Annotated in this window: 43 protein-coding genes and 1 pseudogene (1 of these 44 running past the window's edge); 24 read left to right on the top strand and 20 right to left on the bottom strand. The window is 33.9% G+C overall.

Annotation, left to right across the window (positions count from 1 at the left end):
* The 15 genes from ACYSNO_RS04510 to ACYSNO_RS04440 all read right to left on the bottom strand — a co-directional run.
* Nucleotides 1-236, bottom strand: partial view of a hypothetical protein gene (locus ACYSNO_RS04510; protein ID WP_461729885.1) — the 5' portion only. 70 nt of this gene lie to the left of the window's left edge; 236 of the gene's 306 nt are visible here — the first part of the coding sequence; its start codon is at nucleotides 234-236; its stop codon lies off the left edge, out of view.
* A gap of 184 nt (nucleotides 237-420) precedes the next feature.
* The gene (locus tag ACYSNO_RS04505) at nucleotides 421-975 is read right to left on the bottom strand and encodes an FtsK/SpoIIIE domain-containing protein (RefSeq protein WP_461729884.1); all 555 of its coding nucleotides are present in this window, start codon (nucleotides 973-975) and stop codon (nucleotides 421-423) included.
* A gap of 429 nt (nucleotides 976-1404) precedes the next feature.
* Nucleotides 1405-1767 carry a DUF961 family protein gene (locus ACYSNO_RS04500; RefSeq protein ID WP_461729883.1) on the bottom strand — a complete coding sequence of 121 codons (363 nt, stop codon included), beginning with the start codon at nucleotides 1765-1767 and terminating at the stop codon, nucleotides 1405-1407.
* Nucleotides 1768-1782: 15 nt separating this feature from the next.
* The gene (locus ACYSNO_RS04495; protein WP_461729882.1) at nucleotides 1783-2103 is read right to left on the bottom strand and encodes a hypothetical protein; all 321 of its coding nucleotides are present in this window, start codon (nucleotides 2101-2103) and stop codon (nucleotides 1783-1785) included.
* A 113-nt stretch (nucleotides 2104-2216) separates the two neighbouring features.
* A complete protein-coding gene (locus tag ACYSNO_RS04490; RefSeq protein WP_461729889.1) occupies nucleotides 2217-2435 on the bottom strand; it encodes a prealbumin-like fold domain-containing protein in 219 nt (72 codons plus the stop codon).
* Nucleotides 2390-3205, bottom strand: coding sequence for an MSCRAMM family protein (locus ACYSNO_RS04485; RefSeq protein ID WP_461729881.1), 816 nt, complete (start codon nucleotides 3203-3205; stop codon nucleotides 2390-2392). The genes ACYSNO_RS04490 and ACYSNO_RS04485 overlap by 46 nt, the downstream gene beginning before the upstream one ends.
* On the bottom strand, nucleotides 3205-3801 hold the full coding sequence (locus ACYSNO_RS04480; protein WP_461729880.1) for a prealbumin-like fold domain-containing protein: 597 nt from the start codon (nucleotides 3799-3801) through the stop codon (nucleotides 3205-3207). The genes ACYSNO_RS04485 and ACYSNO_RS04480 overlap by 1 nt, the downstream gene beginning before the upstream one ends.
* An 18-nt stretch (nucleotides 3802-3819) precedes the next feature.
* Nucleotides 3820-4857 (bottom strand): SpaA isopeptide-forming pilin-related protein, encoded by a 1038-nt coding sequence (locus tag ACYSNO_RS04475; RefSeq protein ID WP_461729879.1) that lies wholly within the window; start codon nucleotides 4855-4857, stop codon nucleotides 3820-3822.
* Nucleotides 4858-5092: 235 nt separating this feature from the next.
* On the bottom strand, nucleotides 5093-6928 hold the full coding sequence (locus ACYSNO_RS04470; RefSeq protein ID WP_461729878.1) for an ATP-binding protein: 1836 nt from the start codon (nucleotides 6926-6928) through the stop codon (nucleotides 5093-5095).
* A complete protein-coding gene (locus ACYSNO_RS04465; protein ID WP_461729877.1) occupies nucleotides 6921-8333 on the bottom strand; it encodes an SIR2 family protein in 1413 nt (470 codons plus the stop codon). Before ACYSNO_RS04465 ends, ACYSNO_RS04470 begins: the two co-directional genes overlap by 8 nt.
* Nucleotides 8334-8794: 461 nt before the next feature.
* On the bottom strand, nucleotides 8795-9841 hold the full coding sequence (locus tag ACYSNO_RS04460; RefSeq protein ID WP_461729876.1) for a PD-(D/E)XK nuclease family protein: 1047 nt from the start codon (nucleotides 9839-9841) through the stop codon (nucleotides 8795-8797).
* 407 nt (nucleotides 9842-10248) lie between these two features.
* The gene (locus ACYSNO_RS04455) at nucleotides 10249-11355 is read right to left on the bottom strand and encodes an ISL3 family transposase (RefSeq protein WP_461729888.1); all 1107 of its coding nucleotides are present in this window, start codon (nucleotides 11353-11355) and stop codon (nucleotides 10249-10251) included.
* Between the two features lie 100 nt (nucleotides 11356-11455).
* Nucleotides 11456-11812 carry a transposase family protein gene (locus ACYSNO_RS04450; RefSeq protein WP_461729875.1) on the bottom strand — a complete coding sequence of 119 codons (357 nt, stop codon included), beginning with the start codon at nucleotides 11810-11812 and terminating at the stop codon, nucleotides 11456-11458.
* A 165-nt stretch (nucleotides 11813-11977) separates the two neighbouring features.
* Nucleotides 11978-12169 carry a transposase gene (locus ACYSNO_RS04445; protein ID WP_461729874.1) on the bottom strand — a complete coding sequence of 64 codons (192 nt, stop codon included), beginning with the start codon at nucleotides 12167-12169 and terminating at the stop codon, nucleotides 11978-11980.
* Between the two features lie 9 nt (nucleotides 12170-12178).
* Entirely contained in the window at nucleotides 12179-12424 is a 246-nt protein-coding gene (locus tag ACYSNO_RS04440; RefSeq protein ID WP_461729873.1) for a hypothetical protein, read from the bottom strand.
* 264 nt (nucleotides 12425-12688) lie between these two features.
* Here ACYSNO_RS04440 and ACYSNO_RS04435 point away from each other — a divergent pair, with 264 nt between their 5' ends.
* Complete coding sequence (locus tag ACYSNO_RS04435; RefSeq protein ID WP_461729872.1) at nucleotides 12689-13978, top strand: type II restriction enzyme; 1290 nt, start codon at nucleotides 12689-12691, stop codon at nucleotides 13976-13978.
* 2 nt (nucleotides 13979-13980) lie between these two features.
* Here ACYSNO_RS04435 and ACYSNO_RS04430 read toward each other — a convergent pair whose 3' ends face one another.
* On the bottom strand, nucleotides 13981-14739 hold the full coding sequence (locus tag ACYSNO_RS04430) for a DNA-methyltransferase (protein WP_461729871.1): 759 nt from the start codon (nucleotides 14737-14739) through the stop codon (nucleotides 13981-13983).
* Between the two features lie 162 nt (nucleotides 14740-14901).
* On the opposite strand from ACYSNO_RS04430, the gene ACYSNO_RS04425 reads away from it, so the two are divergent.
* Genes ACYSNO_RS04425 through ACYSNO_RS04415 form a run of 3 tightly spaced genes read left to right on the top strand, consistent with a single transcriptional unit; the run spans nucleotide 14902 to nucleotide 17495 of the window.
* Complete coding sequence (locus ACYSNO_RS04425; RefSeq protein ID WP_461729870.1) at nucleotides 14902-15660, top strand: DNA-methyltransferase; 759 nt, start codon at nucleotides 14902-14904, stop codon at nucleotides 15658-15660.
* Entirely contained in the window at nucleotides 15653-16561 is a 909-nt protein-coding gene (locus tag ACYSNO_RS04420; protein WP_461729869.1) for a DNA adenine methylase, read from the top strand. Before ACYSNO_RS04425 ends, ACYSNO_RS04420 begins: the two co-directional genes overlap by 8 nt.
* Nucleotides 16562-16583: 22 nt before the next feature.
* Nucleotides 16584-17495, top strand: coding sequence for a type II restriction endonuclease (locus tag ACYSNO_RS04415; protein ID WP_461729868.1), 912 nt, complete (start codon nucleotides 16584-16586; stop codon nucleotides 17493-17495).
* Nucleotides 17496-18048: 553 nt separating this feature from the next.
* On the opposite strand, the gene istB is transcribed toward ACYSNO_RS04415, so the two are convergent.
* Nucleotides 18049-18780 carry an IS21-like element helper ATPase IstB gene (istB, locus tag ACYSNO_RS04410; RefSeq protein WP_461729867.1) on the bottom strand — a complete coding sequence of 244 codons (732 nt, stop codon included), beginning with the start codon at nucleotides 18778-18780 and terminating at the stop codon, nucleotides 18049-18051.
* 1022 nt (nucleotides 18781-19802) lie between these two features.
* Nucleotides 19803-21056, bottom strand: a complete 1254-nt coding sequence (locus ACYSNO_RS04405) for a DNA cytosine methyltransferase (protein WP_461729866.1) — start codon at nucleotides 21054-21056, stop codon at nucleotides 19803-19805.
* A 150-nt stretch (nucleotides 21057-21206) separates the two neighbouring features.
* On the opposite strand from ACYSNO_RS04405, the gene ACYSNO_RS04400 reads away from it, so the two are divergent.
* The 8 genes and pseudogenes from ACYSNO_RS04400 (at nucleotide 21207) to ACYSNO_RS04365 (ending at nucleotide 37933) form a co-directional block, all read left to right on the top strand.
* Nucleotides 21207-23633, top strand: coding sequence for a hypothetical protein (locus tag ACYSNO_RS04400; RefSeq protein ID WP_461729865.1), 2427 nt, complete (start codon nucleotides 21207-21209; stop codon nucleotides 23631-23633).
* Nucleotides 23633-27115, top strand: coding sequence for a helicase-related protein (locus tag ACYSNO_RS04395; RefSeq protein ID WP_461729864.1), 3483 nt, complete (start codon nucleotides 23633-23635; stop codon nucleotides 27113-27115). Before ACYSNO_RS04400 ends, ACYSNO_RS04395 begins: the two co-directional genes overlap by 1 nt.
* Nucleotides 27116-27126: 11 nt before the next feature.
* A complete protein-coding gene (drmB, locus tag ACYSNO_RS04390) occupies nucleotides 27127-29040 on the top strand; it encodes a DrmB family protein (protein WP_461729863.1) in 1914 nt (637 codons plus the stop codon).
* Between the two features lie 315 nt (nucleotides 29041-29355).
* Nucleotides 29356-29532, top strand: a pseudogene (locus ACYSNO_RS04385) (family 1 glycosylhydrolase); the annotation flags it as partial.
* Nucleotides 29533-29888: 356 nt separating this feature from the next.
* Nucleotides 29889-31361, top strand: a complete 1473-nt coding sequence (locus tag ACYSNO_RS04380) for a TIGR02677 family protein (RefSeq protein ID WP_461729862.1) — start codon at nucleotides 29889-29891, stop codon at nucleotides 31359-31361.
* Nucleotides 31362-31363: 2 nt separating this feature from the next.
* On the top strand, nucleotides 31364-32524 hold the full coding sequence (locus ACYSNO_RS04375) for a DUF2398 family protein (RefSeq protein WP_461729861.1): 1161 nt from the start codon (nucleotides 31364-31366) through the stop codon (nucleotides 32522-32524).
* Nucleotides 32521-36678 (top strand): TIGR02680 family protein, encoded by a 4158-nt coding sequence (locus tag ACYSNO_RS04370; RefSeq protein WP_461729860.1) that lies wholly within the window; start codon nucleotides 32521-32523, stop codon nucleotides 36676-36678. The genes ACYSNO_RS04375 and ACYSNO_RS04370 overlap by 4 nt, the downstream gene beginning before the upstream one ends.
* Nucleotides 36671-37933 (top strand): DUF2399 domain-containing protein, encoded by a 1263-nt coding sequence (locus tag ACYSNO_RS04365; protein WP_461729859.1) that lies wholly within the window; start codon nucleotides 36671-36673, stop codon nucleotides 37931-37933. Before ACYSNO_RS04370 ends, ACYSNO_RS04365 begins: the two co-directional genes overlap by 8 nt.
* 326 nt (nucleotides 37934-38259) lie before the next feature.
* Here ACYSNO_RS04365 and ACYSNO_RS04360 read toward each other — a convergent pair whose 3' ends face one another.
* Together ACYSNO_RS04360 and ACYSNO_RS04355 are read right to left on the bottom strand one after the other, a co-directional pair.
* Nucleotides 38260-38778: a linear amide C-N hydrolase gene (locus tag ACYSNO_RS04360; protein WP_461729858.1), complete on the bottom strand. Its 519-nt coding sequence runs from the start codon at nucleotides 38776-38778 to the stop codon at nucleotides 38260-38262.
* Nucleotides 38748-38978 (bottom strand): linear amide C-N hydrolase, encoded by a 231-nt coding sequence (locus tag ACYSNO_RS04355; RefSeq protein WP_461729857.1) that lies wholly within the window; start codon nucleotides 38976-38978, stop codon nucleotides 38748-38750. Before ACYSNO_RS04355 ends, ACYSNO_RS04360 begins: the two co-directional genes overlap by 31 nt.
* Nucleotides 38979-39975: 997 nt before the next feature.
* Here ACYSNO_RS04355 and secA2 point away from each other — a divergent pair.
* From secA2 to ACYSNO_RS04295, 12 genes are all read left to right on the top strand, one after another.
* The gene (secA2, locus tag ACYSNO_RS04350; RefSeq protein ID WP_461729856.1) at nucleotides 39976-42333 is read left to right on the top strand and encodes an accessory Sec system translocase SecA2; all 2358 of its coding nucleotides are present in this window, start codon (nucleotides 39976-39978) and stop codon (nucleotides 42331-42333) included.
* Between the two features lie 60 nt (nucleotides 42334-42393).
* Nucleotides 42394-43611 (top strand): accessory Sec system protein translocase subunit SecY2, encoded by a 1218-nt coding sequence (locus ACYSNO_RS04345; protein WP_461729855.1) that lies wholly within the window; start codon nucleotides 42394-42396, stop codon nucleotides 43609-43611.
* Between the two features lie 24 nt (nucleotides 43612-43635).
* Entirely contained in the window at nucleotides 43636-45234 is a 1599-nt protein-coding gene (asp1, locus tag ACYSNO_RS04340; protein WP_461729854.1) for an accessory Sec system protein Asp1, read from the top strand.
* Nucleotides 45227-46810 carry an accessory Sec system protein Asp2 gene (gene asp2 / locus ACYSNO_RS04335; RefSeq protein ID WP_461729853.1) on the top strand — a complete coding sequence of 528 codons (1584 nt, stop codon included), beginning with the start codon at nucleotides 45227-45229 and terminating at the stop codon, nucleotides 46808-46810. Before asp1 ends, asp2 begins: the two co-directional genes overlap by 8 nt.
* 22 nt (nucleotides 46811-46832) lie before the next feature.
* Nucleotides 46833-47705 (top strand): accessory Sec system protein Asp3, encoded by an 873-nt coding sequence (gene asp3 / locus ACYSNO_RS04330; RefSeq protein ID WP_461729852.1) that lies wholly within the window; start codon nucleotides 46833-46835, stop codon nucleotides 47703-47705.
* 101 nt (nucleotides 47706-47806) lie between these two features.
* Entirely contained in the window at nucleotides 47807-49252 is a 1446-nt protein-coding gene (locus ACYSNO_RS04325; RefSeq protein ID WP_461729851.1) for a glycosyltransferase, read from the top strand.
* Nucleotides 49242-50096, top strand: a complete 855-nt coding sequence (locus ACYSNO_RS04320; protein ID WP_461729850.1) for a hypothetical protein — start codon at nucleotides 49242-49244, stop codon at nucleotides 50094-50096. Before ACYSNO_RS04325 ends, ACYSNO_RS04320 begins: the two co-directional genes overlap by 11 nt.
* Nucleotides 50097-50121: 25 nt before the next feature.
* A complete protein-coding gene (locus tag ACYSNO_RS04315; RefSeq protein ID WP_461729849.1) occupies nucleotides 50122-50304 on the top strand; it encodes a hypothetical protein in 183 nt (60 codons plus the stop codon).
* Between the two features lie 25 nt (nucleotides 50305-50329).
* Nucleotides 50330-51283, top strand: a complete 954-nt coding sequence (locus ACYSNO_RS04310) for a helix-turn-helix domain-containing protein (protein ID WP_461729848.1) — start codon at nucleotides 50330-50332, stop codon at nucleotides 51281-51283.
* A 10-nt stretch (nucleotides 51284-51293) separates the two neighbouring features.
* The gene (locus ACYSNO_RS04305; RefSeq protein WP_461729847.1) at nucleotides 51294-52319 is read left to right on the top strand and encodes a sugar transferase; all 1026 of its coding nucleotides are present in this window, start codon (nucleotides 51294-51296) and stop codon (nucleotides 52317-52319) included.
* Between the two features lie 59 nt (nucleotides 52320-52378).
* Nucleotides 52379-53476 (top strand): glycosyltransferase, encoded by a 1098-nt coding sequence (locus tag ACYSNO_RS04300; protein WP_461729846.1) that lies wholly within the window; start codon nucleotides 52379-52381, stop codon nucleotides 53474-53476.
* A 356-nt stretch (nucleotides 53477-53832) separates the two neighbouring features.
* On the top strand, nucleotides 53833-57671 hold a 3839-nt coding region (locus ACYSNO_RS04295; RefSeq protein ID WP_461729845.1), incomplete at its 3' end, for a pectate lyase-like adhesive domain-containing protein.

The raw sequence follows: 57671 nt of genomic DNA, 5'->3' as shown, positions 1-57671 counted from the left end.
GTATCTAATACGTTCATAGTCTCTATCTTAGAAAATTCTTGAAAGAAATCGTAATTTTTTGATACAAATGGAGCATAGAATCCTCTTGGAATACCAGAACCATCATTACAGTAGCCTCTTCCTTTGGCACGTTTATTGATAAATGCCTTTCCCTTTTGATCTGATCCAAACGTCATATAATAGCCTTGTTCTGATAATTTTCCTAAACTCACCCGAAATAAAAGATTATCACGCACACCGCCACCAAAGTTATCTGCATCAGGACGTTGGGTTGCTAAGATGAGAAAAACAGCTGCTTGTCGTACTTTTAGAACGAGTTCTTTTACATAACGCAGAATTTCATCCTGTTCCTTATAGGTTAAGGTGCCAAAAAAAGCTGCCCATTCGTCAATGATAATAAAGTAGGGAGGAATACCATAATTATGAAAAGTTTTCCCCAGTTGTATAGTTAGGGAGAGCCTTCATGTAAACATACCGTCGATTCATTTCTTCTACAGCGTTCTTTAAACATTTAGTAATCCAACTGGTTCCGTAAAATACATGATTTTTAAATAAATGCAGACTTTCTAAATCCTTTAAATCTGCTTCTTTTGGATCACATACATCAACTGTTTCAACCTGAATGAGCGCATGAATTAAGGTGAGAAGAAAGTAGGGCTTGCCACCCCCTGTGCCTCCTGTTACTAACATGTGAGGAACTTCGGCATAATCCCACACAAGACCATCCATGAGTTGGACTTGCCCATTTGTTACTAAATAATCTTCAATGCCAATCCGCTTACTGATGACATCAATCATTAATAAATAGGTGGTGAAGCCCATTTCCTTTTGTTCCTCAATGAAGTCAGCAATGTACATTTCTTCAAAGGTCTTTGCAATTTTTTGAAAGCGATCGTGCCATTTCATTCCATCAGTGGGAACTGTCAAATAAAGAATTTCCTTGGTATTACGGTAATAAACTTTTGGAAAAACCATTTTTTCAGTAGCCTGTTCTTTAAATCTCCGTTCCTTCTTCTTATACAATCCATTGCTTTTCAAGAGACGAGCTAACATTTGTCATTGGTAGACTCGATAGAAGAATCCACCTTTTAAAAAGGAAAATCTGCGAACCATGAACAGAAGAAACAAAGGCAAGAAGAGTATTAAAAAAAGCCCTCCAATGGGAACTAAGAGGGCAATCCAATAAATTATTTGTCTTTGTTGCATTATCTGTATTAGCGGATAGATAAAAAGGTAGCTGTAGTAACCAGCAAATAATAGAAAAGGAAACCAAGCTAGTAGAAGGTAGGTCCGATAAATAGATAGATGCAGAGGGCGAATTCTACGTCCACGGTAATGAAAGAATGTATTCGTAGTTAACTCCATTCAATTAGTTTTTAGAATGTTGCTCTCCTTTAGCTTGTTTTACAATAACTGGGTGTACTTTTTTAGTGATTCTGCTCGGATTTTGAAGGCTTGTTCTGACTGAATGGAATCATTACAGCCAGTATAAGAAGAAAGCCAAGCAAGTGCAGTGACTTCTCCTGTAAGCTCTACTTCATCATCATAAGAGAACGCTGTAGTATCAACACTTTCTGGAACAGTAATATCAAGTTGGTCATTTTTAGCTTCGGAATAGACAGTAATGCGTTGTTCACGAACAAAATCTGTTCGGTTACCTTCTGTATCTGATTCATAAATTTTTTGGCTATTCAAATAGAATAATTTTCCAAATGTTCTACGTGTATCAAAATCTTTCACAATGTTATCTTCAAATTTTAAACTCATCATTTTTCTCCTTTTCTAGTTCAGTGTCAGCAGTTGTTTAGCGAAAATTTGTAATTCAAGTGAGCGACTAACTGTTCCAATATTATTTCGTTTGGCACTAGGAACAAGTGTAACTTCACGCAGCTCGACTTCTTTACGACCTTCAAAACGTAGGGAGTTTCGTAAATTTGGAACGATGATTTCAAAGTCAGGATGAAGAGCAGAGAAGGCTGTAAAAATGCGACAAGGGATTCTTTTTCCCTCTACATAAATTTCTCGTTCTTCTTTAACGGTTGCTTTGATTTTACTTCCTAATTGATTGTCCTTTAAGACAATGCTTGTGACACGATTGGACATCTTTTTTCCTTCTTTCTTTTTTATAATAAAAAAGAGACATTGAACTGCCTCCGTTTTTTATAATTATCGTTGTGATGCTTTTTCTTTTTGTTGTAAAGGTAATAGCCAGCAATTCAAGCTAACAATAAGCTCCCTAAAATAATTCCTGCAAAAGAAACAACTTCACCAGTTTGTGGCAAGCCTCCTGTTACAGAAGTTTCTTTTTTACTTGGAATCATTTTATTTGTCATGTTACATTTGACAACCTCACCATCTTCTTGAATTTCAAACTTAATCGGCGTTTCGTCTATTTGATAGCCAGTAGGGGCTTCATATTCTTGGAAATAGTAAATTCCTCGTGGTAAGTTTTCAAAACTAAAACGACCTTGATGATCCGTCTTTCCTTCAATGATGATTTTTTATCTTTATCAAGAATACGAACACCTGTATCTGGCAGCTCTTTTCCATTGGACACGTCCGTTTTGGTTAGTTCAGCAATCCCTTTGACTAAATGATTTTTAATCTCCAGCAGTAGAAGTGGCTCTTGATCGGTTTGTGGTTCCTCAGTTGGGGAAGTTTCATTCGTTAGTAGCTTGTGTGTATTTTCTTCTTGCTTCTCTTCATTAAGGATTTCACTAAGTAAAGTTCCTTTACTGTCATAGGCTTGAATTCCTTTTAGAGTAGAGACGATTTGATAGGTCTCAGGAGATAGAACATACTGTTCAGAAGCTGATTGTTTTTCTTTCAAATAGAATGTTCCCACAAGGATATTGGTAAAGGTAGCCAGAGATTGTTCATCGACAGTGACTGTTTGAATCACTTCTTTTTCCTCATTTTCTAAAGTGAAAATAGTGTCTTTTCCATTCCTTGTAAAAGCAAAATCATAGCCATTTATTTCTTTTAAAGTGGCTTTTTCATTTACTTTTTTTAGTGAGAATTGGTTGAAGTGAAGCTTATTTAGAAGTGGTACAGGTTCATCCTCTGAGTTTTCTTTAGCAGCATAAATATCAATTACTTTTTCGGATTCGTGGTCAGTTGCTGTAAACTCAAATTTATGATGGCTAGTATCAATATCATGATTTTCACCAGCATCTAATTCTTGAACATAATAGTTTCCTTCCATTAATTGTTGCGTAGGGAACGTAAGCTTTTACCATCTTTTACTGTGCCAAATCCTAGTAGAGAATCAGCAGGCAGCACTGTTTTATCTGTCATTGTAAATTCTTGATTAGTGAATAGATCGAATATTTTGTCGTTGGCTTTGATTTCTTCTACAATGGGTTTATTTTCTATCCACTTCTGAATCTGTTCTTCGTTTTTATGGAGAGTGATCTTTAGTTTTTGGAAATCGTTTTTTGCTTCAATAGATTGAGATACAAGTTCAACATTTTGTCCTTCATAGGTGAATTCAAAAGGGAGAGGCGTTGTATTCATCAAGTAACCAGCAGGTGCAGCTGTTTCTATGGCTTCATATTTTCCGAGATAAAGTTTTGGCATATTCATTAGTTCACCATTGTTATCTGTTTGAACAGTGGCAACTACACCTCCTTTTTTTGCATGAACATAATTGCCTACTTTAATGTCTTCACGAGCTTTGATGGTGAAAGTTACATCCGCCAGAGGAACATAATCAAAAGTGATTTCATGGAGCTTTCCGTAGTCTGAATCTTTTGCTGTAATACTAGAAGCTTTTTGTCCTGTTTTCTTTAGGTGAAGCAATCCTTGTTGGGCTTTATTTCAAAACACCACTTCAATTGTTTTATTGGGTTCAATCGTAATTTCTTTAGATTCGCCTTTATTTACAAAGCCATTGTTGGCAGTTACTTCGGTGATTTTTATTTTTGTGCCAGCTTTTAAGTCATCCATTTGAGCTAAACCATTCGTATCAGTGACAATTTCTTTGGATTGTCCGTTAAACTCAAATTTCATTTTTGTATTGGGTACAGGCTGTCGGGTATCCTCATCTACTTTTTTCAATTTGACATTACCGTTTAAATTGACTTTGATATTTAGCTGAAAGGAACCGGCATTAGATAATTTGAAAGTAGCTACTTTTTGTTCATTGGGTTTGTTGAAAACAAAACTTGTACCAACATCATTCGCATTTGCGATATTGTACTGTAATTTTCCTGTTTCTTTTGATGAACTGGTTGCGGTTAACTTCAATTGGTTTCCAGATTTATTTAGTTGAAGATTAGCAGAATTACTAGCAAGATTTTCATAGTTACTTAAAACACCGTTTGTATCATTAAGTGTGATTGTATCGCCAACATTTAATGTAATCGTCTGATTATTGAATGAAGGTTTGGTATTGTGGGCGTTAACTTTTGCTAGAATTTCATTTTTTCGATTTTGGTAGTTAGGAAGGGTGGTAGATAGTAGTTGATCGCCAAATGATTCCCAAATTATATTCTGAGTAATCCGATAGTTTTCACTTGTAGGATTCGTTTTATAACCATAATAGGCAATCAGAGACAAGCGGTCTTTTTCAGCAATTGTAAGTTCTGATGGATCAAAACCTGAACCACCGTTTAAAATGGTACCATGTTCAATACAAAAGGCAGGCTCACTCTCTGCTTTAATCATGTGAACACCATCATCTGTCCAATGAAGATCAGCAAGGTTCGATAAATACCAAGTAGAAACGTAATCAGAAATTCTTGTGTAGTTGATGGTAGCAGTAAGAGCAGTGATAGGAGTAACAAAAAAACTAGCCATGATTACTATCAATGCGAGATAGCTGGCTAGTTTGTGTTTTTTATATTTAGTTGTCATTGTTTCTTTTCCTCTTTGAGTTATTTTTGTTTTTTTAGATTAGGAGAGGGACTTCTGATTGGTGGGACAAGTTTTTTTGTTCAACTCCTTTAAGATAATTATTTTGAGGTAATTTCCTTCATTATGTGTCACTGGTGTACTTGAATGACAATAAAGGTCATAAGCGGGTATTTTCATAATGAATTATTTGAACAAAAAAAGACGTTCAGATTTATGAACGTCAGTGATATTTTTATTATTCCCAAATATCTGTAAGTTGGACAGTATCACTTTTTGGGCGAAGTGAAATATCTGAAATAAAATCAATAGATACAGTGATTGGCATAGTTATTGCTGTTCCAGAGATTATACATACGCCTTGAGAAAGTATTGGTAACATAGATTTTGAAATTCTATCCAATGTGGAGATAGAATTGTCAATTATCTGTAAATCTTTTTCATTTACAAGCTTATGGAGAAAGAAGTTATGAACTTGAGAAAGAATGGTAGGAGATATATCTGCTGGACGTTGACTAGAAATTGTTAGAAAGAATGAAAATTTTCTACCTTCTTTTATTATCTCTTCAAAAAGTTCTAATCGGTAGTCTTTCCAACCTTCTTGTTCCCTCACTGATTGACTAGAAAGAATATTATGTGCTTCATCTACAATTAAATGAAAACTTTTATCATTGATAACATTATCTCTTTTGTGTTTGTCAAAGTACATTTTAGTGATAAGCAATGATACTATTTTTTTTGCCTCTTGATTCAACGATTTTAATGAAACAATTTGTAAAAATGGTTGAAAAGGTAGTTCATCTACAAGCTTTATATAGTTTTTAATATTCCCAATTCGTGTCTCTATTCTTTTTATAAGTGGTTCAATATGTTCGGGGATTATACTTCCATACATTAATTCAGAAACCAGTTGAAGTTTACATCTAATTTCAAATTCATCTATCAAATCAAATTCCAAAGATTCAATGTAAGCTTTCACATCAGAAATTTTAAGACTTTCTACATGATGAGAATCAATTGTCCCATTAAAATATAGTTGAGGACTTTCTAAGTAGAAATAACCATTTGTAGAATTCACCTGAACTCTTTTTAATATTTCAATATGACATGCAATGCCAGGGAAAGACTCTTCTAATAAGTTTATTAACCTATTAAAAACATCTTTATTTGGCTCACCATTTAATATGGTCATTAGTTGATAGACAATCCAGCGAGCTAACGATTCACTTCCTGTCCCATATTTATTAATGCTCTTAATGATTCTACTTAAAAATGGTTTTTGCGTTTGCTGTGTTGCTTGAAATAGAATTGATAAAATTTCTTCATTTAAAAAATTACTTTTTTGAATTGGAAATTTTTGACTATCATTGGACTTTGAAGAATCCAAAATATGAGTTATCTTATTTACCTTATCATTTAGAATTCCAAATGAAAAAGGTTGGGTATATTCATCATTAAAATCTAAGATCAAAAATTTACTATTACTTTTCATTTTTGGTAGGTTCCCTAAACGAAACAGTTCGTAGTACAATTTATGGAGTGTATTAGATTTTCCACTACCTGTATTCCCAAAAATTCCTATGTGAGAAGCAAAAAATAAATTAACTGGAAGATTTATAGTATTTTGTTCAATAAGGCTCTTTCCGATTGAAACAAGGTGTCGTTCATTTTCAGAATAATTGTTAATATAAATCAAATTTATGTCATTATCGTTAGGTATGATACAAGAATTACCTATCATTGGCAGGTAGGAAGAGCCACTGTGAAAAATATTATTTTTAATATAGCCCACAACTTGAACCTCTAAAATTCTTTTTATTGAATGTTTAGAAAATCTATTATCAAAATTCATACTATGTTTGCTTGTATTTGCAATATCCCATATTGTTTCAGAGTTGATTCTAGCTACTATTCTAACAAAACCTTGTTCTATTATAATAAAACTATTTACACTTATGTTTTTTACTATCTCACCGTTATTTATAAAGCTCGAATGATTAGTATTATCATAAGTAGCAATTTTATTTGTGAATCCATTGGCTTCAACAACTATTCCAATCTCTAAATCACTCAAAAAGATCATCTCCTCCATCTGTTAAATTAGAAAAATGTTTCTCGTTGAAAGTGTTGGTTATATCAGTTTCAAGTAAGCGATTAAGAGAGTTGAAATCTAAAGTGGCAATTTTATTTATTGAATTATTTTTAATAAAAGAAACTTCTTTGCTATATATAGTGACTTCTTCTTTATCGTATATAATATTACTTGCCAATAAGTCTTCATCCTCAGTTTCTTCTTTATAAGTTTCGATATCTACTGTTTTAATAATAAAATCACTTGGAGTGACAAATTTGATATTATTAGGAATAGTATTTGAAGTGAAGTTGAAATTTGAAATAATTTCATTTTTACTTTTATCACAAAAGCATAAGATAATAACTAACAAATTTGGATTGTTTAGTGATCTTTGAACTATTTCTGTAATGTGTTCATCATAGAAAGAAAACCCAAAAACAATTAACGTAGACTGTTCCTTTTCTAGTTCGTAACTTAATAAACGTAGCAAGTTAAAATAATATTCATTTACTAATGTTGATTCAAACTTCTTTTTAGTAGGATAAACAATCTGTATTTTTTCAAGTTTGTTGACTATCTCACTTAATTCTTCAGAAAAATGATTACCTATCAAATTAATATCTTCTTTTATATTTTCAGAATTCTCTTCATTTATCAATTCAAATAAGTCATCGATAGTTGGTAACCAGTTTTTTAAATCTTCTGAACCAGATGTGAATGCTTCTATGTCATCGAACAAGGAATCAATTAATGAATTTAATTCTTGTATAATACTAATTGAAGAGCTAACTTGAATTCTCTTTTTGTTATCATTAGAATAGTAGGTTTGCCAGTTAACTGAGCCGTGACATTTTATCAAATTTATCGTTGGCATCTCATTTGAATAGTTATCAAATACGCCGGAGTATAATAAAGTCTTATTAAAATTATCAGTTTGTAGAATCTTTTTTGTATATCCATTAGTTCCATCATTAAAATGAACTCTAGGATTATCTTCTAAAATATCATCAATTGCTGCTTCTATAAAAAGATCATAGTTTGTAGTTATGATATTGGTCCGTTTAGGTGAAACACGGCTATTCCGAACTTTCATATATTCAAGAATATTGTGAATGAATCTTTTATATTCTATTAAGATTGAAAGCATCATCTCTTTATTCTCATCATTACTGATTACTTGATCTTGCAAGTGTTCCACTAAATATATATTATTAGCAATAGAAGCATCGTAAAATAGTGCTTTGATTAACCTTTTCCCATCTTCATTAATATTCTCATTTGTTAAGATGTTCTCTAAATTACCTAATGATGAGAAAAAGGGTGACGAAGCACCGGCTCCTATCAAAAATGAAATATTTTTCTCCATAAGAACAGTTGATAACAGCTCATTTATTTTTTGATTCATATGCTATCCCTCCATCAGTTAATGTATATATACATTATCCAATAGATTCAGATAACATACAATAACATATTGATAGATAAAGAATAGTTTATCTGGTTGCCTATATTTGATGGATAGAAAAACAGACTCATAATATAAATTAGTCTGCATCATATTTTTAGTATTCTTTCCAGCTCGCAATTTTCTTACTAAAAAAATCCAAAATATCCATATTCTTCTAATTAAAACAGTTTGAAACTAAATCAAAACTAACTACAATTAATAAAAATTATCAGAATTTCGTAGCATTCTTTGAAAAACTAGAATGCTGTCATATCAACGATTAGAGCTTATCAGAAGCTCTGGAAAAAGCTAACCTTTTGCTGGAAGGGTCTGTGGGGTAACCTTTTAATAGTAGCCAGAAACCTTGATGTATAGGGTTTCTAGCTTTTTTTGTCTATTATTAGGTGAGGTCTGTGCATTTATTCAAAGCTAGCTACGATTTTATCTAAAAACTCATTATTTTCTTTAATTAGATTTTTTAATCTAAGAATATCATCTATTTTAATTTGAGTTTTAGCTAATGTGATTGTTCTATCTGATTTTATATCAGTTACTTTCTTATGTCGTGCAGGTATTTTTCTAGGACAACCTTTCCTATCAAAACCTTTGAGTTTATCACAGATTTGTTTTCTTATTATTTCTATTTGCTTAAATAGATTTTCTTCTGTTTCTTCATCAATATTCATTAGGGGATAGTATGATATTCGATATGATAAAATGAGGTCCTTTTCATTCATTTCAGGACCTGATAACATGAGATAAATTTCATGTGTTCCCTTTATGTTTATTGGTTTTGAATTGAACCAATTTCCATTGAAGCCTCCATTTTTGTTAGGAATATATTGAATATTAATAATATATTTTTCGTCCTTATGTAATGAAGAGAAAAAACCATAGTAATGATTGTAATTCCATTCTGAAATGGGATAATTAGAAAAATTATTTGTTGCATCATCTATATTTAATAGATTCTGGCTAAACATTTGAAGTAGAGTATAATTGTTGAATGTATATTTCTTTAATATAGATAAAACTATTTCACGATTGATTAAACAATATATGTCTTTATCGGCATTTGTTTGGTCTATCATCTTAAAATATACTGGAATAATAACTTTATCTCCCATGTAATCACCATATTTCTCTAGTTCTTCTATATATCTAGAAATCTGATCAGTATGTTCGTTAGTGTACATTTTATCTTCAATCAGAATTAAATATTTATCATTAACTTGTAAAAGGACATCGATATGCTTAAACTGCCTCGTAATTTTATTTACTTTGATTGTCGAATAATCAATCGGTATTTTTGTCCATTTAGATATGATTGTAGCAAGTAATTCTTGAGCACTCGTTCTTTCCGGAATACACTCGTCAAAATGCTTCTTTGTTGCAAAATTAAACCAATAGCATAGTAAAGCATCTTGTGATAGCTCACTTGTAGCAAACTTGAAAATATTATTCATTATTTTCCTCCTTTTTAAAAACCTACAAAATTAGCAAATTTTGCAGCAGTTTTTTCTTTTTCTTCAGGTATAACGTGAGAGTAAATTTCAAGAGTAATCTTCACGTCTTTGTGGCCAGTTATTCACTACTGTTTAATGCAAAATAAAAGTGCATAGTGTTGCAACCCAAAAATACACAACTCTGCAATAAAAAAATCATTGTAGGTAACCTGAATTTCCTCTAAATTATAGTTACGACACTTTAACTGGAGGTAAGAAAGGCAATGCTTACAATGACCGATATTGATACTATCAGAAATTTACGAAATAATCACGATAAATCTATTAATCATATTAAAAAAGAATTTTCAATCAATTGGCGAACATGTCAAGGGCGGTTTAAAATTGGTTCTTTCCTGACTTTGGTGTTAGCAGTCAGAAAGAATCATTTTTAATTTGAGTGTTTGAAAATGACAACGACCAAACATGATTCTTTTGATTGTTTTCAACTTATTAATCTTACCTTCAGCTAATCCATTTGATAGTTCAGGAAAGATAATAGTATTTTGTACGGCATCTTTATCTCTTTCAAGGCCGTTGACGAAGGCATTCAATTCTTTATTTCCATTTTTTCGAACACAATGAATCCAATCGTCAAGAGCCATCAAACTTGTATCGTTTAAGATTTTCCGAAAAGAAATAACCAACTCAATAATCGATAAAAGTTTCGTATTTTCTTTTAGTACTCTGAGACTAACAAATGATAATGAGTCCCAGTCTAACTTGTTTTTGAATAGGAGCACTTTTATTGAACGTTTATGAACCTTCATTTCCGTTTTTCCAGTTATTTGTTGTTTCTTCAGTACTTGTCGATATGTTTTTCGAAAAGTATCAAATGTTCGATCATACCCTGCAAGGACGAGTGAGTCATAAAGTGGTTGTAGTGTCTGGAACTTCTTAGCTAATTGAAAGAATAATTCATGAAACTCATCAAGTCTGGTATAGCGTTCTTTCTTTATAGAACTCACTAAGTTCGATAATGGATTCTCACAGTATCGTTTGACTGTTCGTGGATCTAGATGAAAATAACGAGCAATTTGTGTGAAATTCCACCCGATTTCTCGTTTTTCTTTCACCAGAGTAATCATTTTTTGTTTCCTTAACTGACTATCTGAATACTGTTTAATCGGTTGGATGTAAGAGGTGGAAGGTCTACTATCAAAGGAAGACATTTTTATTTTATCTGGAATGAGAGAGTGAATTGCTGCGATTCCATGGTCTGTTAATGATTTTAAGAGATGAAATCGATCTGAAATTTGAATGGCATCCGGGCAGGCTGTAGAAATGGCGTTCCGAAAAGCAGTTGATCCATCACGAATGACAAAAGTAATATTAGGAAAAATAGCGAGCCAGTCTGAAACATGTTTTTGTGAACGTGACGGGAGTAAATCCATGACTTTTTTTGATTGATAATCAATCAAAATACTACCATAAGTATGACGTTTTCTTAGCGAAAAGTCATCTAAACAAACAATTGAACCTTAGGTCTGTCTTAACTCTTTCATTGCTTTTTTTTAGAAACTCGGAAATTGAACTTTTACTCGTTTTGATTCCTATTTTATTTAAAATGATGGTTTATTCGATTAAACTTGTATGAATAGCCGTTTCTAAAACAAAATTCTCCAACCGGATTGTTTTTGTTGAATGTGAATGCGTAAAATTTACTTCTTGAGCAAAAACTTTTTTATCACATTGATTGTTTTTACATTGAAATTTGCGACATCGAATAATTAAATAGACTTCTTTTCCATTCATTGGAAGATCTTGAATTTTACGAGAATAGTAAGAGCGGATTGTTGTTGAATTTTTTTGACAACTAGGACATCTGGCTTCTTTATTGTTTAAAGTACAATGAACTTCATAAGATGCTTCTTTTTTCTCCATTTCATTAATATCTAATCCTTCAAACTCCAACAAACAAGTAAAATCCATGTCATTTCAATCCCTTCGTTTTTCTTTTATTATACAACGAGATTGCACCAAAGTTGGGAAAGAACCAATTTACTACCGCCCTTTACAATTGATTCAATAATCTTTTAAACGCACCCGTTCTTTCATTTTGTTGTTTTTCTTTTGAAGCAATTTCAAATATTTTTTTTAGTATTTACGACGCTTGTTAGACTGAGAAAATCGTTTCATAATCGCAATTCGATGATTTTGAAAAGACTTTCCAATGAGTTGAACAATATGAAATAATACTTTCGCTTCAGGAAAAAGCTCTTTTGTTAAAGAAATATAAGGAGCATAAAAGTCAGTCACAACGATTTTTACTTGGTTTCGATCGTTCAATGAATATCGTTAAAAATAAGATTCAAGCCTTACTTTTCGTCGCTCTTCCAAGATATCTAATAACCGTGTGTGTTCACCGCATTTTAAACAAGCATGTGGATGATAAGAAAAGACACCATTGAAAACATGACATACTTCCCCTTTATAGGCTTCTTTTGAATAAATACCTAGTCCTTCGGTAGCCTCATTTTTAGGAAAAAGAATATTAAAGTCTAGAATATCTAGGATTTCTCTGATAAAATGAGTACTGGACATCTTGAACACTCCTTTAGTTTGGTTTTCGACGACTTTATTCTAACGGATTTCAAGGTGTCTGTTTAGTTTTATGCAAAAAAAGTGCTGGTAAGTTTCTACCAACACTAGAAAGTATAGAGCCAATAAATGAAGCAGATAGATGGAGTGGAAAGTTATATTCTTACTCGGTGAGTTCTGATTGATACGCCAAGTAGACTGGCTAAACTATATCATTGAATAGTATGCCATCGATAAAATAATATCAATAAATAGGAGAAATGTGAAGTGACTAAAGAAAATAAAGTAGATATTGCTTGGAAATCTCTATTCGAAAAATACGATATAGTTAGCAAAATAGAATCAAATGGTGTGTTTGAAATAAGTGCGAATCAGATTAAAGAATTTAGAGAACCTCGTTTAATGACAAAGTTCGATCATAAAGCTAATCTCCCACTTCTTTTTAGAAACAATAAATTAAGTATACTTCCCAACACGAGGGGAACGTATATAATTGGAAAGTTCAATGCATATCATAAATTAAAGACAGAAGAAATCAAGCCGAAAACAGTGGTGTTACCTGACTTTGTAAGGTCTTTTGATAATTTCCCTATAACAAGTGAAAGTACAATGCTAAATGTTGCTCATTTTTCGGGAATGATAGATCAGCTAATGGAAACTAGTGTAGAGGGACCCTCTTCTGTATTGACACTATCTGGCAGGATGGGATCAGGAGTTATTAATTATAGGATAAAGGAAAGGAAAAATAAGTTTTATGATTTTAGAGTTGAAGGCAGTCAAATTGAAATAGATGGTTCTTATGAAAATGCTGAAAAGATAGTAATTATTGAAGCAAAAAATAAACTTCCATTAGACTTCCATATTAGACAACTTTACTATCCTTATCGAGTTTATAATGAGTTAGTGACAACAAAAGAAATACTACCAGTTTTTTTAACTTATGCAGACGATATTTTTAGTTTCCACATATTCAAATTTAATTGTCTAGATGAATACAACAGTATAGAAAAAATAAAACAAGTGAATTTTATTATTAATAAATCACTAAATTTGAATATCAAAGAAGTAAAATCAATTAGTTATAACAGTGCGATGTTAGAAAACACCAAAAATATTCCATTTCCACAGGCTAACAGCATGACAAGAATATTAGATGTTCTGGAATTTATTCAAGAATCAACAAATTTAGAACAGTTAGCCCAGAGATATGAATTTGATCAAAGACAATCGAGGTATTATATCGATGTGCTACGATTTTTAGGATATGCTATAAAAAATGATACGAAAGAATATGAATTGACCCCCGCAGGCAAGAGAATTCAAAAAATGAATAATAATAATAATAGAAATAAAAATATCATCCAAGATATATTACAATTCAAAGTTTTTAAATTGTCGTTTGATAGTGTCATTAAGAATAATCAAAAATTTGATAAAGACTATATTTTTAAAGTCATTAAAGAAAGTCAAAAGAATATTGGAACAGAAACGATAAGACGAAGAGTAAGCACTGTTGAATCGTGGATAAAATGGATTTTTTCAGTTGTAGATGAGTAAAACTATTCAATAGACAAAATTCTATTTTTGGCAATTTCTAAGTAGTTTTTTTCATAATCAACACCGATGAACTTTCTATTCAATCTTTTTGCAACAACGCCAGTAGTCCCAGAACCGACAAAAGGGTCTAGGATATAGTCAGAATCTTTCGTTGAAGCCAGAATAATTCTCTCTAAGAGATATTCTGGCTTTTGAGTAGGGTGTTTTCCATATTTTTTTTCTTTTCTTGGGGTTTTGGGGCCAAGCCAAACATCTTGCATTTGTTTATCGTGATTGATTTTCTTCATTAAATTGTAATTAAAATAGTGCTGGCTATATTTTCCTTTTTTTGCCCAGATAATATTTTCTGCTGAATGTGTGAACATTCGGCAAGATAAATTAGGAGCAGGATCTGTCTTTTGCCAGGTAATGTTGTTTAAAATTTTGAATTTTTGCTCTTCTAGAGCCATGCCCACAGAATAAATATTATGAAAAGTTCCTGTTATCCAAATTGTACCATTTGGTTTTAAAATCCTCTTCGCTTCTTTAATCCATTCAGAGTTAAATCGATGTTTCTTTTCTAGGGAATCAATTTTATCCCATTCACCTTTATCTACGCTGACTCTTTTTCCACCTGAATTGGAAAAACCACCATTACTTAAAAAATATGGAGGATCAGCAAAAATCATATCAATTGAATCACTTTTCATCTTTTTTAAAAAGAGTAAAGTATCGTCTAATATTAGTATGGTTTTTTTTTCTTGATAGAAAATATTGGTCATTTAGAATCATCCTTTTTCAATAAAATTAATGAAATCTCCTACTGACTATATTCGTAAATAGTTAAAAAAATAATTTACTATCACTTAGAATTATTATAATGAATTAAATACTCTTACTTTTAGAACTTAAGAAAGTTATAATAGATAAGGGGGGAGAGAAATTTGAGTACAGTATATGAAGATAATTTAATCACTTTAATACAAGCGAATACTTTAGAGAAGTTGAAAGAATTCGATGATAACAGTATTGATGTAATTATGACAGACCCACCCTTTTTTTTGTCTAATGGGGGAATTACCTGCCAAAATGGGAAGATGGTTTCTGTTGATAAGGGAGAGTGGGATAAATTAGAGTCAATGTCCATGGAAGAATTTTACACAAAAATATTACTTGAATTTAAAAGAATTTTAAAAAAAGATGGTAGTTTGTGGTTATTTGGGACAATGCATAATATTTATACGCTGGGTTATTTACTTAATAAATTTGAATTTAAAATAATGAATAATATAACTTGGCAAAAGACGAATCCTGCTCCTAATTTAGGATGTCGAATGTTTACACATTCCACAGAAACAATCTTATGGGCCAAGCAAAATAGAAAAAGTAAACATTACTTTAATTATAGGTTGATGAAAGAACAAAATGGTGGAAAACAAATGAAGGACGTCTGGACGACTTCAACAACCAGAAAAAGTGAAAAAGTGCATGGGAAACACCCTACTCAAAAGCCATTAGAAATAATGGAGAGGATGATTGAGGCGTCAACAAATGAGGAATCAATTATTCTAGATCCATTTGTGGGGAGTGGAACGACTCTTATTGCAGCAAAAAAATTAAAGCGTAGAGCAATTGGAATTGACATAGAACAAGATTTTCTTGAAATTGCTGTAAAAAGAATTGAGGATATTAAGAATGAATAGATATGAAAAGTATGGAGCTATTGTTAAATGGGCTGGAGGTAAAAGTAAATTAGCACCTGTCATTGAAGAGCAGATACTAAAATCAATAAAAATTGAAAAGATGGATACTTACATAGAACCTTTTTTAGGTGGAGGTTCTTTTTTCTTTTATATGATCCAAAAGTATGATTTTAAACGAGTAATAATCTCTGATATTAATAAAGAATTGATTAACTTATATAAAGTGATCCAGCAACAACCAGTACAATTTATTGAGAATGCTAAAAGAATACAAGATGAATATAATTCTTTACAAGATTTAGAATCAAAGTCAATATTTTTTTATGATATTAGAGGGAAATATAATCACTCTATATCAGGTGAAAAAAATGTTTCATTGGATATTATCCAGGCATCGTATTTTTTGTTTTTAAATAAGGTAGGATTTAATGGTTTATATAGAGTAAATTCAAAAGGTCTATATAATGTTCCTTTTGGTAAAAGAGAGAAAGCAAATCTATTTAAAGAGGAGAATATTTTAGGTGTGTCCAAATTATTAGAGAATGTTACCATATTAAATTGTAATTATGATCAAACTCTAGAGTACGCAAATGAGCAGACACTGTTCTATTTCGATCCACCATACAGACCACTAAGTACTTCGTCCTCATTTACGAGTTATGCGAAATCTAACTTTAATGATAATAGTCAAATTCAATTAGCAAATTTTTGTAAAGAAATTAATGCTAGGGGTGTTAAATTTGCTCTAAGTAATTCAGATCCTAAAAATAACGATATAGAGGATCATTTTTTCGATGACTTATATAGCGATTTTTTTGTAAATCGAATTCAGGCTCATCGTATGATAGGAGCGAAAGCCAATAGTAGAGGAAAAGTTTCTGAAATACTAGTGACTAATTAGAAGAAGATAGGAGTTTCTTAAGATGAATTTTTCAAGTTACATAAACAATACCACTGAAAATAAGGTTGATTACTTTTTTTCAAATCTAAGTCCGACAAATAGAACACCACAGTATTATGTTAATTGGGATAAAGTAATAAAAAATACAAGAAAAATTGAATTAGGATTAAATACATTAAATTACTTAATTGGAAAAGAAAATATACGCTCTTGTGCCCAGGAATTATTTTTGGAACAACCGAAATTATTGGAGTTAATACCTGTTTTAATTGCTTGTCGAGAAGGAAATATAGATGTACTATCTTTTGATGAAGAAAACAATATGTTTTTTACAGAAATTGACTTTATGAATATTGAGATCAGTCATATTGACACCTATCTTGATTTTATGGAAGAATCAGGTTTGTTTGAATTTTTAGAGAAAAATGCAACTAAAAGTTTAGTAGACTATGTGTTTGGAGTTGAAGCAGGACTCGATTCAAATGCACGTAAAAATCGAAGTGGAACAACAATGGAAAGTATTGTAGAACGTAACGTAGCAAAAGTATGTCAAGAATTAGGCTTTGAATTTCAGATACAAGCGACATCTAAATGGATGCAGGATCACTGGGGGATTAATGTACCAGTAGATAAATCTGCAAGACGATTTGACATTGCTGTTTATAATAAACAAATTCATAAAGTTTATGTTATTGAAACGAATTACTATGGCGGTGGAGGATCAAAATTAAAATCGGTGTGTGGAGAGTTTGCGACCTTGAATCAACTCATTCATACTTCAAAAGATGATGTCGATTTTATTTGGGTGACAGACGGAATGGGATGGAAAACTACTCGCTTACCTATGAGTGAAGCTTTTTCTGTCATAGATAATATTTTCAATTTATCTATGTTACAAGACAACTATTTATATGAGTTGTTTCTTACTACTTAATTTTGATTCTGACTCATAAATTAGTCTAATAGAAATATTTATTAGGTAGTATTATACGATTCGATTAAACTTAGCGCTATGAAGCTTAACTAAGACTGAATTGGATTTGAAATGTTGAAACTTTACTATTTCATATTTTTTTATTGAAAAAGGAAATAGTAAAGTAATCAAAAGTTCCTTACTTGCATCCTAATCCAAACCGTACTACTATGGGACTAGAAAAATAAGGATTGTAATTGGTAAAGCAGGCAAAAACTCAGAAGAAGATGTGTCATTTTTACTAAAAATGATAGCGGCTCATTCTATATTGCCTGCTTTTTTATTGTCTAAAAGGCTAAATAGGGCAGTGAATCTGAATGAAATCTATCTTTTAAAAAACAAATGAGGAAACAATTCATAAGAAATAACGGGAGGTGGAGCAATGGAAACTGTTGAAATTCTAAATAACAATGCTTTTAGGTCTTTGGAAAATAAGACGAAGAAATGATTATGATGAGTATGGGTATGAAATTTTGTAGGAAATGTCAAGGATTGTTTAAAATTGTAAGTTTTCTTAATGATCTCGAAGACGATAAGATTTTCCAGTAATTTTAAATATTTGTGAATGATGAACGAGTCGATCGAGAATAGCTGCGGTCGCAGTGGGATTTCGAAAGATTTCACTCCAGTTTGAAAGGGTGGAATTGGTCGTAAAAATCGTTGAGTGACATTCATATCGTGTATTAATCAACTGGAAAAGTAAATCTACTTCTTGACGATGGATGGGTAAATAGCCAATCTCATCAATGGTTAGTAAATCATAATTGCCGTATCGTTTCATTACTCGTTCAATCGTATTATTTTCATAGGCACTTTGTAGCCTCAATAAAAATTCATGACAATTAATAAATAAAGTTCGAACGCCTTGCTCACAAGCACAGATTCCTATACTAATTGCTAGATGACTTTTACCAACACTTGGACTACCTATACATAAAAGGTTTTCTTGTTTATCTAAAAAACTAAGGTGTTGTAAATCAAGCACTTGTTGCTTATTGATACTCGGTTGGTAGCCAAAATCAAAGTCCACCATTCGCTTTATTTTAGGGAAACGCGCCTTTTTCAAGGCACGCTCAATTTTTTTCTCATCTTTATATCGAAGTTCTTGATTCGTTAATTCTAAAAATGCTTCGGTAAAAGGAATTGATTGGTTATTCATAAGCTCTAAATAATTTGGAAAGTACTCTTTCATTCGATACAAGCCAAGCTGTTCAAAATTATAGAGTAGTTGCTGGTAATCGCTCATTCCAACCTCTTATTCTGGATAAAATAAAAATGTTACCATTCATACTAGGGAGTCTATCTCTTACGTCATTCCGAGTAAACAATATTCAGTTAGTCCATTAGGAAAATAGAAAATAATTAATAGGGTTAAGAAAAACGAGATGTTGGTTGGAAATTCACAAAAATTGCTTGTTATTTTCATTTACATCCAGGAACAATAAAATGATACTATGAGAATCTATTATCAAACTTTGTGAATTTCATGAATGATTCTTTTAATTAGTTGGGAAATTCCAAATATTACAACCAATTCATGATTCACTTGTCCTTGCGAGGGATGATCGAACATTTGAGACCTCCGGAAAAACAAATCGATAAGTGCTGAAGAGATATTTAAAAGAAGGGATGAGCTTAAAAGAGAGAAAGATACCATACAAAATACTATTTTATTTCTCTTTGGTTGTTTTCATTATCAAACACTCAAATATGATTCTTTCTTACTGTTAGCACCAAAGTCAGGAAAGACCTAAGTTTAAGCCGTCCTTGAGAAATGGACTATTTAAAAGAAAGAAGTAATGATTTTATCCACGAGAGGAATGTGAATTCGAAAGGTAATTATGGAGACCGTATATTTTGGACAAAAGGATATTATGTATGTACGGCTAAGATTAAATCGAAAATATATTCAAGAACAAGGGGAAGATGACTGAGTTACAAGATAGTATAATTAAAATAGAGTATAAAATGTGATTTTAGGAGTAAGGGAGAATAAAAAGAGGACTTGGGAGGTTCGTGGTCTTGAAAAATGCTATAGAAGGGATTTTTGTGTAGTGACTTCCTCACTTCTCAAAGGTTACATAAGAAGCGACTCGTTCACACGAGTCGCTTCTTACTGAGAAAAGTATCTAGAGGGGATATCAGAATCGATGAAAAGAATACTTAATAATTAATCTCGTTTTCAAGTTCGTTGGATAAATCATGAATGGAAATTCTAAAAAATATTTAAAGATAAAACTCTTTGTTTAATAGCTTGAAAATACTTTTCTATTGTTTTTTGTATAGATTTTCCAGAATATTTTGACTTATAATATTTGAAAAATGTGGAGGAACCGCATTTCCTATTTGTTTAAATGCGGCAGTCCTAGAATCTTCAAAATAAAAATCATCTGGAAATGTTTGTATCCTTGCTGCTTCTCGAACAGTGATTGAACGATTTTGGGATACATCAGGATGAATATAATAATGACCATCTTTTGAGATGTGAGCAACCACAGTATGGCTATATCCAGCGCCATTTATTGCTTTGAATCTATCTAAGAAAATATCTGATTTTTTATGTGTGATTAATTCAGGTGGAAGATCAGAATATTTCACGTTTCTATCTTTCTTCTTTTCTTTTGCAACAATGCTATAAATTTTCAAGTCATTTTCATTATTAGGACGACAAATATTTTGGCTTAAAGGAATTTCAGCACTTCTTAGATTTTTTAAGACATAGTCTGAAGGAAGAGATTTTGAATATTTATTTTTTGTTTCTCCAGCCTTTAATTTAGGCAAATCGTAAAACAGCTCATTGATTATTGGAGGTTTTTCTTGAAATTGTTCTAAACTTTTGAAAAAATTAAATTCTTTCATAGAAGTCTTATATCCGAAAATGAATAATCTTTCTCTTACTTGTGGAACGCCAAAGTCAGCACAATTAATCAATTTAATCTGTATATGATAATGATTCGATGAGATTACATTTGTAAAGTCATGTTTTATTTTATCTAAGAGGTTATTTCCGTCTAAATCTTTAAAAGATATCAATCCTTTAACATTTTCAAATACAAAAAAATCAGGATTGTATTTTTCTAGAAATTTTAAATAGTACTTATATAAATAAATACGTTCATCGATTTTTTTGATTTTTGCATTTCTTGCTCGACCAATTGTCGAGTATGCTTGACATGGTGGTCCACCGATAATACCATGAACTCTATTTGAATCTAGGTGTGAATCAATTTGTTTGAATATTTTTGGTAATGTATCTTCTGATATTTCTATATTCATTACTTTTTCAGCAATCTTTTCAGGAATTTCGGTCAAAAATTCATCGTATGAAATTTCCCCTTCAATATAGCTACGATATTTAGTTAAATTACCTGTGCTTTTTAAGTAGTAATAAGCATCTCTAATTTTCAATGTTTTACTTGCAGATTTATCCATTTCAACATGTGCAAGTAGATTAAAAGATTCCTTCCTGAAACCTTCAGTTAGTCCACCGGCACCAGAAAACAGGTCTATAATGTTTAACATGATTTCACCTCAGTGTTAATTATACCAGGTTTGCAACAAGCCTACTAGAGGTTAAAGTGAATTTATTGACATGATAATTAAGATAGTTATGAATAAAGGCGTAAATTAGTGTATAATTTTAGATATAGGTATAAAAAAGGAGCAGGTAATATGGATGCTGTAATGCAACTTCTAATATCAACTAATCCCTTTGGATATATTTCAAGAAATTTGAGGAAAGTATTAAATGACTTTTTAGAGTGTGAGACTCTAGGCGAATCATATGCATATCAGTATTTAAATTCTAGTTATTACAAAGAATTGATTTTATTGATCTGTTTGATGGTTAGTTACAAAAATATTTCGAACGGTGAAAAAATTAATATAGATAATTTAGATATTGGAACTAATATTTTATTTCAAAAGGAATACTATATTTTTGAAGGTAGAGACAAAATGGATGGGTATTATAGGTTAATTCCGAAATACAAGAAGAAAAATCCAGTTACTCGAATTTTAAAAAAAAGTGTAATTGAAAATGAAGCCAGTGTTGTATCGGATGTAAAGAGAAGAAAAGTTAGAAATACTAAAGAAGATTTTGGAAAACAATTAGGACTCTCTTCAATAAGCTGGACAAATGAATATAGCGTAATAGTACTTTTAGAGAAGAAAATATTAAATGAAATTATGAATGTCCAATTTAATATTAATGGCAGATATTCATATTTAGGTGAATTTTGTATTGCAAAGTATTTGAAGGAAACAATAGTTTTTGAGCAGTTACCACATTCTAATTTTGCAGAGAAACCTATGGTGATTTTTTCATCAAATGTAGGCGCTGTTATAGAATATTTAGATGAAAATGATGGCAATGTATTAGAAAAACGAGTATATGTTATTGGAGACAAATGGTTTTCGAATGGACAATATTCAAATTTATTTACTCTTGAAGATGCGTGTGATGATTTTGGTATTCCGATGACAGTATTTTCGAGTGTTCCGTCAGTAATGGATGAATCAAAAGTTAACTTTTTGAAGAAGATGGGAAAAGAATTTTGCTGGCTTGAATCGGAAGAATTTAAGAAAATAGAAATTTCATTTGAATTTGTGTCAAGTAATGAGAAGTTTGAGAAAGCGATAGAAGAACTCAATGAGTATATAAGAGATATTAGTGAATCCCCTAGATTAAAGTATCTGGATAGACTATTGAAACGATTTTTGAAAATGAATTACAATCAAATAATTGGGTATTCCAATACCGTTGAGCAACAAATGATAATTGTATCAGAATACATGGAAAAGTTTAATTTGGAAGAGTCAGAAAAAATTTCCGGTATTTTATATGATATCTATTGTAATAGATTTGGTTTTCAAAATAAAAAAATAATCGAAACTATAAGAAATAGAGACAAATGTGCTCTTGTTGTAATGGATGAAATGGTTGAAGAAGCAAAAAAAATTTATATGACTGATGACATGTTAACTGTTCTGCCATACAGCGAAACGATACATGAAGATCTGTATGGAATGTTTGATAGCGTTATCTTGCTTTCGCCGTATGCAAGAGATAGAAAAAAATGGATATCAAGCTATCTAACAAATAAATTTTTTGTTGTTTTTCCGGATTTTCAAAAGAAATATCTCACGTACTCATTAAAAAAAGATAAAAGAATAATTCAATGTTTATATACTTTAGATAATAGTTACTCTGATCGGGATTCGGCATATTTAAAAGCAATTAATAAATATTATGAAAAAACAGAGAGAGAAATACAAATGAATAATAACTTCGATAAAAAGATGTTATATGATGAACTTGATAAAGAAGGTGATCCCAGAAAAGAATATGCCAATTTACTAGATAATTTAATCGTCACTACTTCTGGAACAGAGAATGAAAGTGAAAAACAACTTGTCAATGTTGTTTATGGGATAGATTTAGAGTCAGGCAAAAATATTTTTGGTACTGAGTTTGGGAAAGTTTTTATTTTACAAGAAAATTTTTGTAAAAAAATTGATGTAAATAATATACAAAATGGGCAAAATATTGTTGAGTTTGACATTCCTTATTCTGATGCTTTTTATAGAGAACAATTTAAAAAATATAACTTCATAAATGAAAAAAATGCTGATAGTAGATTTGATGAAAACTTAAAGAATGATTTTTTTTGGAAAAATATTCTCCTTGAATACATTGAAAAAAGAGGAGTTACTCCAACTCAATTCAAAGAAAGAATGGATAAACTAGGTGCGGTAGACAAGTCAATAGCTTTTTATGGGTCATGGTCCTCAATTGATAAAATGCCGATTCTCCCTAGAGATTCTAAATTTATTCATTATATTGGATTACTCACGAAAAATTCTGAATTAACCAATGAACCTAATAAGTATTATAATGCAAGCGCCATTGTAAAGAAGAATTTGAATTATGAAAGAGATAGACTTATGGACTCAATTGACGGTAGGAAACTAAATGAAATAATGAAAGATAGCTCAATAAGATCTTATTCGGTGGATAAAGTAATTTTAGTTGAAGACATAGATATAGAGAATGTACCAAGATACCTGACTAATAAGTTTTTGGGAGGAAAAAACTAATGGTAAAAATTACGGATAAAGAACAACAAAATGGTGTAAGAGAAAAGTATTCTAGTGCTATATCACAATTATTATTAGGACCAGGATCAGAAAGGATTACTCAAGATATTGAGCATGAGATAATTTCTGAAAAACCTCAAACGAGATATATTACCGGTATTCTATATCCTTTTAGAGAATTAAAAGGAACTTGGACAGAAGATATAGAAACAACCATTGAAGCTCAAGAGTTTTTAGATAAGGAAGAAGAATCTGCTGAAATTGATAATAGCTTTCTTCCGTCTTCTCTGGGCATCACTTTCTATTGTAAAAATAATAAAGAGAGTATAGATATCGAAATTCATAGCTCTTATTATAAAAAAATAAAGAATCCATTTATTCAAACTAAGAAAGAGGTACTTGAAGAACTACAAAATAAAATTGTTCTTTCAGAAGTTAAGAATATTGAAAAGCTTTTTAAATTTGATCTAGAAAACTCGAAAATTAAATATGAAGATAGCTTCGAGGATAGAGATGATACCATATCTGATTTTTTAAATGAGCTAAAACCAGATGATGAAGCTAAAGATTCGGAAATGTTATTTTTACTAAAAAAGATTAAAAATATTAATTATAAAAATAAGAGCTGTTTTGAACGTGTTCCAGTTTTTTTTGAAGTGAAATTGAACTCTTTAGAAGAAGGTATTTCTTCTAAAAAATTATTATTAGATGAAGAAAAAAAAATGTTTCAAGTATTTTCGAAAGTACAAAAAGTCAACGTGGCTAAAGAGGAAACTGTGACGGCAATAACTATAGTTTTAAAAAATATTTCGGAAAATCACTTATTTCAAACAGAAATCTCTATAAAGGCTCAAGAAAGTGTTGAGTTTAAAGCTTCTGAAGATATCAAGCTCCCGGATTTATCTAAGTTAAATTCAGAAGATGCTATGAACTTTTTTTTATATAGAGATAAAAGGACATATGCTTTTGGAAGAGGTGTATCTGCAGTTTGGAAAAAAGAACATGGAAAAGTATCTGAAATAAAAACGTCATATATTCCGAACTATGAATTACGTCCAATGTCTTTTGATATTGATGGTATTTCAATAGATGTTTTGAATGCGGAAAGTTATATTGGAAATGATTACGAGGCGCAACTAGAAAAACTAAATCAATTTGTTGAGCAATATGATAAATGGATTGATTCAATTTCGAAAGAATCTAAAACATTAATACCTGAATATGAGGAGCTTTCGAAGGAAAATATTGAAAAGTGTAAAAGTTGTAGTCAACGTATGAAAAAAACAATAGGGTACCTTTCAAAAGATAAAAATGCTTTTATGGCATTCAATAGAGCTAATGAGGCAATGCTCTTACAACGACTAGAAAACTCAGTTGAAAAAGAAGAGGCCTATAATTCAAAGAACTATCAAATTGCAAACTTTAAATGGAGACCATTTCAATTGGCGTTTGTATTAAACTCATTAGAATCTATATTAAATGAAGAAAGTTCTGATCGTGAGCTTCTGGATTTGATTTGGGTTAGTACAGGTGGTGGTAAAACGGAAGCGTACCTTTTTGCAGTTGCAGCGGTTGTAATTTATAGAAGATTGAACTATCAAAATTACTCAGGTGTTACGGTAATCATGAGATATACTTTACGACTTTTAACTGCTCAACAATTTGATAGGGCTTCTCAATTAATTTGTGCGTTAGAGTTTATTAGAAGAAAAGAAGGCAATCTTGGAGAATCAGAAATTAGTATTGGACTTTGGATAGGAGAGGGAACTCAAAATAAACTAAAGGATGCTAAGGCGGACTTTAGAAATATGGTTGAACAAAAAAATCTTGATTATGCGAAGAAAAAAAATACATTTCAGGTTTCGGAATGTCCTTGGTGTCATGAACAACATAGTATAATTCCTGATGACAAAAACTTTAAAAGTAAAAGGAGATGGGGATATTATGAGATTGAAAAGAAAAATGATCTTAATATGAAATGTTTGAACAAGAAATGTGAGTTTTCTAAGGGATTACCGATTTATGTAGTAGATGAATTAATCTACAAGAAGAGACCTACGTTACTTTTTGGTACCGTTGATAAATTCGCTCAAGTTCCTTTAAAGGAAGAGACAACCAGTTTATTTGGTTCGGACGATCCAGAAAAATATCGACGTCCTGAATTAATAATCCAAGATGAGTTACATTTGATTTCTGGACCGCTCGGAAGTATCGTTGGGTTATATGAAGCTGGATTTGATTACATTTTTAAGAATGGAAATAGGAGTATTGCTCCAAAATATATAGCTTCAACTGCAACAATCAAGAATGCTGATGCGCAGGTAAAAGGAATTTTTGATAGAAAGGTTTTTCAATTTCCACCTAGTGGAATAAATATAACAGATAACTTCTTTGTAAAAGAAGATATACAGGCATATGGGAGAAAATACCTTGGAATTATGCCGACAGGGAAATCACAAGTAACCGCAGAAATTAGACTACTATCTTCGATGTTACAGTCAATAAGAGAATTAGGCCTAAATTTGGATGAAGAAGAATTGTATTGGACGGTGGCTGGATACTTTAACAGTATTCGAGAACTCGGAAAAGCTTCAGGATTGATTAAAGATGATGTAAAGGAATATATCAATCAATTATATAGACGAAATAATACTAATAAACGTTTCATGAATGACGATACAAACGTGGAGTTGACTTCACGTATACCTGGTATAGAAATACCTACAATTTTAAAGAAACTAGATATTCCACATAATAGGATCACAGAGGAATATAAGGGATCGGAAAGATACTCGAAAGCTGTAGATACATTAATCGCAACGAATATGTTATCTGTGGGTGTTGATATTGATCGTTTAAATGCAATGTTTGTGGTGGGGCAGCCTAAGCTTACTTCAGAATATATTCAAGCGACTAGTCGAGTAGGAAGACAATCTTTAGGATTGGTATGCACTTTATATAATTCTTCTCGAAGCCGAGATAGATCTCATTATGAAACATTTCAATCGTATCATGAAAGTTTATATAAATTTGTCGAATCAAGTAGTGTAACTCCTTTTTCAGTGCCTGCACTGGAAAAAGGAGTTGCAGGAGTTATTGTTGCAATGCTTAGGAATACGATTGATTCATTGGCTGGCGATAATTCTGCAAAAAATATTTTAAATTTTGAGGATTCACTTGAAAAAGTAAATGATTATCTTATGGAACGTGTTAAAACCAGTGAAGATAGACACAAATTATATAGAGAAGATGCAAGCAAGATAATTAATAGCTTTAGTGATAAATGGTGCGATATTGCTGAAGAGATAGAAGATACTTCTGAACTATTCAAATATTATTTATATAAAAGTAAGGCAGAAGAATTTCAAGGGAAATTATTGCTTAGATCATTTGAGGATAAGAGTACGCATTATGAAGCTACTAAAGTTATGGGAACAATGAGAAATGTAGAAGATACAGCATATCTGGAAATAATAGATTAAGGAGATTTTTTATGGTGTATAAGCAGAAAGATAAACCAGAATTTAATGTTAGAAGATCTCAACTTTTAACGCCATTTGGTATAGGAGCTTTAATGGATATAAATAATCAATCTGTCATGATAGCAGATTCGGAGTATTGGAATGTGAATAAATGTGAAAAAGTCCATGATATTCGTCTAGAAAAAGCTATGGATGCTGAAGGTTTCATTGAACCGCCATTTAAAGATGAAGTTAATGTTGTAGGAAAAAGATTCCCACAGTGGTATTTTTCCCCAGAAGATAGAAGTTTAAGAAAAATTGATTCGTGGCGTCAATTGGTAGAGGCGAAAGGAATACCAAGCTTGGTCAAATCTTTTAATCAGAAGCCAATTGATGTTCGTAAAAGGAAAACCGATCTTGTTCCCGTCCGGATAATCTGTGCATGTTGCCATGGTCATGCGCAGGATTTTCCTTGGTTAGAATGGGTCCATGAGGGGATGGCCTATGATAGTTATGAAAATCATGAAATTACGTTGGGAAGCACAGCACAATCAGGTTCTATTTCAGATCTAGTAGTTTCTTGTAAAAGATGCAATAAAAGCCGAAATTTAGCTGGAATTTTTGATGAAAAGAGATTTCCGCGACAACTAGAGAAATTAGGAATTAGTTGTAAGGGAGAATACATTTGGAAAAAAGAAGAGAGTAAAATTAAATGCGATGAAGAGGTCCACGTACTTCTTAGAAATGCTAACAACTTCTTTTTTCCTAATATCTCAAGTTCAGTCAATATACCATTTAAAGAGAATAAATTAATCGAATTAATCGAGAGTAGCGAGTATTATAGCGCTTTGAAATCTGAGTTAAGAGGAGTCACGAGAGAAAAAGGAATTGAAAAACTTGATAAAGATGAATTGGTAAATAAAATACTTGCACGATTAGCGGAAAAAATTGAATATAGTTTTGATGAAGTTAAAAAGCTAATTTCTGTTAATTTTTTTAATGAGATGAGTGATGATTATCCAGATACAGTAATGGATTATAGGAGGGCAGAGTTTGAAGTTCTTTCTGGAAAAGAAAAATACGATGAAGATTCAGAGAGGTTCAAAATGAAACTTTTCAATTCCGAGGATATTTCTGGTCATATTTACAGTAAATTATTGAATGGGATAACTTTGGTACATCAACTCGAGGTAGTTAGTGCTCTTCGAAGCTACAGTAGGATACAGACTACAGATTCTGAATTAATGAAAGAGCAAGCTTTAGAAGGTAAAGAGTCTTCAGGAATGTCACAGGAAGTATCACTACGTAGAAAAGACAATTATTATGTTGGTATGCGCTCATTAGGAGAAGGTATTTTCTTTTCCTTGAATAGTGAAGAAATAAAAAAATGGAGTTATAGAATTAAAGATTCAGTAATTTCGAATAAAATTTATAAAAAAATGATCAATATAAGATTCTCAGATGAAGAAAACTACATTCATCCAGAGTACTACCTTATTCATACACTATCTCACCTTTTTATTAAAGAATTAAGTATGAGTAGTGGTTATTCTTCATCCTCTTTAAAGGAAAGAATATATTATTCAGCTGAACTTGGAAAAGAAATGTATGGAATATTGATTTATACATCAAGCTCAGATTCGGAAGGAACATTGGGAGGACTCGTTAAACAAGGAGTTCCAGAAAAGTTTTTCGACCTATTAAATGCAGCATTAGAAAAAGCTAAATGGTGTAGCTTTGATCCGGTGTGTATTGAAAGTGAATCTCAAGGGAGAGACTCACTAAACGGAGCAGCCTGCCATGCATGTTCACTTATTTCAGAAACTAGTTGTGAGAAAATGAATGTTTTTCTAGATAGAAGTGTACTAATTGGAAGCTTGGAAGAGCCAGAGTTGGGATTCTTTAGAGGAGGAAATATTAATGATATTTCCAGATTTAATATTTAAGAATCGTTACAAAGAAAAATAGAATAGTAAATTAGGTTGATAAATTCATATTAATCCAGTGCGTCATGTTATCTCCGAACTTTTACTTAATGGAAAACCTCATAGAGCATTGAAAACTGAAGTGTTGAGCTTAACCTAAAAAGGTTTCCATGGAATGAATATTTTGCATTATTACGGATTGACTGCTATTCATAAATGTTTTTATAGACACTTCAATAAATACTACGATTAGTGAATTAAGAATGTTCAGAGACATGGAACATTCTGTAGTTGCTGATTTATATGAGAAAGTAAATGATTCATTGGTAGTGGGCCTATTGTACTTGGTCATTTACTGACTTACTTAGCTGGTTAAATGGTTACCAAAAACGTTACGGTTTCGTTTATGTCGATCGCGACGAAGTAGGTGGTACGATGAATCGTTATAAGAAAGATAGTTACTATTTGTATAAAGAAGTCATTGCAAGTAATGGTGCATCGGTTAGCAATTAATTTGTGATGAGCAAACAACACTTATTCAATGTCCTTGGGTTAGGGAGGGATGGATAAGTGTTTTTTGTTTTGAGGAGAAAATCACTGAATTAAAATGATTTAGATTTGTTAAATGCGATGAATATTCTGGATAATTTCCAAATTCAAGAGAGGAGTTCATGAGTTGTTAAATTAATTTATCCATTTTCTTTTGAAAAGCCTATTACTGAACGAATCATATATATTTCTATTGCAAAAGAGACATAGTGATGACTATAATGTAAGCGGATACATTAGTTTGATAAAAAATTATCTGATTTAAATATTATTAAATACTTCAGAATAAAATTTGATTGTGATTGGAGTGGGGATATCAGATGGGTGATGAAGCAATGAGTTTATTTAAATTTCTTAATGTAACGAATTCAAAAAGATATCGGTTAATTTTACATTTTTTTTACATGGAGCATCAACAAACCAATTACTTACTGAAAAAAAATGATGTTTGGGAATACATGGTAAGAAAATATCCTGAAAATTATACTGAGGATGAACTTATATTAGATTTAAAACGCTTATGGGATTATGGCAATCTAAATGTCATTAATGAGCAAGCTAAAAAAAGAAAGCTAGATGATTTTTATAGTAATGACTATACATATTCGATTGAATCGCGCACAGTCGATATTGTCGAATTATCTGAAGAAATTGAACAAAGAGTAGATGAACTTATTGGAGAATTAAATGGGAATAACTTACGAGATATACGGACTCTTTTAGAACGAATGCCAAAATTATTAGATTCAGCGAGTATTTATAAAAACTACATGGACTTAAAACGTATCTTTCAGGAGAATAACGATAATACCGTTAACTATTTTGGATACTTAAATAAAGAAATTACGAAGGGAGTCTTACAATCAGAATCATTCATTGAAACAAAAGTCAGTTTTTTAGTTTATTTAAAAGATTATGTATTGGAATTAGAAAAACAACGATCGAAAATATGGCTTGCACTTAAAAATATTGATGATGAAACGAAGTTAAATATATCAGATGCACGTATCAAGCATAGAAAAGAAATTGCTTCCTTTTCTTTAAAAAGTATAAATGAGATTGATTTTAATAATCAGGTTTTTGATCAGTTCAATAATATTAAAATTTGGTTTAGTAACCAGGAAAACAGTATGTACAATAAAATTTATAATCAAGCAGAGCAAATGATTCAAATTTTTTCGAATGCGGATGTCCAGTATTTTAATCGCCATAAAATGCAACGAAATCGACAATCTGATTTTCGAAAAATAGCTGAATGGATGTATCAAGCAGGTGATGTAAACGAAGCAGCAAAGATGTTTGTTTCTATTTTTGGAATGATGAATATGAAGCATCTAAATAGTAGTGAACAATACGCTTACGATAGTGATAAGTTTATTAGTCTTTGGGAAACTCAACCGGAATTGATTGATTTACAATCGCGTAATAAAGGAGGGACTATTACTAAAAAGGTTCAAGTCACCAAAGGTTATTCCGCAGATCGAAAGAAGCTTAGAGAAGCCTTAATCGCTGATGAAGCACACCAAAAGGAACGTATTTTAAGTTATTTTAAAGAAGGAACTTTAAAACTAAGTGATGACATTCAGATGGAGGAAGAATTGAGAAGGATTATCCGACAGTGGATTAGCAGTGGAATTACTCATAAAGATCATATTACAAATACAGCTTTTGGATTCAAGATATTAGTAGAATTAGATGAAACAACCAAAATTAGAATTTACTCAGAAGATGGTACTTTAACGATGCCAGGTGTGACACTAAAAATTATAAATTATAAGAAGGAGGAACTTTAAAAGTGGATGAATCTATTTTCAAACTAATTCAACCTTTATTTGAAAATTATGTAATTTATCGACAAGAGTATTCTAAATTATATTTTGATATCCGACAAAGGCAGCTAGAGGTATCACGTATCTTACAAGACTTATTTGGTTTAAAACTTACAATTCAAAAGGAATTTATAATGGTGAGGCATATCCCTTTAGAAGTGAAGCCGTATATGGCGATTAATGAGTTTAAAGAGGTCAATGAGTATGTGTTTTTAATGCTCCTAATGGCAATTATTGATACAAAAAGGACAGATGAATCTTTTTATTTAGGGGAGATTGTAAAAGATATTGTATTGATTTATCCCGATAAAGAAACATTGGATTGGTCAATGCTGTCACACAGAAAATCACTAGTCAGTGCGTTGAAAAGAATGACAGAAATGGGCATTATTAAATTAATGGATGGGATGACAGAAGATTTTGATACAAAATATTCCAAAGATGAAGAACAGCCATATGCTTTGTATGAGTTAGGAGATTTTAGTAAGTTTTTTTTCAACAATCAATCGCGTATTTTTGATAATTTCATTGAATATCAGACATTTGTAGAGTTTAAAAATGATCTAGTAAAGGAACAACGAGAAACATTAACATTACGTCAACGTGTTTATCGACAATTAATTGAGAATATTGCAATCCCGTTTAACAGCTATACATCGGAGGATGAATTTGTTTATATGCGTCGTTCCGAGAATGAACGTAGTCTAAAAAGTTTTTGGGAACAGACAGAATATGATTTTGAACTCTATAAAGATATGGCATTTTTATCTAGTGAAAAAAATTCAAGTCGTTCTTCCGGATTTCCGACTAGGATGCAAATAGATGAAATTATTTTACAGTTAGCAGGCATTTTAAGAAATAAAGACAATCATGAAATAAATGCAAGAGGAGAAAAGATATTGACTTATCCAGCTTGGGAGAAAGTGATTTCTCAACAGCTAATTAAATCTTATGATCAATACTGGACTGTAGAGTTTCGGGGAAAAGGATTTGATTTTCTCAATGTAAATCTAAAAAGGAGACTACAAGAGATTTGTTTCATTAAAGATGACCAAGAGGAAGAATTAATAACAATTTATCCGATTTTTGTTCGGATCATTGGGGAAATTGAGGGGATAGACGGATGAATAATAAGTGGGTGTTAAATCGAGCTGGATTTCATAACTTTTGGAAATATGCAGGATCCTTCTTTTTTGATTTTGCAGATGGTAAGTTATTTTTAAGAGGCAGTAATGGGCGCGGTAAGTCGGTGGCGATGGTGAGTCTATTACCACCTTTGCTAGATGGCCGGGTTGATGCAAGGCGAATGGATCCGTTCTTTCAATCAACAGATCGTAAAATGGGAGATATTCTTTTAGGAGAGAAAGAGATATTGGGAATTGATAATAGAATTGGTTATATCACTCTCGAATATAAACGTCTGAACACGGATGGAATTGAAGAATATTTTACATCTGGTATTGGAATGAAAGCTGATAGAAATAACACTAATGGCAATAGTTCAAAATTAACACGTTGGTATTTTGCCATTAATGGTGCTCCACGAGTAACGAGTCCAGCTCTTGAAGGTTTTCATCTTATTACAGACAATGGAGATGATACTTATTCTTCACTAACAAAACAAGTTTTAAAAAATAAAATAGCTGGTATTGGTGCTCGTTTTTTTGATAATCCTTCTTCATATGGAGAATATATCAATAGGAAAATTTTTAAGTTTACTAAAATGGAAGATTTTAATGAAATGATAAAACTCTTAATCAAACTAAGAGCATCAAAATTAGGAGATAAATCGGGTCCTAATGCAGTGACAGACATTTTATTGAACTCGATGTCTGAACTGCCAGAAGGAGAACTTGATGTCCTTAAAAATGTAATTGAAGATATGGAACGTATTCAAGAGGATCAAATAAACTTAGCAAGAGAACTCAAGTCACTCGCTAAAGTAAATATAAAGTATCGAGAGTATCTTGAAGAAAGATTGGGACAATTGGTTACTATGTGGTTGAGAAATAAGCAAGAGTATGAATCTTTTATTCATTCAATGAATAAGCGTCAGCAAGACATCATCAGACTGGATGAAGAAAATCATAATTTGGTAGAAAAACAAAATCAATTAGAACGAAATTTATCTTTATTGCGTGAAGAGTATGAAAGAACAGCGATATCAAATCATAGTGAATTAATCAGGATGGTTGCTGATATAGAAAAAGAGTTGGAGAAATTAAATCTGGAGGCAATAAGAAAGAAAATACAATTTAAAAGAAATGAAAAGCAATTTGAAAATAGTTTACAGAGATTAGAACAGACTAAAAAATCCTTGGAGGAACAAAGAAAGCAACAAGAACAGAATTTTATGGAGCTGACAGACAATGCGAGTGGATTTAATTATGTTAAGCAACATCAAAATTTTTTTGAAAATTTATCCAGTGGCGAAGAAAAATATGTAGCTGATTTAACAAGGAAAAAGAAAGTTATTTTAGAACTAGAAAATAATCTAAGTTTAGTTGAAGGACTTGCTAGTTCTATTAACTTAGCAAAAGAGAGAGTAAAACAGTGTGAAAAGGAACATTCTCACGCTATTGAAGCACTCGATCTTGCCAAAAGTAAAGCTATAGAGTCAGAAGGGAATTTAGAAGAAGGAAAAGAAAAGCTTCAAGAAGAGGTGATTGAATGGTCAGAATTAGCCTTATTTGAAGTACCATCCGATTCTTTAAATCTTTCATTGTATAGGATTCGTAAACTCTATGATGGCGAGGTTGAGTTTAGTGATGTCAAAGCACCAATAGAACAAGCCAAACGGGTAGCAATTAATGCAGTGGAAAGTCAAATACTTCCGCTAAAAAATGATTTAAATATAATCAAAGAGTCATTAAGTCTAAAAATAAAGGAAAGAGAGTTACTCCGAGAAGGAAAGTTTGTAGAACCAGAAAGAACGAAGTTGCGCAGGAAGGCACGAGAGATGTTAATGCAATCAGGTGTCATTTTCAACTCATTCTATGAAACAATTGATTTCCAAGGGGGACTAGAAGAAGAATTAAAGAATAGAATTGAGTCAGCGCTACGAGCCAGCGGTCTTTTAGATGCGGTTATTTCAGCGGATGAGAAGGCCTTGAGGGAAAATGACTTGTCAATTATTGCTCCAGCATTTACTTTTGGAGAGGGTAGTAATACATTAGCCCGTTATTTAAAAGTAGAAGCTCATTTGTCTGTTGAAATAAAAGAGATGGTGACAAATATTTTAAATAGCATTCAAATTAATGAAGGTGGTGAGCCTTCATTACCAATTATTCACCCAGATGGTACGTATCAATTATCTATTTTAAAAGGAAAATCTAATTCTCATTATCAAGCATCTTTTATTGGGAAAACAAGTCGTGAATCCGAACGAAAAAGAAAAATTGAAGTTTTACAGAATGAGATTTTTGGATTAAGAGAAGACCAGAAAATAATAAATCAAAAAATAACAACGCTAGAACGAAGAATAGAAGCTTATGAAGCCGATTTTTCTTCCTATCCAAATGAACAAAAAATACGTGAGTTATTGCGAATTTATAAATCTACCTCTGATAAAGTGCTTCTTCAAAGTGAAGCTGAACGAATGAAATTAGATGAAAAAGAACAGGCTGCAACAGAGTTACAAAAATATCGAAAAAAGTTATTTGATTTAAAGGCAATATTAAAAATAGAGATTAATGAAGAGAAAATAGCTGAAATAAAACAATATGCCCATAACTATTATATTATTTTGGGAGATGTGATACAAACTGTTTCACAGATAAAACAATTTGAAATTCGAGTAGAAGAACAAAAAATCGATAATGATTATCAAAATGAAATATGTGTTGAAACACAAGAAGAACTTGAAAGTATTAAGGAACAAATTATCGATAAATCAATCACTTCAGATAAAATAAAACAGCAACGTGAGTTTAAAGAAGCAGAAAAAATAATTGTACGCCAATCAGAACTTAAAAAGGAAATGAACCAAGCCGAAGAGGAAAGAAAAGTTAATGATCAATTACTTGGGAAGCTTGAAGTAGAATTAAGAAATTCGAGAAAAGAATTAGAATATTTATTAAATCAAAAAGAAAAAAAACGTCTGCTTAAAGAAAATTGGTTAAAGTTGTGTTATTCAGCCATTCAAAAATATTCACAAAATTCTGAAGTCGAACTGGATGATTTTGCAAAACAGTTTGAACGTAGAGTCGATAGAGAAAAAATGACAAAAGTAACGGATGCATTAATAAAAGTCATTCGTGACAATCGCGATCAGTTACTTGTTTATAACCTTGAATCTGAACCAAGAAACATCATTACTCGAAGAAAAGTAGAAGATGAATCGATTGAAATGTTATATGAAAGTTGGGATGATTATAATAATTTTGAGATACTTGAAGTGGATACTCAAAATATGAGAAATTCGTCATTCCTATTAGAAACGATACTAAGAGAAGAAAAAGCAGAAAACGATCGAGCGTATCAAAAAGATCAAGAAGAAATGTATCGTCAGGTACTATTTGGAAAGTTAGGAAAAACGACACGTGAGTTAGTAGTTGAAGGGCGTACTTGGGCAATAAAAATGGATCAAATGTTAAAACGCATTTATGGAGGGGAAGATGACTTACAACTGGAATTAAAGTTGGTTCCTAAACCTTCTCAATCTGAAGGTGTGACATCTACAAGTCAGTTAATTGATATTTGGAGTAGTGCAGAAGAAGGGATTTTAACAGAGGAAAATCGAAAAAAAGTTATTAGCTTCTTTAAAAAAGGTTTGGATGACGCAATACTTATTGTAAAAGAAAATCCTGGAACAACAGATTTAAAAGAGGAATTAAAAAAAGTTTTCGACTACCGTCAATGGTTTTTTTTCCGCTTAAAATATAAAAAAAATGCTAAACAAAAAGAGTTTGAACGATTAACGCAAGGGGATTTTATGAAAATGTCTGGAGGGGAACGAGCAAAATCACTTTATTTACCATTATTTATTGCCATGCGACTACGGTTTGAGTCTGCGAGTGAGTTTGCACCTTATATTATTACTTTGGACGAAGCATTTACAGGAGTGGATGATGAGGGGCGAGAGTCCATGATGGGAGTTGCGGAAGAATTAGGATTTAATTATATTATGAATTCTCAAGAGATGTGGCCTGAATATTCGACAGTATCTAGTATTAATACGTATGAATTTAAACAAGATAAAAGTGCACCTTATGTAGAAACTATTAAGTATAGTTGGAATGGGAATGTACGATCAAGAACTGTAGGCGATATTATTGGATGAAAAAGTAATAATGTTTTTTTTGAAAAATCAAGAGACTTGGGAAAGTTGGTTTTCATTATTAGCCAAACGTTACTCATCTTATGAAACCTTTGGAGGGTATATTCGCTATGATGAGCTAGGGACAGTCGACAAATTTCCAATAAAAGAATTCTTAGGACTATCACAAATTGAATATGAGAATAAAACTAAATTTTCTGTAAAAAAATTTAAAATACATTATGCTAGGAGTGTACTTGCTGAAAATAATAGTTTGGAAGAAGTGATTGAATATTTTACTGGACAGAAATTAGTAACAAAAAAAGAATTAATGAAAGAAGAATTTTTAAAAAGAAAAGAATTTGATTTTCTTGTTATCAAAATTTTAGGTGATAAAACCAATCTATTGTCGGAACCTACTTGTTCAAATCTATTTAAAAAATGGAGAAAAGATGAGTCAACGATTGAGTCATTAGAAAAAGCGAAGTATGCATTAGATCGCTTACCCGATACTTATATGCAACTACCATACTTTTCAAATCAACTATTTCAAAATGCCCATGAATTAGATGTAAATACTCTGACAGGTGAAGTGTTTAATAGTATGTTGAAACAACTTTTTAAACTGTCGAACGACACGCGACGAAGCGAATATTCTAAAGTAGAAATGAGTGAAGAAATGTATACGCATGTCAATTTGATGCGCGGAGATCATACGATTCATGCTTTTGTACAAGGAATCTATTCTGATGGACCATCGATGACTTGGAATATACATGGTAAAGAGAGAGATAGTTGGGTTGTTCGGAAAGGTCAGGCATTGGAGGCGACAAATTTATACACGAAGAAGAATAAAATATTTGTAGTTGAAAATGATGGTGTTTTTCAAATACTCACAGAAATGTTTCCTACTTTACCCTTTTTGTCGACTAGTGGACAACCAAACTACACTGTCTTAAAAATAATAGAAAAATTAGTAGTCAGCGGGACAATGATTTATTACTCCAGTGATTTAGATCCAAATGGACTTTCGATGGCTCAAAATATTTTGAAGTTATTTCCTAGACATGTGAAAATCGTAGGGATGAATAAGGAATTATATGACTGTAAATTAAAAACGAAGGCATTAACGATTCATCAGCTAAGACTATTAGATAATATACTAGTACCAGATTTTCAAGAATTAAAACAAGAAATGTATCGGGTGAAAAAAGCAGTTGAACAAGAGGCATTAACTGAAATTTATTTTGAATTATTAGAAAAATGGATTAGAGAATGAATAGAATTGGTTAATAGCTAATAAGTAGTACTTTTAAATATTGGACTCATTTTTTAGCATCTACCTAACTATTGAATTTTTATATAAGACTAGATTTGTTTAAAAGTTATCTTTCTTCGGAGAACTTTCCAGCAAAATTAGTATGCTAATACTATGGGCCTTCAACTATATAGGTAGAGCACCTTCACTGTAAATGAAATGCCGATATTTTTGTTTGTATTGTTTAATGCCTTAATTATAATCCGTCTCTTGAAACGTAAAGATTTCAAGAGGCGGAGTTCTTTTTTTACGGCACTAACACGTCAAACCGCTGCTTGTTACTTAACTTAAACACAATCGGCGCTGTCCGGCTCATCAGAGGACTGATCGTCTTTTCGTTTGACGCCACGAGGAATGTTAACCGAAGAGAGGATATGGAACATGTTGTTAATTGCAGCGTTGCTATCTTCTCTTGGAGTGGTAAATTCAGTATAGAAGGCGGTCCGAATAAAACGAGATTCTGAAGTATCATCTCCAGGTAGGCCAATCATACCATTTCTGAGTTCCCCTGATTGCGAGCTGAATTTATAAAAAGTGCTTGCAGGTTTTAATTCATTATTTAAAAAAGAATAATGGTTTAAATTTGCTAAATGCCAAGGATATTCAGGAGCGTTGGTCATCACTCGGGTTTCGTTCTCGTAAATTGCTAAGCCAGATTTTGTCATTTCGATAATAATCAAATGGCCCGTCTGATCGGCGATAATCCAGTGAAGAAGAACAACGATTCCAAGTACATTCTTAACGGCGACAATATTGACTTTACCGATTTCTTGTTCTAATTCATCAATCGATGCAATATTTCCCAAAATTCAAGAAACAAAGTCATGGGGGCGAGATTGATTTTTCCTTCTTCGATCGCAGGCGCATAGGATGCGTAATCGTTGAAATATATCGAGCAAATGGCTAATCCTTTTTCGTTAAAAACATCAGCAAACAAGTATTCTTCTAATTGGCGACCAGCACCAATGAAGGCATATTTGTTTGAATAGGTGATACCAGCTTCCACTCCGTTTTTTTAGTCGTGGTGTCTTGGCAAGAAAACTGGAGAAACATCTACTTCAAAAGCGAAATACATAAAGCAACTCGAATAACCGCACCATCTAGATTGGTATGAGGTTAGTTGTTTTTTTTGTAGTGATAAGTTTCTGATCTTTTGGTCCATCAAAATGGAATCTTATGAACGTGCCTATGTGCTTCAAGTGGAAGTTTATCAGGGGAAGCTTGAACGATTTCTCTATTCGGCTATGTCATAGGTCGGATTGGATAGCTACTTCCGATGGCGTCTAGGAAGATTTTGTCTGTTAGAAAGTATTTATACAAAAATTATGTTTCCTAACGAAAAAAATTAGAATCGTGTTTTTTTAGTTTGTTAAGATAAATGTATCTATTATTTATGAAAGTAAGCAAGACAATTTAAGCAAGGTACTGATTCTACATGTAAATAAATCCTATAAAAATCACATTAAGTATAGACTCTTTTTTTTGAAAAGAAGACGGTGCGATGGTTAGAAGAAATCACGTAATAAAGGACGAAATTGCATCCTGTTACTAGGAATAAAATCTTGCGAATAACCTTCGACGTTGTGAATGATTGTTCGTTTGTTTGAAGCGAACAGCAAAGGAAGAGATTCCCTTTTTTGATTAGTAGGTAGGCGTTTTTGAAACGCAAGGAAAGAAGATTCTTTTATCAGGGTAGGTTGCTGCCATTGGTGACTCGTTTGTATGAAGAGCGACGAAGCCATTTATGTTTACTCTTCTTGTGTTTCCGAAAAAGACCAGGAAACAGCAATTGGAGTGAGGCATAAGTGTTTTTTCTTGTGCCATTTCTAAGAAGGGAAACTATCGGGTTATGTAAATAGCCTCTGAAATAGATACAGTGCGACGCTTATAGCATAAGTCACCCCCCTGTTGAGGAAAAAAGGACAATCGCTGGAAGCCAAAAGAACAAAGTCGAAATATAAAGTTCTCTGGTTTTATCATTATTTACTCGGAAGGTTAGAAAGATGACGAATATGAAATTAAGAAAATATAAGAAAATTGCAAAAAAAATTATGGAATTGGCGCCGAAATATCAAGAGATGTCGGATGAAGAGTTAAAGCAGCAAACCTATCGTTTGAAAAAAAGACTAGGAAAAGGCGAGTCAATCCATAAAGTTTTACTAGATGCTTTTGCGGTAGTTATCGAAGCGGATGCTCGTCTACTAGGCATGCGTCCTTATTTTGTACAAATTCTTGGCGGGGTTTCCTTGTTCTACGGCACGATTGCCGAGATGAAGACCGGAGAGGGGAAGACGCTCACTGCGACAATGCCGCTGTATTTGAGAGGGCTCATGGGGAAAGGGAACTATTTGATTACAGCCAACTCGTATCTGGCTTGGCGAGACGCGCAAGAAGTCGGGAAGGTTTTTGAATGGTTAGGTCTGAGTATCTCAGTCGGAGTTCCTCAAGAACACACGGAGGAAGAGATTGATAAAAAAGTGGTTTATGAATCAGATATTATCTACACCACACATAGTAGTTTAGGTTTTGATTATTTGTTCTCAAACTTAACGACAGAACTCGACGAACAATATGTTAAGACATTTAATTTTGTGCTAATTGATGAAGTCGATGCGATTTTGTTAGATATGGCTCAAACGCCATTAATCGTTTCTGGTGCGTCAAAAGTACAATCGAATTTGTTTGAAACGTGTGATTGGTTTGTCAAAAGTATTAAAAGGAATAAGGACTATCAGTTAAGTGAAGACCAAAGAAATGTTTGGTTAACTGAGCAAGGAATCAAGGAAGTGGAATCCTTTTTTGGGATTGAGAAAATCTTAGACGAGGAGTGGAAAGACTTATACCGTCACATCGTAACAGCCTTGAAAGCTAACTACATTATGACAAACAATCGAGACTACGTGGTCGATCAAGAGGAAGTTTTTCTCTTAGATGAAGTGAATGGGCGCAAATTAATCGGTACAAAATTACAAGCTGGACTTCATCAAGCGCTAGAGGCAAAAGAAGATGTCGAAATTACAAAGGAAACCAAAGCGCTAGGAATGATTACGTATCAAAACTTGTTTAAGAAGTTTAAAGTCTTATCCGGTATGACGGGAACAGCTAAAACAGATGCGGAAGAATTTATGAATACCTATAAAGTAGAAGTCTTAGAGATACCGACGAACGAACCGGTGATTCGAAAAGACCACAAGGACAGAATTTTTGCAACGAATAAATCGAAAATCATTGCTTCATTGGAGCGAGTTCAAAAGGCTATGAACATTGGTCGTCCTGTTTTAATTGAAACAGGGTCGGTATCGATGTCTGATTTGTACTCGAGAATTCTTTTGGAACAAAAAATTCCACACAATTTATTAAATGCAACCTCCGCGGCAAAAGAAAAATGGATTATTTCAAAAGCTGGAGAAAAAGGGGCCGTAACGGTTGCCACATCAATGGCCGGTCGAGGAACGGACATCAAATTATCCAAGGAAGCCAAGGATTTAGGAGGATTGTTGGTTGTCGGGACAGAAAAAATGACGAGTCAGCGAATTGATAATCAACTCAGAGGAAGAGCAGGACGGCAAGGAGATCCAGGAGATAGTGTTTTTTATATCTCTTTAGAAGATCGCATCATTGTTGAAAGTGCCCCTCGTTGGGTTTCGACTGAGCGGAAGAAAATTAAAAAATTAAACGAAAACCATGAAATCTCCCATAAACGTAAGTATCGATCAGTTATTTTCAAAGCTCAGAACAATCGAAAAAAACAAGAAGTTCTAGGTCGAGAAAATACATTGGAATATGATGAAATCGTAAATGTTCAACGTGAAAAAGTTTACGAGACAAGGAACCTGATTTTAAAAGCATCGCTTGAGGAACTTTCAGCAATGATTGACGAGAGTACGCAACGGGCCATGACTCTTGCTATTGACTCCGGCATTTTACTGAGTCAAGAACAAACGCTCGATTTTATTTATAATTCGATTGACTATAACTTTGACTCTGAACGAATGGAAAGTGTTGGAAAGGAATCAAAAAAACAGACCATTGAGTTTTTAAAGCATGTAATTTTGGAAAGAGAACAAAGCCAAACAGAAAGATTCACCAATGATTTTCAATTAACTTATTTTAAACGCATTATTTTATTAAAAGCGGTGGATTCGATGTGGGGTGAACAAGCAGAAACCTTGCAGCAGCTGAAATCTGTTGTAGCTAGCCGCAGTTGGGGACAACACCGGCCAATCTATGAATTCCAAACGGAAGCACGAAAGTCATTTCTGGAAATGAAACATGCCATTTGGCAACAAACCTTGAAAAACTATTTGCTTTCCACTTTTAATGAGAACGAAGATGGGACAATCGATTTAGAATTCCCATAATTCACACCTGGTTTTATGTGAAGAAAATAACGAATAACAATGGAGGAACAGCTGAGATCCATGGAAAAAAATAAAAATTTAATCAGAAAAATTTGTTGGAGTATCTTATTTTTGTTCCTATTACAAATAGGGAAACATATTTATGTCCCTGGGTTTTTTATTAATGAAAATATGTTACAAGACCAGAGTACACTTGCTCGCTTATTGTCTTCAGCAACAGGAGGGCAATACGGCGCTCCGACTTTGTTCTCTCTCGGAATGAGTCCTTACATGACCGGTTTAATTATCTGGTCGACAATCACGATGATTGATATTGACGCCATTAATAACTTGTCAATCAAGCAAAGAAGTTTCTATCAAAAGTTACTCACGCTGATTTTTACCGTACTACAAGCGATCGGCTTGGTATTTCGTTTTAAAGCAAACATTTCGTTTGAGCATTTAGAGCGGTTCTCCCAAGTTCAGATTATGGCTCTTGCTGTTTTAATCGTGACCGCAGGTGGCATGGTTTTGACTTGGTTAGCCGATATGAACTGTGAAAAAGGTGTAGGGGCCCAAAGTGTTTTTATTATTCCTAGCTTGATTGCCAACTTGCCAGCCATGCTTGTTTCTGGTCAAAGTAAAGAAATCCCTTTTAACGGATGGACGATTGGTTTTATTGTCGGTATTACCTTGTTGTTTGTTGTGCTGACTTTGTACTTATATAAAGCGGAATATCGCTTACCGATTGAGCGAACAGGGATTGATAGCCAATTTAATCAATCGTATATCCCTATCCGATTGCTGACAGCCGGTGCCATGCCTTATATGTTTGCGACAACTATTTTTTCTTTGCCACAACTACTACTATTAAACCAGTCGTTAAGTAACACCCCGCTGTCTTGGTTTTTAACGACTTTTTTTTCCTTTAACACCGTACAAGGGATTCTGACTTACGGCTTGATTATTTTCATCTTGGCCATTGGTTTTAGTTTTGTGAATATTCGACCGCATGATATTGCCAAAAATATGAAATACTCTGGGGATTATATTTTAGGGGTGGTACCGGGTGACAAAACCGAAAAATATGTCCGCGATAAATTGCTCCTCATTGCTTCAACAGGAAATCTCTATCTAGTCGTTGTTTCAGTGATTCCTTTATTTGTTGGGTTACATGTCCCTTTTGTTTCCAACTTGGCCTTGTTCTTTGGTAGTACTTTTATGTTAATTATTATTTTAGATAACTTGTATCAAGAATTGGAATTTCTGTATTTCAATCACCTCTATTCTATTTTTTAAAGTTCATTTTTGAGGAGGCAAATTATGATTTACTTCATTGCAAATTGGAGACCATCGAAGACGAATTTAGAAGAAAATCACTTACTGCATGTGATTCGGAAATTTATTGTAAGTGAACGTCAGCATCGCGTGTTGACGCTGAATTATTCCCCTTTTTCACGTTATCAAATGCAAGAGGCGACCATTCTTTCCGAGAATTCTATGAGTCTGTTTGATTATATTCAAAATATAAAAAAAAGAATGGGTCATCCAATGACGCTGGATGATGTTTTTTTACCAAGCGATGTGGAACGGCTTTACCATCCGACGGGTATTACTTTAGTTAGAAAGAATACGACATACGGCGAAGTGTATTTTAATCAGTATGGCTGTATGGAAAAAATTCACTATTTTAAAAAATATGGTGGGAAAACAGATTATTATGACGATCGAGGTTTTCTTTCTTCGCGTGAATTTTTTGACACTCAAGAGCAACTCGTCAAAAGGGAATATTTCAATGAACAGGAGCGGCTAACATTAACGGAACACCTTATAGGAACTCCTAAAGTCATTGTGGAAAAAGATGGAAATAAGCAACTCCCGGAAGAAGCAATGCAAACCATTCATGCGCTAATCGGTTTTGTTTTAACTGATTTTTTAGCAGATTTAAAAGAAAAAGAAGACCATGCGATCATGGAATTTGACGCGAGTATCCATCAGTTGTTACGAGAGAATGACGTCAGTCAAAAACTCATTCAAATGATTCCTGAGGCAAGTTCTTTTGATTCATTACCCGTAGAAACGCAACGTCAAATCATTCGAGAAAGCGAAGGCATTGTCACAAATACAAGCAAAAAAAAGGAAATCCTTGAGCAAATTAAAAGTGAAGATCCGGAATTAACAGAAAAAGAGATTTTTTTCATACCGATGTTTCATACCGAATTACGGTTAGGAAACAGTAACTCGGTACCCCTGTTAATCATGTATTTAAAAATCACGGATTTAACTGATGAAAATCAAACCTTGTACCGGATGTTAATCAAAAAGGTGATCGAAAAGGAAGAATATAGTTTGTTGACACAAGTCAAAAACTTTGAAGATCAAGAGCGATTAAGCAACCTTCATTTTGAAATCATTAATGAGCATTACCATGTGGATCATCGGTCAGAGGATTATGAAAAAGTAGAAAAATTTATCACTGCAAAAAAAGAAATGAAACTTTTCGATACCGATAAAAAAGCAGTGGAAGGCCTTCGTAAAACAGCCGAATGGACCAAATTAGTCGCAGCAGTGGAAACCGTCGAACGCTTGGAGTTCTTGGTTACGCCTTCGCCAAATAAGACGCGAGGGGCATTAGGCCAAGCGCGAATTTTCATCGATATTCACTCTATCAATGACTTGAGAATGCAGTCCTTAGTTGTCAGTGCAGGAATCCCAATGATTATCAAAGAAAAGACGGACTATCTTTCGAATAAGAAGAATGGGCAAGTGGTTCAATCTGTACCAGAAGCCCTCGAAGCGGTGGAATATTTTTTGGATAGCCTAGATCATTGGAACCATTCGCTGATCGAAAGTGTCGACATTATCAAGAAAAATAGTATCGAAGAAACAATGAAAAAATGGAGACGTGCTTTTAATGAGTAAAAAAATAAAAGTCATTCACATCAGTCAAAATGCAGCAGACTTAAGTCTTTTGTCGGACGCGTTTGAGTATATTTGGCTGCCTTTAGCTTATGATTTTCAAGAAGATGAGGAGGAACTGGGTCTATTTGAAAACGGGATCTATCATCCAAAAAATTACAATAGCATTTTTATTATTGAAAATTATGCCAAAATTGTAAGTGATGGCGATCAATGGATTCGACAGTTACCTGCTCATCGAGTGCTTCTTTCAAAAGAGGCTCGCTACCAACGAGACATTCAGTATATTTTTGATTTAAAAGGGGCAATTCCGCTTTCGCTCGATCATTTTGAATCGGTCGAACAGTACCTGAATGAAAATTTTTTAGCGAAACAAGAAGGGTATAAGTTAAATAGCGATTATGCTGAAATCAGTCCGAATTTTCAAGGACATGTTACACGAAAAGGCAAAGCGTATTTTCGGTTGACGGGCCCGTTCCCGCAGCAAATGCGTCAAATTATGGTTTGGAAAATGACCACAATCATCGGGGCGTATGACCGCTTTGAATTTTACCCGGAGTTCAAACAAGTCCAAGGAGCGATTGATGCTGTCTTCAAAATTTATTTCATTAAGGAGCACAGTCGTGAAATTCTCGATTGCATTGAAATTCCAATTGAAAAAACAAGAACAGGAGAAAAAGTCATCATTGAGAATAAGGGAGAAGCGGCGTATATGAGTATCTCTTTATTTGCTCAAGGAGAAGAAGGGGAATTGTTCATTGGTTCGGTTCATTTAAGAAAGGCACTAGGGAAGGATTTCACCTTACTACCCGGTGGAAAAGTCATTTATGACACGGAAGAACTAGGTGGTGAGATTCTCCACTATTTTGAACCAGGTGATTTTAAACCGCCGCTAGCTGTTTATTTTTCCGGGTATCGACCAGCAGAAGGTTTTGAAGGGCGAAGAATGATGGCGAGTATGGGTTGCCCCTTTCTATTAATCGGAGATCCTCGCTTGGAAGGAGGCAGCTTTTATATGGGGAGTGACGCCTTAGAAAAGGAAGTTGCCACTGTCATTCGTGAAAAATTAGAACTTTTAGGTTTTGATTCCTCTCAACTGGTTTTATCCGGACTTTCGATGGGGACTTTTGGTGCGCTTTATTATGCTGCAGATCTTTCTCCCCATAGCGTGATTGTTGGTAAGCCACTGACGGATGTTGGAGACATTGCAACGAATGGTCGGATTAGAAGACCGAATGAATTTGGGACGGCGCTGGATATTTTATATTCTCACACGAAAGAGGTTTCGGCGAGTGCCGCAGAGCAATTGAATCAAAAGTTTTGGAAGAAGTTTAAAAGTGGCCGTTATGAAAAGACCACTTTTGCAATTTCTTATATGAAAGATGATGATTACGATAAGTTATCTTTTCCACGTCTTTTAAAAACAATCAAAGGAATGAATTCGTTAACGAAGGTCTTGTATAAAGGGCTCGTTGGTCGACATAACGATAATAGCCCGGAAATCAATCGTTGGTTTTTAAAGCAATATCGAAACGTGATGGTTCAAGTATTTCAACGAACACCAAGTAATTTTAAATAAAGAGTAAAAAGGGAATGAGTACATGAGGAATTATTTTTTCATAAAATGGGGAAATGGTTATCGAGATAGTTTCAACTATGGAACAGAAATTACCATTCAAGAAAACGGCGACGTCCACTATCAATCCCCATTAATGCCGTCAGGAAAAACGATAAAAGTATGGAAATCCATCACTCAATTCCATGTTGATCGAGAACCGCCAATGTTGCCCTTGCTGATTCAATCAAAAAAATACCATATTCGAGTTGAGGTAGAAGGGTTAAAAGATCGAGCGATTCAACTGCGATTAGATTTTTTTGATGCAGAGCAAGAATTAATTGGCGAAGAATACTTTTTGAATTTAGAAGGTACGTTTGTCTTTCCGGAAGACGCGGTGTCGTACACGGTTCAATTGATTAATAAAAATGTGCAATCTTTTACGTTCAAGTACATTTACCTATTGGAAGATCGCTCTTATGAGGAGGAAGAACCAATTGAAAGCCTGCTCCCTGCAGATTCTCTAGCAGAGGGCGCATCGCCAGCAAACGAGGAATCAAGCAATCTTGATGTAGAGGACACGGGAATCACTCGAGAGGCTCCGACTAGCGAGTCTTTGGAAAATCTTTGCTTGGTGGATGAACAAAAAGAAGAGGCAAGCACTGTTGATGAAATACCAGGAAGCTTAAGTTCGACGGCGGAAGCCTTCGAAGCTACGGATTCGCTCGTTGATGAAATACCAGAAAGTTTAAGTTCGGCGGCGGAAGCCTTCGAAGTCACGGATTCGCTAACTGAGCTGCCAGAGAGCCTAAGCTCAATGACTATCTCCGAGGAATTGGGATTTCTAGTTGGAGAAATTCCAGACAGTATCAGTACAACGTTGGATTCCGAGAAGTTTGAAAAAGGTACATCCGAATAAAAAAGAGTGCAATCGCATGTAAGAAACACGTCACAATCAGTCTTTTGTGTCAACTAAAAGCACTATTTGATTATGTGAAAAATAAATGCTAGGAGGAAGCTATGAATTTTTTTGTGAATAAAGCCATGGGGATTGGAAATTCGGGAGTGGAGCACGCGCAATTTTATCGAGAAAAATGTTTTAAAGAGGCGCAGTTGGAGTATAAATATGTATTTACGGAATTTGTTCATAATTTAAGTGAAGCAATGAAAGCATGGAAAATTCCGTCAGATAAAGTCATTAATATGTGGGAGTTTTTTGTCTTTGGTAAAGAATATTTAACAAAAGGGCCAGAAGAACGATATGAATTGGAAGAAGAAGTCCTCATTGATGACAGTCAAACCCATCGGGAAAAACGCCTTTTGACTTCAACAGGGGTGTTATGGATTGAACATCTGGAAAAATCGGTGAGTAAAAAAAATAAAGGCTTATTGTTGGTTTCTGGGTATAAGGTCGAAATGTATGAATATGAAACGATGAAAAGAAAAGTCATGTACGAAATCATCGACCATCCTCGAAGGGGGCGTTTGATTCAAAATATTCATTTATTTGATATGGATGGGGAATACCTCTTTTTCCGCAACGAAGTCACATTGCAACGCTTTTTTTTCCAATATCTAAGAAAGTCCTTTGAGGGAAAAATCAATTTTATTCTCGACCGAGGTCAAGAATCCGAATCGGCGCTCTTTTATGAGAAACCTGAAAATTCAAGTTTGGTTGAAGTCATTCATGCCGACCATTTATCTGATCGCGATGTTCCTTCTGCACCATTATGGAACAATCATTACGAATATTTGTTTACACACATGGAACAAGTCGACAGAGTCATTGTTTCCACAGAACTGCAAAGAGAAGATTTACTGATTGAGTTTCCAGAAGAACAAGAAAAAATCGTGACGATTCCAGTAGGAGGCATTCGAAACCAGGTTGAAGATGCCAGCCCGTCTTGCAATGAAATAACGCAACCCTTTAAGTTGATCACCGCTTCTCGTTTGGCCTCTGAAAAACATCTGGATATCGTGATTCGAGCGATTGTTTCCCTTAAGGAAGAATACCCAAGACTTGAACTAGATATTTATGGTCAAGGTGGCGAAGACGTTAAATTGAAGCAATTAATTCAAGAATTGGATGCCGCAGATTATATTCGATTGAAAGGCTTGTCGCATCATCTAGAGGAAGTTTATCGAAATTATGACGCTTTCATCTCCGGCTCTTATTCGGAAGGGTTTGGCTTGACTTATATCGAAGCCTTAGATGCGGGGTTACCGATTGTTACTTTTAAAGCTCGTTTTGGTGCATTGGAATTGGTTCAAGATGGCGTGACCGGTTATTTACAAGAATTTTCTAGAACGGACGAAGAATTTAGTGTACGAGAGCTAGCGAAGGGTGTTCAAAAATTGCTGCAAACGGATTATCATCAGATGAAAAAAAATACTCGAATTTCTGTGAAAGAATTTCAAGATTCAGTTATTTCGGAGAAGTGGAGGAACTTAATCGATGCATTATGAACTTGTGAATACAATCAATCCCAACAGTGAGGTATGGAAAAAACAAAAAGAACGACTTTTACTCAAGCAAGGGCAAGTCCTATCCATCTCGCCGAGTCCTAATTTTAATCGTTTAAAAAACCGAGAAGGGGTTACTGGAATCAATGTGATTGATGAAGTGACAAAACGAAAACATGATGCGAGCCAGTTCTTGTTTTTTAATCAAGTATCGACAGCGACCAGGGCTGAAATCTTTGTGAACGGCAATTGGACCATCTCTTTGAATCATGATGGTGAAGAAATTGGGCAGATGAAATTGTACCCAGAAACACGGCGTTTAGTCAAAGAAGTTGAATATTTTAATCTGGATGGGACGACAGACTTCATCGTTGAATATGCCGATGACGGGGCACCTTTTAGCCATATCTTTTTTGCAAACAATCGTCCCGAGCAGATTGATTTCTTCAATAGTGAGCAACTTCCTATTTTAAGTTACTTTTTTTATGAAGGACAAAACAACTTTGCCGTGCAACGTGATCCTCAGACATTAAAAGTAGTGAAAAAATTTGCCAATACAATGGACTTTATCATGGACCAAGTTGCGCAAAAAGTGACGGCGGAAGATACAGTGGTGATTTCTTATATGGGCATTGAATTATCCGCTTTAAAAAGAACAAATTCGTATAATATTCTTTCATTGGAAGAAACACCCATCGATGAACAAGGGAATGTAAAACGAAATTTAGTCGATATATTAGAAAACAAAATTGAATGTATTCAAGAAGTTCGAATGCAGTCAGACTATTTTGAACAACTAAAGGCACGAGAGGTTCCTTTAAATAAGATTGTTGTCTGTGAAAAATAGTCTCGAGGGTAAGGAGACAAAAGGAATGAAAAAAGATCAGTTATCTCAAGATATTGAAAAAAGATTTGTGAAAGAAGAATCGAAAGTAGTAGAAACGACAAAAGAAGAAAAAGGCAGCGGGAAGTATATTCGAGTCCTTATTTCGCTAGTGATGTCCGTTGTTATCTTAGGTTCGCTACTCTACACGTTGATTACTTCCATTAAGTAAACGATTCACCTTAGGAGGCGTGCTGATGCTATCTATCGAAAGATTTCTTAATTGTAAAAATCCTCAACTGCTAGTACCGCAGACTTCGACGGTGTCTGTGAGCATTGATCGAGAACAAGTGGAACAAATTAGAAAAGACAAAGGGATAACCATTCGCGTGTTGGAAAAGAAAATTAATCTATCCAAATCCAGGTACTATCGTTGGCTGCAATACCAAGTGGATTTACCAATGGAGCTCATTGTAAGTTTAAAAAAAATACTCAATTTAACGGATTGGGAAATGATGCAGCTGATTTCCGTTTCAACCGATGAACAGATTCAAATCTTATCATTAATGATTCACTTATCGAAATCATCCTTAGCAGAGGAAAAAAATTTATTTGTTGAATTAAAGAAGAAGCTTGAAAAATATCGAGTGTCCAAAGTAGCAAATATCCCTTACCAATTAATCTTGTACTATACTGATTTTTGCTTGGCTGATGACAAAGCGCAAAAATTAAGACATCTGAGTCACTTGGAATCTTATTTTTCTGGAAATGATTACTTGACGGTTTTTGATATATTCTTATATCTTACCCTTTTGAATGACATGCTAGAAAACGGAATGACCCAATCGATTTTAATGAGTGAAGTCTTTTTTTTGGAAAAAGAGTTGCTTCGTAAACTATCGGTGAATCGACTAGGTGAATGGAGTCCAATTTTCATTGGATGTGTCTTAGATTTAGCGATAATCTACAATAAAAAGGAACAAAGAGAGCTCGCTTTTTTGCTAATCAATCAAACAATTGACCGACTAGAAGAAAGCAATCAATTAGATACTTACAATCATGAGTTGCTTCATTTTATGCGGGATTTCTTTAGCCAATCTCGAGAGGAAACAGTCAAAAAAAAGAAAGATTGTTTTAAAGAAAAGTTCAGAACTTCACTCTGGTGTATGCCGGAATCTGAGATTATCTTTTTCAATCAACTACTATCTTAAGGAGAACAAAATGAAAAAATGGATTACTTCAATCATTGAAGCGGCATCCGTAGACGCTGTTTCAAAGGCACGAAAAGACGTGGTCGAAATTGCAAAAAGTGTGGGATATGAACCGACTTACATCTTTCGATACTTAGACGGGAATGAAAGTCTGGAGGCCTTGCATTCTCGAATTGACGGGATTACGGCAGCCATGCATCGTGGAGATCTATTGGTGTATCAATACCCTTGTTACAATAGTGAGCGCTTTGAAAAAGAATTTATCCACCGAATGAAATTGAGAGGGATTCACGTTGTTCTACTGATTCACGATACGGAAATTTTAAGAGGAAACAAGGGAGAAGTAGAAAAGGCGATTTTTTCAGAGGTCGATCTTTTAATTACCCATGGAGAAAAAATGTCAGAAGGGTTACGAGAATACGGCGTGCAGACACCGATGATTTCGAAAGAGCTATTTGATTATTTAAACGAAACGGAGGGTCTTTCAAAAAGCGAGCAGGTAGAAAAGAAGGTCATCATGGCAGGAAATCTCAGAAAATCGGTTTTTCTAAAAGAGTGGCCCCATATGACTCCAATCGAAGCCTATGGACGATTTGGAAATCTCGAACTTGATGCCGCAATTTCATATAGGGGAGAATTCCAACAAAGGGAGCTACTTCAAGTAATTACGAAAGATGGAATTGGATTGGTTTGGGACTCTAAAATAGAAGGCGGCGGGGATTATCAAAGATATACGCGCTACAATGCGCCCCATAAATTATCGTTGTATTTGTCGTTAGGAAACCCTATTGTCGTCTGGGATCAATCTGCCGCAGCCGAAATTGTTCGAAAATATAACCTTGGTTTTGCGATTGCGTCCTTGGATGAGTTAGACCACGTTTTGGCAGAGGTCACAGATGAAGAGCTACATCAAATGAAAAAAAATGCCCTTCGGCTTAGTGATGCTTTAAATGAAGGCTTTTTTACGAAGAAAGCATTTTTGGATTCGGAAGCATTTATCCTCTTTCATGGAATTGAGACACACGAATCCGTTTAGCCAAGAATCAGCAATGAAAAATAATCTGAATAAATGAGGATAGAAATGGAGATAGCAAGATGGCGACGTATCTTTTACACTTTAATAATACAATCGAAGCAGGGTACCCTTATTGGAATTATGGTGCTGTAGGAAAATGGCGAAAAGACTTTGAAGATTTTGCGACGGAAATCGGCGTGGAACGGATTCGAGCATATACCTATCATTGGCCAGATGAACCAAACGAGGTTTTAAGTGCTCGTTTAGACGGAATACTAGGCGGCTTAAAGAAAAATGACCTTGTCATTGTTCATTGGGCTTTTGGAATTAACAGTGAGCGATGGATTACGCAATTTGCTCAGCGAGTGAAGTTGTTTCGAGCACACCTTGTCTTTATGATTAGTGACATCGAGTCTTGGAGAATGGATGAATCAATGACGCCAATGGAAGAAAAGAATCCTATCAGTGAGCGGCAAAGAAGGGAAGTTTCTCTTTTATCATTAGCAGATGGCTTTCTTCTACATTCGAAAGAGATGGAAGAGCAGTTAAGAAATCAATTTGAACGTGCAGGAAAAAACTTTCAAGCTTCAGTGAGTTACATTGGCCCTTATGGTTATAAGACGACTTATTACGGAGAAAAGCGAACTTTTAGTAAAAGCATCGACTATGCAGGATCGCTTGAAAAAGCGAAATTCCTTTTAGAATTACCTGAAGGGTTTAAATTAACGGTTTTTGGTGCGAAGCCAGACGAGCAAGATCGTCTAGCGATGAAAGAAAATATCATTGTTCATAAGCGAATCGATCCGGAAGGCATCCCTTTTGTCTTACACAGTGCCTTTGGGTTAGTTTGGGATTCTGACAGTTATCCGACAGTAACAGGACCTTTTGGGAACTATCAACGTTCGAATACGCCAGGGAAATTGCCCCTATATTTAGCTGCGAATCAGCCTGTCATTGTTTGGTCCCAATCGCCATTAGCGAAGTTTGTCAAAAGGAATAAACTGGGTCTTGTTGTGGATGATTTGGAACAATTACCAGAAAAATTAAACCAATTAACAGAGAAAGCGTACAACGAGATGATTGAGAATGTTCAAAAAATTAGTCCGCTCATTCGTAACGGTACCTATATTAAGAAAGCGATCCTAGAGATTGAATTACTGTTACTGACGCATTCTTAAAATGGCATTTGAAGCCCCTGATTCCTCAATGATACGGAGGAATCAGGGGCTTTTTTCTTATTAAAATTAGAAGATAAGTCGTCTTTACTTTTTTATAAATAACTTAATTAATTTAATTTGAAAGTCCTTGAGTTGCGTGGTGATAATTGAACATTTTATCCAATGCTAGACGATTGATTTACCTTTAAACACTTGATAGCTGTCGTTTTACAATAAGTAACGTCGTGAAATATGAAATTTTATCAGAGAGGATTGAATTTTTTTAGATTCTAATATCCCATTTCCGGAACGTTCGATTCAATCGATTGAATAACGTGGCATACTTATATCGATTAGGAAGGAGTGTTTTATGACGTATGAGTCGGAAAAATAACTATCGGAAATTGTTACAATCGAACAAAAAAGAACGTTACAAAATGTACAAGAGTGGTAAATATTGGGTTTATGCAACAATTACTGCTTATGGAAGTATTCTTGGTTTGAGTAGTGCGGAAACGGTTCAAGCAGTCTCTCCAGAGGCAGGAAAAGAATTGGATCCAGGAGATATCCTTGCCAATAAGGATTCTACGCAAATACCAGCTGCACCTCAAAGTGATGAAGTGGAGGATTCTTCAGTAACAGAAGAGTCATTTGCTACAGAAGAATCCATGGTAACAGAGGAGTCTTCCTCAACAGAACCATCCTCTTCAGCTGAAAGCTATTTTGAAGATGTGGTGCCTGAAGGATCGAAAGTAACGGTGGATGATTCAACAAACGAGTTGAATATTGAGTTAGACAGTATGTTGAATCCGAGCAAGACCTTAATTGAGAAAGCCACACAATATTCAGAGGAAAATAATTTAGTTACGAACTTTTCTCAACGAGTCTTGGATGTCATTAAGGATCGAGTAAATGTAGCTATTGACTTGGATGCCGGACGGGTAGATTTTGAAAATGAATTGAATAACCCAACGGATCAACCATCCCCAACCTCAGTGGACGTAGCGCTTCCAGATCAAATTGCGAATTTAGCAAGCTATAAAGCAGAAGCACAAAGCAACAATACCTACGCTGCTGTCAGCGACTGGGCAGGTTTGAAGAGCGTATATGCTGATAATAAAATCACCTTTATTGAATTTACCTCAGATTTTAGCGCACCAGAAAATGTAGACGTCCGTGACCTAGGTTGGCGAGCAACAGACCTCATCATTGATGGTGGCGGCCATACGATTAATATGGGACGTGCGACATTTAGTGTGGGAACGAACGCAACTGTCAGAGGTTCGATTTTTACCATGAATAATGTGAATTTAATTCATTGGGCTATTGGTGGAATTAGTGGAGATACTGGCGATAATCGGATTGCTGCGGACGCGGTGATTGATAGTCAAGTCGCTCCAGGTGGTTATGGTTATTGGAATTTCAACATTAACGATGTTCAATTAGAAGGTCGAGATGGACCTGGTGGACCTGCTGATTTTCAACCACAACGACTTTTATGTGCAGAAGATAGTCAAGTGACTCTCTCTGGAACAATTAAAGCAGCAGCGAAGTTAGAGCTGATGCACATCGGTCAAGTCGATATTGTGAATGGTTCTCATGTGGAATTAAATCGTACCGCAGGAACAACAGGATTTTCGATGTTTTATTTTATGAATGTACGTCCAAATCAGCCATCAGATACAGGGTATGCTCATACCTTTACGGCTGGTGATGGCGTGACAATTATTGGGAATGAACTTGAAGGATTTAATGGTAATACTTATCCTATGGTTTACTTCGGCTTTGATGAGATTAAGGTAGGAGACAATGTCGATTGGCATCAAGATGGTTTCCAAATGTTAATTGATACGAACCGTTATCTTGGAGAGAATCCGACGGGCCGTTCGGTAACTTTTGGTCAGAATCTAAATATGACAGCTACGCGAACAGTTGGGTACAATTCTCTTTGGGCTGATTGGAATTCAACGATTACTTTCAATGCCGGGACAAAATTGAATTTAGAACAGTGGAATCCTGCATCTGTTGTATATATTACTTCAGGGTCGAACGTCAAGTTTATTTCACCAGAGTCCTTGCATATATCAAGGAATACTCTATCAGGAGCGCCTAATAATGGGAATCTGTTCTCAGGGGCTGGAACATTTGAAATGAATAATTCTCAAATTAGTACGTGGCAAGGAGATAATTCAGCAACAAACCCTGGTGGCTCTCGCAATGCCAAATTTGCAAATTTATCTGTCGTTAATTCTTCTGCAAGAGTAACAGATACAGCAGGCAATACAACGGCTTCAGATATTATTGATAGAAATACTCGTGAATTAAGTACAAATGCACTAAATCCTGGAACGGTTAAGTTAAACTATGTCGATCAATATGGTCAGAAAATCAAATCGGTGGATTACCCGCTTAGTTCGACTGACAACTATATCGGTCAATTTATTCAATTGAAAACGAAAGATTTTGCAGAGACGCATATGCCTGAAAACTATATGTGGGCAATTGGAGATCAAGTACCAACTTCTGCAGTCGATGACAAGCAAAGTGGTGGGGATCTCACAAGTACAGAAGATGATGGGGATCGTTATGGTCAAGCGAATATTGGAATTGTTCCAATGGAAGGCACTGAGTATGAATATAATATTTATGTATATGGGAAACCCAATGCAGAGATAAAATATGAATATGAAGATGTGAACACCGGACAATTAGTAAAAAGTATGTACGTCAATTCAGAACAAGAGAAAGCAGGTACGAATTTAGATCCTGCGAACTTTGGTAATAAGATTGATTGGACCTCAGATTACTATACGAAAACCAATGTGCCACAAGGTTATCACTACGCAACAGGTGATGAGCTTGACGGGAAAACACAACCTGTAGAAACCGTTGTTGGTACCGATGCAAAAGTTGTGAAGATGTATTTAGTAGCGGATAAACAAACGGTAAACGTTACTTTTGAGAAATCAGATGGTCTCGATTTAGTGGATCAAACGAAAAAAATCTCAATTGATGGTTTTTCAGGTCAAGAAATTCAATTGAAAGATTTATTAAAAGGGAAAGTAACTGAAAAAGGGTATCACATAAGTGGAGACGATAAATTTACTTTCGATAACACCGATAATAAAGGAAGTGCCACGGATAAAGAGGTACAAGAATTAACGGTTACCTTAGAACCCGACTATCAATTAGTAGGGATTATTTCAAACAATTCACCAATGTCCGATCCGGCAACAGGAAAAGACTATCCGCAATTACCAACGACGGTAACTGAAGGAGAATATAGTCATGCGGGCGTTTCTAACGGTGAGATTACTTTAGGAAAAACAGATGCTGATTTAGCGAGAAACGGTTATATTTATAAGGTAAAAGGACCAGACGGCAAAATCTATGAGACGCTGGCAGATGCTTTAGCAGCGAATAACAAACACGACACGACAAGTAATGGTACAAATCAATCAGATAGCGATCCTCAATCTTTTGAAGTCATTTATGAAACCGATCCTGTATCCGAATCACAGTCAACAAGTACTAGTGCTTCAATTAGTCTATCGACGAGCACCAGTTTGAGTGATTCAAGCAGTTTCTCTACTAGCACTAGTTTGAGTGATTCAAGTAGTCTTTCAACAAGTTCTAGTACGAGTGGCAGCTTAAGTGATTCAAGCAGTCTGTCTCTAAGTACCAGTGACTCTCTTAGCTTGAGTGACTCGACTAGTCTTTCTGCAAGTTATAGTGAAAGTCTATCTATTAGTGCGAGTGATTCTGTTAGTCTATCAGGGAGCTATAGTGAAAGTCTTTCAGTTAGCTTAAGCGATTCAAGCAGCGATTCTATCAGTCATAGCGAAAGTCTATCCATTAGTGTGAGTGATTCGAAAAGTCTGTCTGATAGTAACAGCCTAAGCGAATCAATTAGTTTGTCTGATAGTATTTCAAAAAGTAATTCTGGAAGCCAAGATGGAAGCACGAGCCTGAGTGAGTCGATTAGCTTGTCTGATAGCATTAGTTTGAGTACTTCGATTAGCTTATCCGATAGCACTAGCCTATCTGACAGTAATAGTGATAGCTCAAGTATAAGTGAATCAATTAGCTTATCCGACAGTTTATCTGACAGTAATAGCGACAGTTCAAGCTTAAGTGATTCGATTAGTTTGTCCGATAGTCTATCCGACAGTATCAGCCTAAGTGAATCAATTAGCTTATCCGATAGTATCTCAAA

The sequence above is a fragment of the Enterococcus sp. LJL98 genome (assembly GCF_054871745.1).
This window is presented reverse-complemented; position numbering and strand designations above follow the sequence as displayed.

What these genes read in the sequence shown, in the direction of transcription:
- ACYSNO_RS04505 (WP_461729884.1), bottom strand. Translation starts at nt 975, where the DNA reads ATGGTTTTTCCAAAAGTTTATTACCGTAATACCAAGGAAATTCTTTAT.
- ACYSNO_RS04500 (WP_461729883.1), bottom strand. Translation starts at nt 1,767, where the DNA reads ATGAGTTTAAAATTTGAAGATAACATTGTGAAAGATTTTGATACACGT.
- ACYSNO_RS04495 (WP_461729882.1), bottom strand. Translation starts at nt 2,103, where the DNA reads ATGTCCAATCGTGTCACAAGCATTGTCTTAAAGGACAATCAATTAGGA.
- ACYSNO_RS04485 (WP_461729881.1), bottom strand. Translation starts at nt 3,205, where the DNA reads ATGGAAGGAAACTATTATGTTCAAGAATTAGATGCTGGTGAAAATCAT.
- ACYSNO_RS04475 (WP_461729879.1), bottom strand. Translation starts at nt 4,857, where the DNA reads ATGACAACTAAATATAAAAAACACAAACTAGCCAGCTATCTCGCATTG.
- ACYSNO_RS04465 (WP_461729877.1), bottom strand. Translation starts at nt 8,333, where the DNA reads ATGAATCAAAAAATAAATGAGCTGTTATCAACTGTTCTTATGGAGAAA.
- ACYSNO_RS04460 (WP_461729876.1), bottom strand. Translation starts at nt 9,841, where the DNA reads ATGAATAATATTTTCAAGTTTGCTACAAGTGAGCTATCACAAGATGCT.
- ACYSNO_RS04450 (WP_461729875.1), bottom strand. Translation starts at nt 11,812, where the DNA reads ATGGATTTTACTTGTTTGTTGGAGTTTGAAGGATTAGATATTAATGAA.
- ACYSNO_RS04440 (WP_461729873.1), bottom strand. Translation starts at nt 12,424, where the DNA reads ATGTCCAGTACTCATTTTATCAGAGAAATCCTAGATATTCTAGACTTT.
- ACYSNO_RS04430 (WP_461729871.1), bottom strand. Translation starts at nt 14,739, where the DNA reads ATGACCAATATTTTCTATCAAGAAAAAAAAACCATACTAATATTAGAC.
- ACYSNO_RS04420 (WP_461729869.1), top strand. Translation starts at nt 15,653, where the DNA reads ATGAATAGATATGAAAAGTATGGAGCTATTGTTAAATGGGCTGGAGGT.
- ACYSNO_RS04415 (WP_461729868.1), top strand. Translation starts at nt 16,584, where the DNA reads ATGAATTTTTCAAGTTACATAAACAATACCACTGAAAATAAGGTTGAT.
- istB (WP_461729867.1), bottom strand. Translation starts at nt 18,780, where the DNA reads ATGAGCGATTACCAGCAACTACTCTATAATTTTGAACAGCTTGGCTTG.
- ACYSNO_RS04405 (WP_461729866.1), bottom strand. Translation starts at nt 21,056, where the DNA reads ATGTTAAACATTATAGACCTGTTTTCTGGTGCCGGTGGACTAACTGAA.
- ACYSNO_RS04400 (WP_461729865.1), top strand. Translation starts at nt 21,207, where the DNA reads ATGGATGCTGTAATGCAACTTCTAATATCAACTAATCCCTTTGGATAT.
- ACYSNO_RS04395 (WP_461729864.1), top strand. Translation starts at nt 23,633, where the DNA reads ATGGTAAAAATTACGGATAAAGAACAACAAAATGGTGTAAGAGAAAAG.
- drmB (WP_461729863.1), top strand. Translation starts at nt 27,127, where the DNA reads ATGGTGTATAAGCAGAAAGATAAACCAGAATTTAATGTTAGAAGATCT.
- ACYSNO_RS04380 (WP_461729862.1), top strand. Translation starts at nt 29,889, where the DNA reads ATGGGTGATGAAGCAATGAGTTTATTTAAATTTCTTAATGTAACGAAT.
- ACYSNO_RS04370 (WP_461729860.1), top strand. Translation starts at nt 32,521, where the DNA reads ATGAATAATAAGTGGGTGTTAAATCGAGCTGGATTTCATAACTTTTGG.
- secA2 (WP_461729856.1), top strand. Translation starts at nt 39,976, where the DNA reads ATGACGAATATGAAATTAAGAAAATATAAGAAAATTGCAAAAAAAATT.
- ACYSNO_RS04345 (WP_461729855.1), top strand. Translation starts at nt 42,394, where the DNA reads ATGGAAAAAAATAAAAATTTAATCAGAAAAATTTGTTGGAGTATCTTA.
- asp1 (WP_461729854.1), top strand. Translation starts at nt 43,636, where the DNA reads ATGATTTACTTCATTGCAAATTGGAGACCATCGAAGACGAATTTAGAA.
- asp2 (WP_461729853.1), top strand. Translation starts at nt 45,227, where the DNA reads ATGAGTAAAAAAATAAAAGTCATTCACATCAGTCAAAATGCAGCAGAC.
- asp3 (WP_461729852.1), top strand. Translation starts at nt 46,833, where the DNA reads ATGAGGAATTATTTTTTCATAAAATGGGGAAATGGTTATCGAGATAGT.
- ACYSNO_RS04325 (WP_461729851.1), top strand. Translation starts at nt 47,807, where the DNA reads ATGAATTTTTTTGTGAATAAAGCCATGGGGATTGGAAATTCGGGAGTG.
- ACYSNO_RS04320 (WP_461729850.1), top strand. Translation starts at nt 49,242, where the DNA reads ATGCATTATGAACTTGTGAATACAATCAATCCCAACAGTGAGGTATGG.
- ACYSNO_RS04315 (WP_461729849.1), top strand. Translation starts at nt 50,122, where the DNA reads ATGAAAAAAGATCAGTTATCTCAAGATATTGAAAAAAGATTTGTGAAA.
- ACYSNO_RS04310 (WP_461729848.1), top strand. Translation starts at nt 50,330, where the DNA reads ATGCTATCTATCGAAAGATTTCTTAATTGTAAAAATCCTCAACTGCTA.
- ACYSNO_RS04305 (WP_461729847.1), top strand. Translation starts at nt 51,294, where the DNA reads ATGAAAAAATGGATTACTTCAATCATTGAAGCGGCATCCGTAGACGCT.
- ACYSNO_RS04300 (WP_461729846.1), top strand. Translation starts at nt 52,379, where the DNA reads ATGGCGACGTATCTTTTACACTTTAATAATACAATCGAAGCAGGGTAC.